This is a genomic window from Bradyrhizobium sp. SZCCHNR2028, from assembly GCF_032380995.1.
Classification (GTDB): domain Bacteria; phylum Pseudomonadota; class Alphaproteobacteria; order Rhizobiales; family Xanthobacteraceae; genus Bradyrhizobium.
This window is the reverse complement of the sequence record NZ_JAUHJF010000006.1, coordinates 113,841-169,501: the sequence shown is the minus strand read 5'-3', so window position 1 is coordinate 169,501 and position 55,661 is coordinate 113,841. Positions and strand designations below refer to the sequence as shown.

Here is a 55,661-nt window from a genome sequence, read left to right as displayed (position 1 = left end):
TCGTCCCGGCCAAGCCCTGGCGTCGCGCAGCGACGTCAGGGCGCAGAGCCGGGATCCATAACCACAGGCCGCCCTGTGGCGAAGACTCGGAGTTGCGATCCTGCCTCGAACGTCGCCCGGGACGACATCTGTGGTCGCTGCTTCAAAACGGCTTCGCCATTTTGCGCGCGAATGTCCCGGAATGACGTCCTCATGGGCACCGACATCGTCCGCAGGCGTCTCGAAGGACGGCCGCGGACTCGGTGCTGATCAAGCCGCCAGCCAGACGAGCACCAGGCCGACTGCCGCCGGCACGCTCTGGATGAACAGGATCTTGCGGCTCGCCGTGGCGGCGCCATAGAGGCCCGCGACGAGCACGCAGAGCAGAAAGAACACCTTGATCTGAAAAGCGAACGCCGGCGCCGGCTGCGCGAGGCCCCAGAGCAGGCCGGCGGCGAGGAAGCCGTTGTAGAGGCCCTGATTGGCGCCGAGCACCTTGGTCTGCTCCGCGCGCTCCGGCGTGTTGTTGAACGCCCTCAAGCCGGCCGGCTTGGTCCAGAGAAACATCTCGAGCACGAGAATGTAGACGTGAAGCAGGCCGATCAGTCCGACGACGATGTCTGCAATCAATGCCATGGTTCGGCTCCCCCAAGCCTGCCGGGACCGGCGCCGGTGCCGGTCCCCTCGTTCAAATCGGCTCCGAGCGGCTCAATGCCGCGCAATGGTCTCTCATGCCGCCGGTTGGGCGGCCGCGTCGTCGTTCGCCAACAAATGCAGCAGCGCGCTCTTGATCGCCGCCTGCCGGGTCGGCGCGTTGATCTGCGCCCCCAGCAAATCGGTCACGTAGAATACGTCGCGCGCGCGCTCGCCGAAGGTGGCGACATGGGCCGAGGCGATGTTGAGGTTCAGCTTCGAGATCGCCGTCGTCAGCTCGTAGAGCAGGCCGGGGCGGTCGAGGCCGGAGACCTCGATGACGGTGTAGAGCTCCGACCATTGATTGTTGATGGTCACTTCCGGCTCGACCGAGAACGCCTTGTGCTGCTTGCCGCGCGTCGTCCGCCGCGCCACGGCGTCCGGCAGCCGCAGCTTGCCCTCCAGCACCTGCTCGATGGTCTCGCCGATCCGGGTCGCACGCCGGCCCTCGTCCTCGTCGCGCTCATACTCGCGGGAGATCGCGATGGTATCGAGCGCGCGCCCGTCGGTCGTGGTGTAGATCTGGGCATCGACGATGTTGGCCCCGGCGGAGGCGCAGGCGCCGGCGATGATCGACAGCAGCCAGGGATGGTCCATCGCGAAGATCGTCAGTTCGGTCACGCCGCGCGCCGGATCGAAGCCGACATTGATCGCGAGCTTGTGGCCGGCATCCTCGCTCGATCGCACGAAGCGGGCATGGCGGATCTTGCGCGGCAGCTCGACCTTGAGCCAGTAGGCCGGATAATGCCGGCCGATATAGGTGTTGAGCTCGTCCTCGGGCCAGTCGGTGAAGGCGTTACGGAATTCGGCCTGCGCCGCGGTGATGCGCTTGGCGCGGTTGACCTCGGAGAAGCCGCCGGTCAGCACCGGCTCGGTCTCGTAGTAGAGCGTGCGCAGCAGTTGCGCCTTCCAGCCGTTCCAGACGCCGGGGCCGACGCCGCGGATGTCGGCGGTGGTCAGGATCGTCAGCAGCTTCATCTGCTCGACGGACTGCACCACGGCGGCGAAATTCTCGATCGTCTTGCGGTCCGACAGGTCGCGCGACTGCGCCACCGTCGACATCGTCAGATGCTCCTCGATCAGCCAGGCGACCAGCTCCGTGTCGGCATTGTTGAAGCCAAGCCGCGGGCACAGCCGGCGCGCGATCTTGGCGCCGGCGATGGAATGGTCCTCGGGCCGTCCCTTGGCGACGTCGTGCAGCAGCACGGTGATGTAGATGACGGCGCGGTGCTCGGGCCTGATCTTGCGCATCAGGTCCGTGGCAAGCACGAACTCGTCGGCACCGCCGCGCTCGATCTCCTGCAGGAAGCCGATGCAGCGGATCAGGTGCTCGTCGACCGTGTAGTGATGGTACATGTTGAACTGCATCATCGACACGATGCGGCCGAAGGCGCGGATGAAGTGGCCGAGCACCCCGGTCTCGTTCATCCGCCGCAGCACGACCTCGGCGTCGTTGGAGGTCAGGATCTCCATGAACAGCCGGTTGGCTTCGGGATCGTCGCGCAGCTCGGTGTTGATCAGGTTCAAGGAGCGCGTGACGGCGCGCATCGCGTCGGGATGGAAGGCGAGGTTGTTCTTCTGCGCCAGCCGGAAGATGCGGATCAGATTGACCGGATCGTGCTTGAAGACGTCGGGCGCGGCGAGGTTGATGCGGTTGTTGTCGACGATGAAGTCGTCACTCTCCGGCACGCGCCGCCAGGTCGAGCCGGTGGTCAGGCGCGAGATCATCCGGCTCAGCACCGGCGCTGGCTTGGCCTGTTGGTCCTCGAGCTTGGCGCACAGGATGGCGGTGAGATTGCCGACCTCCTTGGCGACCAGGAAGTAGTGCTTCATGAAGCGCTCGACATCCTGCATGCCGGGATGGCTGGTGTAGCCGAGCCGCACCGCGATCTCGCGCTGCAGGTCGAATGACAGCCGCTCCTCGGGCCGACCGCTGACGAAGTGCAGGTTGCAGCGCACCGACCACAGGAAATCGGCGCAGCGCCGGAAGGTGCGGTATTCATGCGCGTCGAACACGCCGCGCTCGACCAATTCAGCGGTCTCACGCACGCGATAGACATATTTGGCGATCCAGAACAGCGTATGCAGGTCGCGCAGGCCGCCCTTGCCGTCCTTGACGTTGGGCTCGACGAGATAGCGCGACTGGCCGCCGCGGCGGTGCCGCTCCTCGCGCTCGGCCAGCTTGGCGGCGACGAACTCGGCGGCGGTGCCCTGGACGACCTCGGTGTCGAAGCGCGCGACCAGCTCGTCATAGAGCGGGCGGTCGCCGGCGAGATAGCGCGTCTCCAGGATGGCGGTGCGGATGGTCATGTCGCCGCGCGCCTGGCGGATCGACTCGTCGACCGAGCGGGTCGCATGGCCGACCTTCAGCCCCATGTCCCACAGCGAATACAGGATGGCTTCGGCGACCTGCTCGCCCCAGGCGGTCTGCTTGTAGGGCAGGATGAACAGGAGATCGATGTCGGACTCCGGCGCCATCAGGCCGCGGCCATAGCCGCCGGTGGCGACCACCGCCATGCGCTCGGCGCCGCTCGGCACCTGCGAGCGGTAGAGGTGCTCGGTGGCGGCGGCGTAGAGGATGCGAATGATCTCGTCCTGCACGAAGCAGAGCTGCTCGGCGCAGCGCCGGCCATGGCGGTCCTTCAACAGTTGCGCCTGGGCGGCCGCGCGCGCCTTGACCAGCTCGGCCTTGAGGAATTGCACCACCGCGGCGCGGAACATGTCCTCGCGGCCCGAATGCTGCGCGGCCAACGCGTCGACCGCAACCGCGATGCTGGCGCTGTCGAAATCGGAAAGGCTATCGGGGTGGGAATTGGGGGCGACGCTGTCCATGGATGCAACCGGATATCGAACAAGGCCTGTGCTGTCACGAAACTTCCAATGCAACAATCGATCCATGCTGTCATCGGTGGTCACGGGATGATGATCGTTCTGAATGGTGCCGTCGAAAGGAAAAGCAATTCTCGCGCGCCCCTGGCATAACTCATTGAAACCACAGCAATGTTTCTTGAGGCTTGGAGGGGTGACGATGGGTGGATTGTCGAGGCGCGGATTTGCTGCGGTTGCGGCCGTGGTTCTCCTGGGATGCGGCGCTGCACGCGCGGCCGAGCCGGTGAAGGAGATCCGCTTGGACTGGGCGACCTACAATCCGGTGTCGCTGGTGCTGAAGCAGAAAGGACTTCTGGAGAAGGAGTTCGCCAAGGACGGCATCAGCATCGTCTGGGTGCAGTCGGCCGGCTCCAACAAGGCGCTCGAATTCCTCAACGCCGGCTCGCTCGATTTCGGCTCGACCGCCGGCTCCGCCGCGCTGGTCGCCAGGATCAACGGCAATCCGATCAAGTCGGTCTACGTCTATTCGCGGCCCGAATGGACCGCGCTGGTCACGGCCAAGGATTCCAAGATTGCCTCCGTGGCCGACCTCAAGGGCAAGCGGGTCGCGGTGACCCGTGGCACCGATCCGCACATCTTCTTGGTGCGCGCGCTGTTGTCAGCCGGCCTCACCGACAAGGACATCACGCCGGTATTGCTGCAGCACGCCGACGGCAAGGCGGCGCTGATCCGCGGCGACGTCGACGCCTGGGCCGGACTCGATCCGATGATGGCGCAGGCCGAGGTCGAGGAGGGCGCCAGGCTGTTCTACCGCAAGGCCGACGCCAACACCTGGGGCATCCTCAACGTCCGTGAGCAGTTCCTGAAGGACAATCCCGAGATCGTCCGCCGCGTGCTCGCCACCTACGAGGTCGCACGCAAGGACGCGCTGGCGAATTACGACGACCTGAAGAAGACCTTCATCGCCGTGACCAAGCTGCCGGAGACCGTCGTCGACAAGCAGCTCAAGGAGCGCACCGAGCTGACCCACAGCCGCATCGGCGCGCCCCAGCGCGAGTCGATCTTGGCCGCGGGCCTCGCTTTGCAGCAGGCCGGCGTCGTCGATGCGAAGGTGGATGTGAAGGCGACGCTGGATGCCCTGATCGACGACCAGGTCCCGCTGCCGACGAACTAGAACGCACGAAGCACTGTTGCAGATACAACCAATGCTGCAGACAAAATAACGGTGTCGTCCCGGACAAGCCCGCCAGCGCGGAAGCGCTGGCGGGCGCAGATCCGGGACCCATACTCCGTGAAGGTCGTTGGGAGGCAGGCTGGAGCGGCATCTCGTCTCACCACGGCGGCCGCGGAGTATGGGTCCCGGCTCAAGGCCGGGACGACAGCAAGTTAGGAGCGCCGTCCTCGGCCCCATTACCATCCACCATGACCACGCCTTGCATTCCCGCGCGGGACACTGTTCTCACTATGACCATGACCGTCGAATTGCAGGCGCCGGCTGCCGCCATACCCCAGACTGCTCGCCAGCCATGGCTCACGCGGCTGACGCGCCCGCTGCTCGGCTTGCTGCTGCCGCTGTCGCTCGCACTCGCCTGGGAGCTTGCCGTCCGGGCCGGCTGGTCCAACGGCCGGCTGGTGCCGCCGCCCTCGAAGGTCTTCACCACCATCGCCGAGCTCGCCCGCTCCGGCGAACTCTCCCGCCACATCACGATGACCTTGACCCGCGTCGGCGTCGGTTTTGGCCTCGGCGTCATTGCCGGAACTGTCCTCGGCGGCATCTGCGGCTACTGGGGCCTCGCCCGGCGGCTGGTCGATCCCACCATCCAGGCGTTGCGCGCGATTCCCTCGATCGCCTGGGTGCCGTTGTTCATCCTGTGGCTCGGCATCTTCGAGACCTCCAAGGTGGCGCTGATCGCGGTCGGCGTATTCTTCCCGGTCTATCTCGGCCTGACCGGCGCGATCCTCTCGGTCGACCGCAAGATCGTCGAGGTCGGCCGCATCTTCCGTCTCTCCGGGCCGGCGATGATCCGCCGCATCCTGCTGCCCGCGGTGCTGCCGGCGTACGTCGTGTCGCTGCGCGTCGGCCTCGGCTTGGGGTGGATGTTCGTCGTCGCCGCCGAGTTCATGGGGGCGTCGGAAGGGCTCGGCTACCTCCTGATCGACGGCCAGCAGCTCGGCAAGCCGGCGCAGATCGTGGCGGCCATCGTGATCTTCGCCATCATCGGCAAGGCGACCGACTGGCTCCTGGAGATCGCCACCGCGCCGCTGTTGCGCTGGCAGGACAGCTTCGCACGCCAGAGCGGGGCCGCCTGATGTTGTCGTTGCAAGCCGTCACCAAGGTCTATCCCAACGGCGTCCACGCGCTGGAGCGGTTCTCGGCTGAGATCCAGCTCGGCGAGATCATCGCCATCATCGGCGGCTCCGGCTGCGGCAAGTCGACCTTGCTGCGCGCCGTCGCCGGGCTCGACCGCGCCAGCGCCGGCGCCGTGACGCTCGACGGCGAGGCGATCACGGCGCCGCATCCCAAGGTCGGCATCATCTTCCAGGAGCCGCGGCTGCTGCCGTGGCTCACGGTCGCCGACAACATCGGCTTCGGCCTGTCCGAGCTGCCGGCGGCCGAGCGCCGCGATCGCGTCGCGCGCGCGCTCGAACGTGTCGGCCTCGCCGACAAAGCGAAGGTCTGGCCGCGCGAATTGTCCGGCGGCCAGGCGCAACGCGTCGCGATCGCCCGCGCATTGGTGGCGCAGCCGGAGGTGCTCCTGCTCGACGAGCCGTTCTCTGCGCTCGATGCCTTCACCCGCAAGGACCTGCAGGATCATCTGCTCGACCTCTGGGCCGATACGCGCCCGACGCTGGTGCTCGTGACCCACGACGTCGAGGAAGCCGTGGTGCTGGCCGACCGCGTGCTGGTGATGCGGCCGCATCCGGGCCGGCTGTTCGAGGAGATCACCATCAATCTGTCGCGGCCGCGCGACCGCAACGCGCCCTTGTTCGAGCAGTTCAAGCGGCATGTCTTGACCGCGCTGGACCGCTCGCTCGACCGGACGATGCCGGACACGCAGGGCAGGCGTGACGCCGGCGGCGGCCTGTGGTGGTGACTTTGGCGGCCGGTCCCGGTACATCTCGTCTGAAATAAATCCGGGAGAGAACGACAAATGGATGCTGCCGAGCTGCGCGCCATGCAGGCGCCGATCAAGGAACGCTATAAGGCCGACCCGTCCGCCGCCGTGATCACCTTGAAGGCCAAGGGCGAGGTCGGGCAGGAGGGGCTGACCTGCAAGCTCGAGACCGGGCGCGCGATGGCGGTGGCCGGCCTGCATCCGGGGACCGGCGGCTCCGGGCTCGAGCTGTGCTCCGGCGACATGCTGCTGGAGGCGCTGGTCGCCTGCGCCGGCGTGACCTTGAAATCGGTCGCGACCGCGGTCGAGATCCCGCTCAAGAGCGGCCACGTGTTCGCCGAAGGCGATCTCGATTTCCGCGGCACGCTCGGCGTCGACAAGGAGGCCCCGGTCGGCTTCCAGGAAATCCGCCTGCGCTTCGAGGTCGACACCGACGCCCCGCAGGACAAGCTCGACCTGCTGCTCAAGCTCACCGAGCGCTATTGCGTGGTGTATCAGACCATCAAGAACGGCCCGAAGGTGTCGGTCAGCTTGAAGCGGGTGTGAGGTCGCCCTCGCCTTGCCGCTGATGACGACAAGCTGGTGAGGCTTGCGCGGTCTGCGCCTCCCCCGCGTGCGGGGGAGGTCGCCCTGCATCGCAGATGCGCGGCGGGTGGGGGAATTCTCTCCACACAACGCACCCATCATCACCACCCGAGCCGCGCCCCCACCCCGGCCCTCCCCCGCAGGCGGTGGAGGGAGATCACTGTCCGCGCCGCGTGAGCTGATGTCCCTCGATCCCTCGTTCCTGCTGCTGCTGACCTTGCGCATGGCGATCGCGGCGTCGTTCGTGGTGTCGGCGTCGATGATCGCCGAGCGCACCGGGCCCGTCATCGGCGCGCTGGTCGCGACCCTGCCGATCTCGGCAGGGCCGACCTACGTGTTCCTGGCGCTGGACCACGATGCCGCGTTCATCGCGCAGGGCTCGCTGACCAGCCTGCCGATCAACGCCGCGACGATCTTCCTCAGCCTTGCCTATGCCGTGCTGGCGCAGCGCCGCAGCGTGCTGGTGGCAAGTGCCACGGCGGTGGCGATGTGGCTCGGCCTCGCGGTGCTGATCAAGAGCGTGCAGTGGACGTTGTTGATGGGCATCGCCGCCAACGTCGTGACGTTCGCCATCTGCCTGCCGCTGCTGCAGCGCTATCGCCATGCCAAGATGCCGCTGATCACGCGGCGCTGGTACGACGTGCCGCTGCGTGCCTCGCTGGTCGCAACGCTCGTCGCCACCGTCACCTCGGTCTCCGGCTGGGCCGGCCCCAGCGTCTCCGGCATCCTGGCGCTGTTTCCGATCGTCTTCACCTCCATGATGCTGATCCTGCAGCCGCGCATCGGCGGCCCCGCCACCGCTGCCGTGCTGGCCAATGGCGCCTGGGGCCTGATCGGCTTCTCGCTCGCCGTCGTCGTGCTGCATCTCGGCAGCCTGCACCTCGGCGCTACAGTCGGATTGAGCGGTGCGCTCGCGACCTGCGTCGGCTGGAATCTCGGCCTGTGGTGGCTGGGGCGACGGAAGGCAGCTCCTCAGCTTGCGTAGGGTGGGCAAAGCGAAGCGTGCCCACCGAGTTGCATGTCACGCTGCAAATGGTGGGCACGACGCCTCGCGTCTTTGCCCACCCTACGGCACCGTGAACTCATCTCTCTGTCATTCCGGGGCGACGCCGCAGGCGGCGAGCCCAGAATCCATCTGGCTGCATGCGCTGACGAAGGATGGATTGCAGGTTCGCGCTGCGCGCGCCCCGGAATGACGGCAACTACTTGTTCGGCAGTTTCGACTTCAGTTGATACAGCGCGTCCATCGCCTCGCGCGGGGTCATCTCGTCCGGATGCAGCGCCTTCACGGCGGCGATCAGCTCCTCTGCCTCCTTCGACATCGCGGGCTCCGCAGCCGCGCGCGAGGGCACCGCGAACAGCGGCAGGTCGTCGACCAAAACGCGCGCGCTCTGGCCGCGGTCCTGGGCTTCCAGCTTCGCGAGCACCGCTTTGGCGCGGCTGATCACGGCCGGCGGCAGGCCGGCGAGCTTCGCGACCTGGATGCCGTAGGAGCGGTCGGCGGAGCCGGGCAGCACCTCGTGCAGGAACACGACGTCGCCCTGCCATTCCTTGACGCGGACCGTGGCGTTGAACAGCCGTGGCAGCTTCGCGGCGAGCGCGGTCAGCTCGTGATAGTGCGTCGCGAACAGTGTGCGGCAGCGGTTGCTCTCGTGCAGGTGCTCGATCGCCGCCCAGGCGATCGACAGGCCGTCGAAGGTCGCGGTTCCGCGCCCGATCTCGTCGAGGATCACCAGCGCGCGCTCGCCGGCCTGGTTGAGGATCGCCGCGGTCTCGACCATCTCGACCATGAAGGTCGAGCGCCCGCGTGCCAGATCGTCGGCGGCGCCGACGCGCGAGAACAGCCGGTCGACGATGCCGATGCGGGCACGGCTCGCCGGCACGAACGAGCCGATCTGGGCCAACAAAGCAATGAGCGCGTTCTGGCGCAGGAAGGTTGACTTACCCGCCATGTTGGGGCCGGTGAGCAGCCAGAGCTGACCGCTCTTGTGCCCCGGCGTCGGCGACAGGTCGCAGGAATTGGCGATGAACGGCTGGCCTTCGCGCTTGAGTGCCTGCTCCACCACGGGATGGCGACCGCCCTCGATGGCGAAGCCGAGCGAGCCATCGACTTCGGGTCTCACATAGTTGTCGTCGACCGCGAGCTTGGCCAGCGCGGTGGCGACATCGAGCATCGCAAAGCCGTGCGCGGCAGCGCGCAGATCATCGCCGATCGCAAGCGCCGACGCGCAGAGCCGGTCGAAGATCTCGAGCTCGAGATTGAGCGCGCGCTCGCCGGCATTGGCAATCTTGGCCTCGATCTCGCCGAGCTCTGATGTCGTGAAGCGCACCTGGCCCGCCAGCGTCTGGCGGTGGATGAAGGTCGCGTTCAACGGCGCCGACATCAGCTTGTCGCCGTGCTGCGCGGTGACCTCGACGAAATAGCCGAGCACGTTGTTGTGCCGGATCTTTAAGCCTTTGACGCCGGTCTGGTCGGCGTAGCGCGCCTGCATCGACGCCACGACGAGCCGCGACGCGTCGCGCAGATTGCGCGTCTCGTCGAGCGTCGCGTCGTACCCGGCGCGGACGAAGCCGCCGTCGCGCTTGATCAGCGGCAGCTGCTCGTCGAGCGCGCGGGCGAATTCCTCGGCGAGCGCCCGCGTGGGCCGCGCCAGCGCCGCCATCACGGACGTGACGTCTTGCGGCGGCTGTTCCAGCGCGGACAACCGCGCGAGCGCCTGGTCGGCGGCAAGGATGCCGTCGCGCAAGGCGGCGAGATCGCGCGGGCCGCCGCGGCCGACCGAGAGCCGCGCCATCGCCCGGGTCATGTCGGGCGCACCGCGCAAGATGGAGCGGATGTCCTCGCGTGCGGCGCCATCGGCAACGAACGTGGCGACTGCATCGAGGCGGCGGCCGATCTGCGCCGGCTCCGTCAAGGGCGCCGCGAGCCGCTGCGCCAGCAGCCGCGAGCCGGCGGATGTGACCGTGCAGTCGATGGCGTCCAGCAGCGAGCCGCGCCGCTCGCCGGCGAGCGTGCGCGTCAGTTCGAGATTGGCGCGGGTCGCCGGATCGATTGCCATGGTGCTGCCGGTCGCCTCGCGCGCGGGAGGAGCCAGGGGCGGGCGCTGGCCGACCTGCGTGCGCTCGACATAGGTGACGCAGGCAGCGGCGGCCGTCGCCTCCAGCCGCGACAGCACTGCGAGGCCGTCCATGGTGGCCACCGCGAAATAGTCGCACAGCCGCCGCTCGGCGGTGGCGCCGTCGAACACGTCGCGCGTCAGCGGCGTCACCGCGGCGAGCTCGCGCAGCGCAGGCTCGAATGCCGTGTCCGAGTACAGCGCGTCGGAGACGATGACCTCGTTCGGATTGATGCGCGCCAGGGTCGCGGTCAGTTCCGCGAACGCGCATTCGGTGACGATGAAGTCCGAGGTCGAGATGTCGATCCAGGCGAGCCCGAGCCGATCGCCGCCGGACGAGCCGCGGCTGCGCGCGATCGACAACAGATAGTTGTTGGCGCGCGCATCGAGCAGATTGTCTTCCGTCAGCGTGCCCGGCGTCACCACGCGCACCACGCCGCGCTTGACCACGCTCTTGTTGCCGCGCGCCCGCGCCGCCGCCGGATCCTCCATCTGCTCGCAGACCGCGACGCGGATGCCCTGCGCGATCAGCCGGTGCAGATAGTCCTCGGAGCGCTCGACCGGCACGCCGCACATCGGGATGTCCTGGCCCTGGTGCTTGCCGCGCTTGGTCAGCACGATGCCGAGCGCCTTCGACGCGACTTCCGCGTCCTCGAAGAACAGCTCGTAGAAATCGCCCATCCGGTAGAACAGCATCAGGCCCGGATGCGCGGCCTTGATCTCGAGATACTGCTCCATCATCGGCGTGAGCTTGGCCGGCGCCTCGGCGGGCGCGGCGTCGGGCGGAACGGAGACGGAGATGGGCTGCTGGATCGTCATGGCGCGGAAACTAGCCAATTTGCCCGGACGGTCCTACCGCTTTGGCGGCGATGTCCCGGTTTTCCACGATGGGCGGTGCCTGCTGTTGCACCTCCCCCGCTTGCGGGGGAGGTCGTATCGCATCGAAGATGCGATACGGGTGGGGGAAATCTCTCCACACGAAGATTCTCGCTTGGGGCTGCCCCCACCCCAGCCCTCCCCCGCAAGCGGGAGAGGACGCCCACCGTTCGTGAGGCGAGAGCGTCGCATCCAGCAGCTTGAGCGCATGCCACCCCGCGCTCCCGTCATTTGACCTGCTCCCACCGCACTCCTAAAACCGCCGTCAATTCTGACCAGAAACAGTGAGATCCGGGAGAGAGCGATGCGAGACGTGTTTATTTGTGATGCGGTGCGGACCCCGATCGGCCGCTTCGGCGGCTCGCTGGCGAAAGTGCGCACCGACGATCTCGCGGCGACACCGCTGAAGGCGCTCAAGGCCAAGCATCCAAATCTCGACTGGGCGGCGGTCGACGAGGTGTTCTTCGGCTGCGCCAACCAGGCCGGCGAGGACAACCGCAACGTCGCGCGTATGGCGCTGCTGCTGGCGGGCCTGCCCGACTCGATTCCTGGCCAGACGCTCAACCGCCTCTGCGCCTCCGGTCTCGACGCGGTCGGCGCCGCGGGCCGCGCGATCCGCGCCGGCGAGGTCGATCTCGCGATCGCCGGCGGCGTCGAATCGATGACGCGGGCGCCGTTCGTGCAGGGCAAGGCGACGGAGGCGTTCTCGCGCTCGGCCGAGATCTTCGACACCACGATCGGCTGGCGCTTCATCAATCCCCTGATGAAGCAGCAGTATGGCGTCGATTCGATGCCGGAGACCGGCGAGAACGTCGCCGAGGAATTCCAGGTGTCGCGCGCCGACCAGGACGCGTTCGCGATCCGCTCCCAGCAGCGCGCCGGCCAGGCGATCGCCTCGGGCTATTTCGCCGCCGAGATCACGCCGGTGTCGGTGCCCGGCGGCAAGGCAGGGCCCGTGACCGTCGACAAGGACGAGCATCCGCGCCCCGAGACCACGCTCGAAGGCCTCGCCAAGCTGAAGCCGATCGTGCGCAATCCGGGCACCGTCACCGCCGGCAATGCCTCCGGTGTCAATGACGGCGCGGCCGCGATGATTCTCGCGTCGGAGGCCGCCGTGAAGAAGCACGGCCTCACGCCGCGCGCGCGCGTTCTCGGCCTCGCCTCGGCCGGCGTGCCGCCCCGCATCATGGGCATCGGCCCGGTGCCGGCAGTGCGCAAGCTGATGGAGCGGCTCGGCCTGAAGATCACCGATTTCGACCTGATCGAGTTGAACGAGGCGTTCGCGTCTCAAGGCATCGCCTGCCTGCGCCAGCTTGGCGTCGCCGACGATGCCGATTTCGTCAACCCGCATGGCGGCGCCATCGCGTTGGGACATCCGCTCGGCATGAGCGGCGCGCGCATCGCGATGACCGCGGTGCACGGCCTCGAGGTCCGCGGCGGCAAGCGTGCGCTCGCCACGATGTGCGTCGGCGTCGGCCAGGGCGTCGCGCTGGCGGTCGAGACGATCAACTGACGAAGCGCTAAGCGCTTCGTCATTCCGGGTTCGATGCTTTCGCATCGCCCCGGAATGACGGAGAATTGACCATGACCATCTCCCGCGAACAGGACGTCACGCCGGCGGTGCTGGCGGTGATGGAGCAGACCACCAATCCGCGGCTGCGCGAGATCATGGTCTCGCTGATCAAGCACCTGCATGGCTTCGTCCGCGATGTCAGGCTGACCGAGGCCGAATTCCGCGAGGCCGCCGCCCTCGTCGCCGAGCTCGGTCAGCGCACGAACGACACCCACAACGAGGTGGTGCTGATGGCCGGCTCGCTCGGCGTCTCGCCGCTGGTCTGCCTGCTCAACAATGGCGATGGCGGCAACACCGAGACCGCGCAGTCGCTGCTCGGTCCGTTCTGGCGGCTGAATTCGCCTGTTACCGCGAACGGCGGCTCGATCGTGCGCTCGGCGACACCAGGGCCGGCGTTGTTCGTCAACGGGCGCGTCGTCGATCCCCATGGCGCGCCGGTCGCCGGCGCCGAGGTCGACGTCTGGCACGCCTCCCCGGTCGGCACCTACGAGAACCAGGACCCGGAGCAGGCCGACATGAACCTGCGCGGCAAGCTCACGACCGATGCCGACGGCCGCTTCTGGTTTCGCTCGGTGATGATGGTCGGCTATCCCATCCCGACCGACGGGGTCGTCGGCCGCCTTCTGAAGGCGCAGGGCCGCCATCCTTATCGGCCGGCGCATCTGCACGCGCTGATCGTCAAGCCGGGATTCAAGGTCCTGATCTCGCAGGTCTACGACCCCAACGACCCGCACATCGACAGCGACGTCCAGTTCGGCGTCACCAAGGCGCTGCTCGGCAACTTCATTCGCCACGACACGCCGCACCCGACCGAGCCCGACGTCGCCACGCCCTGGTATTCGCTCGATCACGTCTACCGGATGGAGATCGGCGACACCGTGCTGCCGCGCGCGCCGATCAAGTAGCGCTTCGGAATATCCATGCTAGTGTGGGCAAGCTGCAACCCTGAAGGGACGGCGCCTACATGTCCTCCACCGACTTGCCGTCCGTTGCCAAGCCTGCCGCGTTGACGGCGACGATGCGTGAGGCGGGTGTGCTCGAGTCCGGCGCGGTCTCGGACGTCGCCGTGATCAGCGACCGGCCGATGCTGTTGTCGCGCATCATCCGCCTTGGTTTGTCCTATAGCGGCGCGGCCCCGGACGCGCCGAAGGCGCTGATCCTGAAAATCCCGATGCCGGCCTTCGCCAAGACGCTGTGGCGGGGCGGGCGCCACGAGGTCAACTTTTATCGCGGACTGGCGCGGCTCATGCCGACGGGCCTGGTGCCCGGCTCTTACGGCGGCGCGTGGGACGAAGCCGCGCTCACCTGGCACTTGTTGCTCGAGGATCTCACTGACACGCACCAGACGGCGACGCCATGGCCGCTGCCGCCCGCGCTGCCCCAGGCCGAGGGGATCGTGCGGGCGCTGGCGCGGCTGCATGCGGCGTGGTGGGACGATCCGCGGCTTGGCGTGTCCATCGGCAGCTTCGCGACCGCGGACGAGCGCGCCGAGCGCGGCAGGACCTTTGCCGGCCACTATCAGCGCTTCGCCGATCAGTTGGGAGACCGCCTGAGCGCGGACCGGCGCGCGGTCTACGAACGCCTGATGGCGGCGACGCCGCGGCTCTCGGAACGCTATCTGTCGCGGCGAAACCTCAGCATTGCGCATGGCGACGCGCATGTCTGGAATTTTCTGGTGCCGAAGGCCGCCGACAGCGACGACGTGCGCGCGTTTGATTTCGACCAGTGGCGAATCGGCGTGCCCGCGAACGATCTCGCCTACATGATCGCGCTGCAGATCTATCCCGACCGTCGGGCGCGGATCGAGCGGCCGTTGCTCGACAGCTATCATCAGACATTGGTCGCAGGCGGTGTGACCGGCTACGACAGGGCGTCGCTGGATCAGGACTATCGTCTCGCCGTGCTCTGGCACATCGCCCAGCCGGTCTGGCAATGGGCGATCCAGCTCCCGCCGGTGATCTGGTGGAATAATCTCGAGCGCATCTTCCTTGCGTTCGACGATCTCGGCTGCCGCGAATTGCTGGACTGACGGCGCTTCCCTCGAGACCGGGCCGCACGCGCGCGGCGAGGTCTTTGTCGGTACACGTCACTGCGGTGCATTTGCCGTCGTCGCTACCAGCCCCCTTAACGATTACCAGAGATTGTTCGCCGGCCTTGAACCGCCGGCCAGCATCGGCGCGACATATCGGCATGGGCATGGCGTCGAGGCCAAGTTCGTCGACGGCCTGCGCTCGGTCGCGGCGACGTTGGAGCTGTTGGACCTGCAGGAGAAGCGCTCGGACTTCGTCAAGCACGTCCAGGCCGCGGTCGAGGCCGACGTGCAGTCCAACGGCCTGGAGCTGGAATCGGTGTCGCTGACCAAGCTCGACCAGACCGACATCTCGTTCTTCAACGCCGAGAACTTCTTCGACGAGCGCGACATCGCCAACAAGACCGCGAGCACCCGTGCCGAGGTGGCGAGCGCGACGCAGACGGCGTGGCAGACGGGTCGGCGCCCGCTGACGCTTTGCGTCATCGGGCTTGCCCGGGACGACAGCGGAGGTTCTCGGTTTGGGATTCTTGATACCGTCAGCCCGCGACGCGAGCGACCAATTCCCCCGGGGCTGGGGGCGGCGCTGGAGGAGCCACCGCCCCCGCCCGGCACATCACGAGTGGGGCGCTCATGAAGTGCAGTCCCTGCGCGCAACTCATACGCAGAGAACCGAGTGGGGTGAGCAGAAGATAGCCGGAAACGCGCCGGATTGAAGTTACAAATCCATCACGTCGCGGTCACCTTTTTGCTATCCCGGTCCCGCTGCGTCTCAACAGCGCACGCTTTTTCCGTCGCGGGGAACGGTCACTCCATCACCGCGTGATCGGCCGGTGCCGCCTGCGCGCGCAGTGCCGTCCGAGTCGAGCCGATCATGACCGCGAGCGGGATCGAGACCAGGATGAACATCATGACCAGCTGGTAGTCGTGCGAGAAGGCGAGGATCTGCGCCTGCACCATCACCATCGCATCGGCCATCGCGCGGCCGGCATCCGTGGACAGGTTCAGGAGGCCGGCAACATTGGGCATCTGCAGCGCGTGATTGAACGGGTTGATGTGCTCGACCAGGATCGCGTGGTTTCGCCGCGTTCCCTCGGTGAGCTGCGCGATCGCAATGGAGATGCCGATCGAGCTTGCGACATTTCGCACCAGGGTCAGCATCGAGGTTCCATCAGTCCGTAGCTCGCCCGGCAGCGTCAGGAACGCAACCGTCGACAGCGGCACGAAGACGAGGCCGAAGCCAAACCCCTGCATGATGCTGATGGTGATGATCTCCGGCACGCCGGTCTGGTCGGTCCACGCCGTCATCTGGAACAGCGACAGCGCCGTGAGCGCAAGCCCGACGACGATCAAGGTGCGGGCCTCGATATAGCGCAGCATCCGCCCGACCAGCATCATCGCGACGAACGTACCGCAGCCGCGCGTCGCCAACAGCACGCCGGCGGTGATGATGGGATAGCCGATGACGTTCTGCAGATAGGGCGAGGACAGCGCCATGGTCGAGAACAGCACGAGGCCCATCACCGTCATGAACACGCAGCCGCCGACGAAATTGCGGTCCTTGAACAGCGCGAACTGGATGAACGGGCGCTGCGTCGTCAGCGAATGCGCCAGGAAATAGTAGAAGCCGACGCCGGCGACGATGAACTCGATGATGATCTCGTTGCTCTCCAGCCAGCCCAGATCCTCGCCGCGGTCGAGTGCGATCTGCAGCGAGCCGATGCCGATGGCGAGCGCAGCGAAGCCGAACCAGTCGAAGGTCAGTTCCGCGTTCGGCTTGGTCTCCTCCATGAACGCCATCAGGCCGAGCACGGTCACGGCGCCGAACGGCAGGTTGACGAAGAACACCCAGTGCCAGGAATAGGTCTCGGTCAGCCAGGCGCCCAGCGACGGCCCCATGATCGGGCCGAGCATCACGCCCATGCCCCAGATCGCCATCGCCTTGGCGCGCTCATGCAGCGCGTAGGAATCGAGCATCACGGCCTGCGACAGCGGTACCAGGGAGGCGCCGAACACGCCCTGCAAGAGGCGGAACAGCACCATCTGGGTGATGTCCTGGGCAAGCCCGCACATCACGGACGCGATGGTGAAGCCGGCCGAGCAGACGATGAAGGTGCGCTTGCGGCCGAAGCGGTTGGCGATCCATCCCACCGGGGCGGTCATGATCGCGGCCGCGACGATGTAGGACGTCAGCACCCAGTTGATCTGGTCCTGCGAGGCCGACAGCGTGCCCTGCATGTAGGGCAGGGCGACGTTGGCGATGGTGGTGTCGAGCGCCTGCATGATCGTCGCCGTCATGGCGCAGATCGTCACCATGTTGCGGCGGAATCCCGGAACCGCCGATGATGAGGCCGCCGGCGCAGTCATGGCGCGCTACTCCTCGTTCTCCGCCGCATGCGCCGCTCCGAACAGCCCGGCCAGCGTGCGCTCGTGGCCGGTGTCGATCGATACGTTGACGCTCATGCCGGCCTTCAGCCTGGCGACGAACCTGTCGGTCTTGTCGAAATGGATCCGCACAGGCACGCGCTGCACGACCTTGACGAAGTTTCCGCTCGCGTTCTGCGGCGGCAGGATCGCGAACTGCGCGCCGGTGCCCGGCGACAGCGAGCCGACCGTGCCCTTGAAGCGATGGTTCGGGAAGGCGTCGACGTCGAGTTCGACCGGCTGGCCGACCGCGACATAGGTGAAGTCGCTCTCCTTCGGATTGGCGTCGACCCAGGGATTGCCGACATCGATCACCGAGAACACCGGCGTGCCCGCGGTGACGAAGCGGCCGAGCTGGATCTGGTCGACCTGCGTGGCGATGCCAGGCATCGGCGCGCGCAAGGTGGTGTGGTCGAGATCGCGCTGGGCGTCCTCGAGCTTGGCCCTGGCCTGGATGTAGGGCGGGAACTGCTCCAGCGGCAGCTCGGGATTGCCGAGCAGCTGCGTTTTCGCGTTCGATAGCTGCTGCTTGATGTACTGCGCCTGCGCGCTCGCCGTCACCAGCGCATTCGCGGCATTGTCGAGGTCGAGCTGCGAGCCGAAATTGTTCTTGGCGAGCGTCTGCTTGCGTTCGACGTCCTTCTGCTTCAGCTCGATGCCCTGCTGGGCCAGGTCGAGCATCTGGCCGTAGATCTTGATGTTGGCGGTGAGGTTGTCGTAGGTGGTCCGCGCCTGCTCCAGCGCCGCCTTGGTCTGGTCGACCGCGAGGCGGTAGGGCACGGGATCGATCTCGAACAGCTCGTCGCCCTTCTGCACCTGCTGGCCTTCCTTGACGACGACCTTGATGATCTTGCCGGAGATGTCGGGGGTGATGAGCACCTTCTGGGCGCCGACATAGGCGTCGTCGGTCGTCACGTAGCGGCCGCCGTTGAGATAGAGCACGAGGCCGCCGACGGCGGCGACGAGCGGCAGCACGACCAGCAGCAGCGTGCGACGGTAGCGGCGCACGAATCCGGGGCGCGCCGGCTTTTCGGCGGCGGCCGCCGCATCCGGGCCGGCTTTCTGTTCGGGGGCGAGTTTCAGGGCGGGCTCAGCCATAGCGCTGCTCCTTTCGCTGCTCGTCGCACAACGACTGCAGGGCGTTTCTCACGTTTTCTTTGATGGCCTCGAGGTGGGTCATCAGCCGCTCGGCGTCACCGGCGCTGATGCCCTGAAGGGCGGTGTCGGTCAGATCGCCGCGCAGCACCGCGAGCTTCGCGAGCAGCGGACGCGCGGCCTTCTTCAGATAGAGCCGGTTGACGCGGCGGTCGGTGTCGTCGCCGCGCCGCTCGATCAGCCCGGCCTCGGCGAGCTTGTCGATCAGCCGCGTCAGCGTGATCGGCTGCATCTCCATCTGCTCGGCGAGCTCGGACTGCTTCATCCCCTCGTTGCGCTCCACTTTGGCCAGCACGGCCCATTGCGCGCGGGTCATGCCGAAGCGCGCCGCCTCCTTGTCGGCATAGGCGCGCACCAGGCGCTGCAGCTCGCCGAGCGTAAACAGGAAATTCACGTCCGCGGACGTGCGGGTCATGGCGGATCTCGATTCAGTGGCGGAAGAAATTGAGCTTTGGCTGTAATGAGCTTCCGATATAATAAGCAAGCTTATGAATATTTGATGGCCCCGCCGAGCGCACCGGCCCCGCCGAAGTTGCATGGCTCGGCCGCGGCCTTTGGCGAGACCGGCCCGAGATGCTAGATTGTCGGCAATGACCCCTGCAAAGCCCACCTTCCCGGCGCCGGACCACGACCATGGCCGTTGCGCGGCCGATGCCCTGGACCATGCCGAGCGCATCTGCGCTCAGCGCGGCCAGAAATTCACATCGCAGCGCCGCCAGGTGTTGGAGGCGCTGCTGTCGAGCCACCGGCCGCTCGGGGCCTACGAGATCATCGAGGAACTTGCCAAGGTCACCGCGCGGCCCGCGCCGATCACCGTGTACCGCGCGCTCGAGTTCCTGATGGCGAACGGCCTGGTGCACCGCATCGAGAGCCGAAATGCCTTCCTCGCCTGCGCCCACGACCACGAGCAGACCGCGCTGGTGGCGTTCCTGATCTGCGAGAGCTGCGGCGCCGTTGGCGAGGTTCCGGCTGCGCCGATCGCGGAAAGCCTGAAGCTGGCCGCCGCGGCAACGGGCTTCACACCGAAGCTTTCCGTCGTCGAGATCACCGGGTTGTGCGCGCATTGCCAGAGGGCCGCGTGAGGTCCGTCACTGCGGCCGAAGCTATACACGTGTGAATGACTGTCGTATTCGAGGTTCAGCGCGAGAACGGTGCGCGCAGGGAGAGGCGAGCACCGCCGCCGCTCTACCTCCGCATCATCTCCGACCGACAAAGACAAAGCTGACCACACCTTGATGGCGGTCCGAATACAAAGAAACGCGCCAGGGAGCCAACGTCCTCGTGTCCGCAACGTCAACCTCCTCCGCCGCGACCCGGCCGCTCGGCCTGGGCGCGATCGCCGTCATCCTCGTGCTGTGCCTGTCCTGGGCGTTCAATCAGATCGCGGTGAAGCTCGCGCTGCCTGAAATTCCGCCGCTGCTGCAGGCCACCTTCCGTTCGCTCGGTGCGCTGCCGGTGCTGCTGGTGTTCGCGCGGGTGCGCGGCGTGAAGATGTTCGAGCGCGACGGCACGCTGGGGCTCGGCCTGGTGGCAGGCCTGCTGTTCGGCTTGGAATTCGTGCTGATCTATCAGGGCCTGCTGCTGACCTCGGCGTCGCGCGCCATCGTGTTCCTGTATACCGCGCCGTTCTTCGTCGCGCTCGGCTCGTTCCGCTTCCTCGGCGAGCGGATGGGGCCGGCGCAATGGGGCGGGCTGGCGCTCAGCTTCACCGGTGTGGCGCTGGCGATCGGCATTCCCCAGGCCGATGTCGACGGCCGCGTGCTGCTCGGCGATCTCCTGGTGGTCGGCGGCGGCCTGCTCTGGGGCGTGACCACCGTGTTCGTCAAAGGCACCCGGCTGCGCTTCATCGCGCCGGAGCGGGCGTTGGGGTACCAGGTCGCGGTCTCCGTCCCGATCATGGCGGCGGCGGCCCTGATCGCCGGCGAGCGGCTGACCCAGGTTCCCAGCCCGTTCGTGGTCGGACTGATGGCCTACCAGTCGATCTGGGTGGTCGGGACCACGTTCACGATCTGGTTCGCGCTGATCAAGGCCTACTCGGCCAGCAAATTGTCGGCATTTACCTTCATCACCCCTTTATTCGGGGTGGTGGCGAGCTATTTCATCCTGCATGACGCCCTGACGCTGGCCTTTGGGCTCGCAGCCGTGCTTGTGATCATTGGGCTTTTTCTCGTCAACCGCCCGAACCGCGTGGTCCTGGCCGCGACTGATCCATTGCTGAATGTCACCAAAACCTGATATCCGAGCGCCCATGAACAAGCCCGAGATCCTGACCGAGAACACCTCAGCGTCCGATGTCGCCGGACCCGCTCCCCGGCATCAGACCACCCGCGTCATGGTCGGCAACGTCGCCGTCGGCGGCGGCGCCCCGATCGTGGTGCAGTCGATGACCAACACCGACACCGCCGACGTCGACCAGACGGTGGCCCAGGTTGCAGCGCTGGCGCGCGCCGGGTCCGAGATGGTCCGCATCACGGTCGACCGCGAGGAGGCCGCCGCGGCCGTCCCGCAGATCCGCGAGCAGCTCGACAAGCGCGGCATCACCACGCCCTTGATCGGCGACTTCCACTATATCGGCCACAAGCTGCTGACCGACTATCCGGCCTGCGCCGAGGCGCTGGCGAAGTACCGCATCAATCCCGGCAATGTCGGCTTCAAGGACAAGCGGGACACGCAGTTCTCGACCATCATCGAGCTCGCCAACAAATATGGCAAGCCGGTGCGCATCGGCGCCAATTGGGGCTCGCTCGATCAGGAGCTGCTCAGCAAGCTGATGGACGAGAACGCCGCCTCGGCGAATCCGCGCGATGCGCGCGCGGTGATGCGCGAAGCCATGGTGCAGTCGGCATTGCTGTCGGCCGCCCGGGCCCAGGAGCTCGGCATGCCGAAGGACCGCATCATCCTGTCGGCCAAGGTCTCGGCCGTGCAGGACCTGATCGCGGTCTATCAGGACCTCGCCGCACGCTCCGACTACGCCATTCATCTCGGCCTCACCGAGGCCGGCATGGGCTCGAAGGGCATCGTCGCCTCCTCGGCGGCGCTCGGCATCCTGCTGCAGCAGGGCATCGGCGACACCATCCGCATCTCGCTGACCCCGGAGCCCGGCGGCGACCGCACGCTCGAGGTGCAGGTCGCGCAGGAGCTGCTGCAGACCATGGGCTTCCGCACCTTCGTGCCGCTGGTCGCGGCGTGCCCGGGCTGCGGCCGCACCACCTCGACCACGTTCCAGGAGCTGGCGCGCTCGATCCAGGATTTCATCCGCGAGGAGATGCCGTCCTGGAAGACGCAGTATCCCGGCGTGGAAGCGCTCAACGTCGCCGTCATGGGCTGCATCGTCAACGGCCCCGGCGAATCCAAGCACGCCAATATCGGCATCTCCCTGCCCGGCACCGGCGAAGCCCCGGCCGCGCCGGTCTTCGTCGACGGCAAGAAGTTCCGCACCCTGCGCGGCCCCACTATCGCGGCCGACTTCAAGGCGCTGGTCATCGACTACATCGACCAGCGCTACGGCAGCGGCGCCAAGGCGCTTGAAAAGGCGCCGGAGAGTGTGACCGCGGCGGAGTAATAGGCTCCGCTCCGGCCCCGCCCCGGCCATCCCGCGTAGGCGCAGAGGGCCCGTTAGGCAGAACCCTCTTGGCCGTTCCTTCGAGACGACCGCCTGCGGCGGTCTCCCCAGGACGAGGACCGACGTCTCGGCGAACGAACCCTCATGGTGAGGAGCGCCGCTCTCGGCGCGTTCAGGCGATGCTCTCGCATCGCTTTGAGAACCATGAGGCCCGACTTCGCCGCGCCGACCGTGCTGCAATTGCAACCGGCGGCTGCTGGTCTCCAGCTACTCATTCTGAAATTTTCCGCAGCGCGTGGCTGCTGCGATATGCGCCGTTGCCGTGACCGACGCGATCCGCATCGCGCCGCCCCACTGCTGCCCGCATGATCGGCACCTTGAGGCTTGCTGAAGAGGACGCCTCGATGAATCTCGACATCCGCGAAATGGAACTCGCCGAGACCTCGATGGTCATCGACTACTTCTATTCGTCGAGCATCGAGCAGCTCGACGTGATGGGCATCGATCCGACGCGGATGCCGACCAGGCAGGTGTGGACCGGACTGTTCCAGACGCTCTACGACACGCCCTTGGCCGAGCGCGCGGCGCTGCTGGTGATCTGGCGGCTCGACGGCCGCCCGATCGGCTTCTCCAGTTGCGACCGCATCGTGTTCGGCAATCGCGCCCACATGCATCTGCACGTCACCGAGCCGGAGCTGCGCGGCCGCGGCCTCGGCACCGCATGCGTCCGCCGCAGCATCGATCTCTATTTTGAGCGGCTGCAGCTCAAGCAGTTGTTCTGCGAGCCGCACGCCTACAACACCGCCCCCAACCGCGCCCTGCAGAAGGCCGGATTCCGCTACTTGAAGACCTACAAGACCGTGCCCGGGCCGATGAACTACCACCAGGCGGTGACGCGCTGGATGATCGAGCGGTGAGGGTGAGGCTCCCCTCGATAGCGGGGAGAGATGTGCGCGGCTCTATCCACGTCATTGCGAGTGCAGCTCGCAATGACGGCGTTTGCCGCAACATCGCGTCCTACAACCCCGCCACCAGCCCTCAGCTCCTACAGCGGCACGTGCCCATATTCGCGATTGGCGAGGCTCGCCTCTTCCAGATCGAGGTCGCGTTCGATGCGGCGGCGGGTCTCGTCGGTGATCTTGCCGTCGCGCAGCATCACATGGATGAATTTGCGTTCCGCCGTGATCAGCTCGCGGGTCAGCTCGATGCCGAGCGCCGATGCGTCGTTGTCCTCGGGCTTCAGACCTTCCGGGAGCTGGTTGGTCCGTACCTCGTGGCGCGCCCGCAGCAGCCGCACCACCTCGTCCGACAGCTCGCGATCGCTGGTCATCGTTTCCAGCGACCGCAAGGCGCTGTCGAGCGCCTCGCGCCGGGCCGCGATCTCCTGCTCATGCTCGCGCTGATGCTCGGCGCGACCCTGGTTGCCGACCCCGAGCCAGCGCACGACGGCCGGCAGGGTCAGGCCGAGACCGATCAGGGTGAAGAAGATCACGCCGAAGGCGATGAACAGGATCTGGTCGCGATAGGGAAACGCATCGCCGGTCGAGAGCGTCAGCGGCAGCGCCAGCGCGGTGGCGAGCGAGACCGTGCCGCGCACGCCGGTGAAGCCGATGATGAAGGTCTGCCGCCACGGCGGCAGCGGATCGCGGGCCCGGAGCGAAGAGCTCAGCAGGCGCGGCAGGATGGTCGCCGGAAAGGTCCAGGCGAAGCGCGCGATCACGACGATGGCGAGCACCAGCGCGGTCGCGATCATGATCTCGTCGAGCGGGAAGATCTTCGACTTCTCGTAGATCAGCCGCATCTGGAAGCCGGTCAGCAGGAACAGCATGCCCTCGATCAGGTAGACCATGAGGTCCCAGAAGAAGACGCCCTGCAGGCGGGTTGCCGAGGAGATCCACAATGGGCCGTTCCAGCTCATGTAAAGGCCGCAGGCCACGGTCGCGATCACGCCGGAGCCGCCGACATGCTCGGGGATCCAGAACGCCAGATACGGCGTCAGCACCGACAACGTGATCTCGACTTGCGGGTCGCGCGCGTGGTGACGGGCGCGCAGCATCAGCCAGCCGACGCCGATGCCGAAGGCGATCTCGCCAACCACGATCAGGCCGAACTCGCCGGCCGCGACCGGAAAGGAGAAGGCGCCGGTGGTGATGGCGGCCACCGCGAAGCGATAGAGGATCAGCGCTGTCGCGTCATTGGCGAGGCCCTCGCCTTCGAGGATCACCATGACCCGGCGCGGCAGATGCAGCCGGCGGGCGATGGCGAGCGGCGCCACGACGTCGGGCGGCGCCACGATGGCGCCGAGCAGGAAGCCGATGCTCCAGGGCAGGCCGAGAAGATAGTGGGTCGCCGTCGCCACAGCGGACGCCGTGAAGATCACGCAGCCGACCGCGAGCAGCACGATCGGCCGTAGATTGCGCTTGAACTCGCGCCAGCTCATCGCGACGCTCGACGAATAGATCAGCGGCGGCAGCACCACCAGCAGCACGAGCTCGGGCGGCAGCGCGAACGCCGGCATCGTCGGCACGAAGGCGAGCGCGATGCCGGCGAGCATCAAGAGGATCGCCGGCGCGAGATTGGCGCGTCGCGCGATCAGGGCGGTTCCCGCCAACACGGCCAGCAGGATCAGGAATATCTGAAAATGGGCTTCCATTGGTCTCAGCCGGGCGTCGCAGCGCCGGCCTCAGTCCCTGAGATCGTAGCGGTAGGACTTCGACACGATCTGCCAGCCGTCCTTCAGTTTCATCGCCACGAGATAATCAGTGAAATAGCGCGGCGGCAGCTGGCAGCGCGCCTTGATGAAGGCCGTCTTCTCGTCCGAACGGTCGATGGTGACGATGAAGTCCTCGCGCGGCTTGCCCTCGCCCTTCGCCGACGGGCGCTTGCGCACCCAGGCCAGCCAGTCCGGCACGGTCAGGATCTTGAGCTCGCCGTTCTCGACCCAGCGCAGGTCAGCGGTGGGGTGGAACACGGCACCGAGCTTGTCGGCGTCGCCCTCGTAGAGCGCATCGAAATAGCCCTGAACGACGGCCTCGACGGTGGAACGGTCTGTGCTCACGGCCAACTCCCTGGGAACCTGGACAAACAAGGATCGCATTTTCGATGCAAAGCGGCGCTTGGCAAGGCATGAACTGGCGTCATTGCGCCAGCGACAGACTATAATGGCCGAGGCCAGGTCGATCGGGAATAAATCTGCGTGATCCCGGTCACAAGCCGAATGGGCTGCACTCTGATAGGCAGGCCCCAGCAGATCTCCCAGCGGTATGGGGTGGGTACGATGTCTTGGTCACTTCGATTGGGCGGTTATATCCTGACGGCAGCGCTGCTGCTGATCGGCCACCCCGCGCTCGCCGAGAAGCGGGTGGCGCTCGTCATCGGCAACTCCGCCTATCAGAACGTGCCGCAGCTCACGAACCCCGCCAATGACGGCGCGGTGATGACCGCGACCTTCAAGAGCGCCGGCTTCGACGTCGTCGATTACAGGCGCGATCTCACCGCCCGTGAGACCCGGCGGGCGCTGCGCGATTTTGCCGACGCCGCGCGCGATGCCGACATCGCCGTGGTCTACTATGCGGGCCACGGCATGGAAGTCGAAGGGGCCAACTACCTGATCCCGATCGATGCCCGGCTCGAGCGTGATACCGACGTCTATGACGAGACGCTGTCGCTCGACCGCATCCTGGTTGCGGTCGAGCCGGCCAAGAAGCTGCGGCTGGTGATCCTCGACGCTTGCCGCGACAATCCGTTCACCCGCAACATGCAGCGGACGGTGGCGACCCGCAGCCTCGGCCGCGGCCTCGCCAAGGTCGAGCCGACCAGCCCCAACACGCTGATCGCCTACTCCGCCAAGGCCGGCTCCACGGCGCAGGACGGCGACGGCAAGAACAGCCCCTTTACACTGGCGCTGTCGCGGCACATCGCGACCCCCGGCCTCGACGTCCGCAAGGCGTTCGGCTTCGTGCGCGACGAGGTGCTGAAATCGACCGGCAACCGCCAGGAACCGTTCGTCTATGGCTCGCTGGGCGGTGAGGACGTGCCGCTGGTCCCCGGCGTGCCGCGCGTCGTCACGCAGATGCCGGTCGCACCGCCCGCAAATCCGCAAGCCGACATCCGGCGCGACTACGAGCTCGCGATGCAGGTCGGCAACAAGGGCGCGCTGAACGCGTTCCTGGCGCAATATCCGGACGGCTTCTATGCGAGCCTGGCCAAGTTGCAGCTCGAAAAGCTCACCGCCGAGGAGAATCGCGCCGCCGCTTCCGAGAAGGCCCGCGCCACCGAGGCCGAGCGCGCGCGACTCGTCGCGGAGGGCGCCCGCAAGGATACCCTCGCCAAGGCGGAGGCCGAGGCCAAGGCGGCCGAGCAGGCGCGCATTGCTGCCGAGAAGGCCAATCAGCTGGCACAGCAGCAGGCGGCCGACGCCGAGAAGAAGCGGCAGGAGCAGCAGCTCGCGGCGGCCGACAATCCGCGCGCGGCGACATCGCCGGGCGCGCCGGCGGCCGCAGCCCTGCAGCAGGGGCCGGAGGTCGCCTCGCTGACTCCCCCATCGCAGCCGGCTGATCTCGCCAAATCTGTTCAACTCGAGCTGCGCCGCGTCGGCTGCCTCACCGAGGACGCCGATGGCGACTGGGGCTCGGCCTCGCGCCGCTCGCTGTCGCAGTTCAACCGCTATGCGGGCACCAAGCTCGACACCCAGGCGGCCTCGGCCGATGCGCTCCAGGCGATCAAGCTCAAGCAGGCCCGCGTCTGCCCGCTGGTCTGCCAGCATGGCACCAAGCCGGACGGCGACCGCTGCACGCGCGTCGTTTGCGCCGAGGGCTCGTTCGTCAACGACGACAATGAATGCGAGAAGCGGCGCGGGAAGAAGCCGGTCGCCAAGCGCGGGCAGGACGACGAGGACATGCCGTCGCGCCGTCGCGCCCGTGCTGCTCCCGAGCCCGGCCTGCCGCTTCCCAATGCCAGCGTCGGCATCGGGTCGGCCCCGGGCTACGCCAGGCCGCAGACCCAGGCCGCTCGGCCGCCGAAGTCCACCGGCCAGATCTATTGCGATGCCTATCTGTGCCGCGCCGTCAGGCCCGGCTGCCGTCTCGAATATCGTGGCGGCGGTGGTCCGGCCAACAACGCCAGCGTCGAGGTGTGCAACTGATCAGGACGAGATTACGCTGGCGGCGATGTTGACCATCAGGGCGACCAGCGCGGTGTTGTAGATGAACGAGATGATGCCGTGCACGGTCGCGGTGCGGCGGATGATCTTGTCGGTGATGCCGACGTCGGAGACCTGGGCGGTCATGCCGATGACGAAGGAGAAGTAGACGAAGTCCCAGTAGTCGGCGTGCTCGTCGGTGTCGCCGCTGGGGAATTGCAGGCCGCCGGGCTTGGCGCCGCGGTAGTAGTCATGAGCGTAGTGCAGGGCGAAGGTCGCATGCACCGCGGCCCAGGACAGCGAGACGGTGAGCAGCGCCAGCGTCAGCGCCGGGGCGTCGCGCTTGGAGGCGCCGAGCTCGAGCACGATCGCTGCGATGCTGGCAAAGGCGCCGAGCGCCGTGACCAGCAGGATCACGAAACGGCCGTCGTCCTGCATGATCGCCTTGCGGCGGATGTGATGATGCTCGCTGCGAAGCATCATCGCCGCGACCAGCACGAGGTAGAGCGCGGTGAAGATGTCCCAGGCGAGCAGCAGCCGCGTGATCAGGCGGAGCGCCTGCGGCAGCAGGAAGAACGCGATGATCGCGATGCCCAGCGAAACGAAGGTGCGCGGCCGCGCATAGATGACGCGCAACGCAGCCGGCATGCTTGCGAAGCGAGCGAGGTCCGGATCGTCGGGATGGACTTCGGCCAACGCCTCGCCTCAGCTCTTGCGCTCGGCGACGAAGTGGGCGGCGGCGCGCAGCACGTCGCCCTTGGCGCCGAAGATCGACAGCGCGGCATCGCCGCGGGCGAGGAGGTCGCGGACGCGCTGCCTGGCGCCCTCGACGCCGAGCTGGGTGACGAAGGTGGTCTTGCCGAGCTCGGCGTCGGCGCCGGCCGGCTTGCCGAGCGTCGCGGCATCGCCCTCGACGTCGAGCAGGTCGTCGGCAATCTGGAAGGCTTCGCCCAGCGCCCGGCCGTAGTCGTCGAGCGCCTGGTACTCGGCTGCCGACGCCTGGCCGAGCAGGGCGCCGGCGATGCAGCCGAAGCGGAGCAGGGCGCCGGTCTTCATCTGCTGCACGCGGGCGACGTCGACCGGGTCGCGGTCGCCGAACCGGCCCTCGCCGGCGAGGTCGAGGATCTGGCCGCCGGCCATGCCGCCGACACCGGCGCAGCGGGCCAGCGCCCGGGTCAGCGCCAGCCGGACGCCGGCGTCGGCATGGATCTCGTCGCGGGTGATGATGTCGAAGGCGATGGTCAGCAGCGCGTCGCCGGCCAGGATCGCGGTGGCGTCGTCATAGGCCTTGTGCAGGGTCGGACGTCCCCGGCGCAGGTCGGAATTGTCCATCGCCGGCAGGTCGTCATGGATCAGGGAATAGCAGTGGATGCATTCGAGCGCCGCGCCCGCCATCAACGCGCCGCGCCGGGGCACGCCGAACACGGCGGCGCTCTCGACCACCAGGAACGGGCGCAGCCGCTTGCCGCCGTTGAGGCTCGAATAGCGCATCGACTCGATCAGCCGCTTCGGCCTGATGATCTCGTCCGCCAGCGGCGCATCGCCGAGGAGCTCGCCGAGCAGGGCTTCGGTCTCTTCCGCGGTCTTGTCCAGGCGTTGGGTGAAGTCGGTGAGGGCCGTCGCAGTCATTTAACAAGAGCTCCAGGGGCAAAATTCGCCGGACAATCGTTGATGGCGGCGACTTCGTCAATTGCCGGGGCGGTGGCGGCTTTCGGCCGCAACTGCGGAAAAAAGCAGGAAACCACATCGAGATGTCGGATAATCCCGGCCAATTGTCCGCCGCCGCGGCGGTCGAACCCGAGCGACGCCTGCCCTTGCGTACCGTCAGAACCATCCTCCTGATCGTCGTGCTGGTGCTGCTCGTGCCCTACGCGCTGACGCCGTTCTATGCCGTGGGTCACCCCGTCTCGACCCTGATGCTGTGGCGGTCGGTGACGGGGCAGCCGGTAACGCGGCACTGGATCGACCTCTCGGCGATGTCGCCGTATTTGCCCCGCTCTGTGGTGGCCGCGGAGGATGCCAAATTCTGCGGCCATCACGGCATCGACTGGGGGGCGCTGCGGGAGGTCATGGACGACGCCGAGGACGGCGAGGTCAGCCGCGGCGGCTCGACCATCACCCAGCAGGTTGCCAAGAACCTGTTCCTCTGGCAGGGCCGCAGCTATGTCCGCAAGGCGCTGGAACTGCCGCTGGCGCTATGGATCGATCTCGTGCTCAACAAGCGGCGCATTCTCGAGATCTATCTCAACATCGCCGAGCTTGGCCCATCCGGCCAGTTCGGCGTCGAGGCGGGCGCAAATTACGCCTTCAACCGCTCCGCCGCGGGGCTCGGCCCGCGCGAGGCGGGGTTGATGGCCTCGATCCTGCCGAACCCCGTCCGGCGCAGTGCCCGGGTTCCGGGGCCGGGTGTGCGGCGGCTGTCCGCGACCTACATGGTGCGGGCCCAGGCCTCCAGCCTGCAGACCTGCTGGGGGGAGCGGCGTTGAGACCCGAGCGGGCGCAATTTTGGCCAAAAATGCCTCGGAGAGCCCTAGCCATGCCGCACCCCTTCCTCTATAAGCGCGGCCTTGATCGGCATCCGGCTCGCCAGCTTCATGGCTGCAGCCGTCCCTTTGCGGACGATGCCTTCCGAAATACCCCTAGAGGATACCGATATGGCCGTCCCCAGAAGAAAAACTTCGCCGTCTCGCCGCGGCATGCGCCGCTCGGCTGACGCCATCAAGAAGCCGACCTATGTCGAGGACAAGGATTCCGGCGAGCTGCGTCGTCCGCACCACCTGGACCTGAAGACCGGCATGTACAAGGGCCGCCAGGTTCTGAAGAAGAAAGACGCCTGATTGTCCGCGCGGGCCGCTTTCCAAGCTGCCCGAATTCGGCCATCGATGGGGTTGAAAGCGGTCCCGTGCGACGTGATTCGCCGGGACCGTTGCGTATCTGTGTCGCGTGATCCCGTCTCGCTGTCATCATCTTCGCACCGATTGATTTTGCGCCGGGCCGCCGCCCGCGCCATCCAAGGCTTCAACCGATGTCCATGGTCGGTTTCCCGCTGCTGCTGATCCCGCTGGCGATCTACAACATGATCGTCTTCCTGATGCCGGGGGTCGCCTTCAGCGAGACGCTGCTGCGCCTTCAGCTTCCGTCCGGCGAGGTCTGGACGATCTCGCTCGGCGACATGCTGCTGGCCCTGGGCGTGCTGCTGCTGCTGCTCGAAATCATCAAGGCGGCGAAGCCGAACGGGAAATATCTGACCGATCATCTGCTGTCGCTGCTGGTCTTCGGCGGCGCCGCGGCGGAATTCGTGATGTGGCAGAAGTTCGGGAATTCGACCTTTCTGCTGCTGACCCTGCTGGCGATGGTCGATTTCTTCGGCGGCATCTCGCTGCGCACCAAGCGCGCCGCCCGCGCCGTCGTAGCAGCGCCTGCTCCCGCGCCGGTTCCTGCCGACGTGCCCGTCTCTGATCCCGAGCCCGAGCTGATCGAAGAATCGGCCAAAGAACCGGCCAGGGCGGAGCTTCAGCCGGCGGATGCCGCTGCCCCTCCTGCACCCGACGAGGAGTCCACCGATGCCGTGCCGGCAGCGGCCTCCGTCGCCGAATCGGTGCTGCTCGATCGCTCGGTGCCGCGGCCGGCTGCTGCGGAGCCGAAAGGCGCTGCCCCGGAGTTGCAGGCCGAGGTGACCGGCCCGGGGGCCCAAGAGCCGCCAAAAACCGACACGCCAAAGGCCTGACGCGCAGGCGAGCCGCGCTCAGATCACCTGCCGGGTCCGGCCGACGGCCCGCGTCACCGGTTGAAGCCTCGCCGCATAGGCGTTGTGCACGTCTGCCGGCGCGGCACGCCTCAGCGTGCGGGTCTGTGGCAGGTGCTCGGCGGTCGCGATCAGATGGGTGACGAAGCTGGCGTCGGGGCGGGAGGCGCGGACCATGCGCGCGCGATGCTCGTCGCTGGTGCCGGCCGGCAGCAGCACGACCGAGCGCGACGTCTCCTCCGTTCGGTCCAGGCAGCCCTCGTCCTGATCAATCGTTAACATTGCCCAACCATTACCGGCGCGCGTGTCACGTTATGGGACGCCGGAGCCTTTCGCCATTCCAACTCGCAAAGCCAATGCCGTTCCAAGCGCGTCGAGCGCTGTACGTTCCAAAGATGGTTGACGCGTCTCGGACACGCGCCCGTCGCCTCGGCATGCTCTCCGTTAACCAGAGATGCGTAGTCTGATTCGCGAAGTCGGCCGCCGCCGCTCGCGCTGATACGCGTCGGCCGTTCCCAAATCAGCGCCGGTCTTGCCGGCCTGTGCCGAAACGAGGCGATCTTGACATCCGAATTGCCACAGACCGCGATGATCCTGGCATCCCTGGGCCAAGCTGCCTTCGTCTGGGATCTGGCGAGCGATGTGATCGTCTGGAGCGATCACGTCGGGGCGGTGTTTGCCGACGTTCCGCTGCCGCAACTCTGCAACGGCGCCGAATTCAGCAAGCTCATCGAGCCGGACCGCAGCATCCGCTCCGAGATCATGCACCAGGCGGCGCCGCTGCATGGCGCCGCCGGCACGCCGTACCGGATCGAATATGGCGTGCGCACCCACGCGGGTGCGCCGCTGATCTGGGTCGAGGAGACCGGCTGCTGGTTCGCCGGCCCCGATGGGCGGCCATCGCGTGCCCAGGGCATCGTGCGGATCAACAACGAGCGCCACGCCCGCGAGGAGCAACTGCTCAAGCTGTCACGCCACGATCCGCTGACCGGCGAGCTGAACCGGACGCACCTGTTGGCGACGCTTGCCGAGGTGATCGAGGAGTCGCAGCGCTTCCGCTTCTCCTGCGCCTTCATGCTGGTCGGCATCGATCATCTCGCGCGCATCAACGACGCCTTCGGCTTCGACGTCGCCGACGGCGTCGTGCTGGAGATCGCCCAGCGCATCCGGGGCCGGCTCCGCGGCGGCGACACGCTCGGGCGGTTCTCGGGCAACAAGTTCGGGTTGATCCTGAAGAACTGTACGATGGACGACATGAACACCGCCGCCGAACGCTTCCTCGCGACGGTGCGCGACGAGGTGGTGCCGACCAAGTCTGGTCCGGTCGCCGTCACCGCGACGATCGGCGCAGTCAGCGTTCCCCGTCACGCCCGCTCGGTCGAGGAGGCGGTCAACCGCGCCCATGAGACGCTCGACGCCGCCAAGCGCCGCCGCATCGGATCGTTCTCGACCTGGCGGCCGAACGTGGAGCGCGACGCGCAGCGCAAGGTCAACATCCGCGTCACCGACGAGATCGTGACCGCGCTCAATGAGCGGCGCATCGTCACGGCGTTCGAGCCGGTGGTGAATGCCAACACGCTTGCGCCCGCCTTCTATGAATGCCTGGTGCGGATGCGCCAGGATGACGGTCGGGCCCTCCTGGCGCCGGACGTGGTGCCGGTCGCCGAACGTCTCGGCCTGATCCGCCTGGTCGATCACCGCATTCTGGAGCTGGTGGTGGCGGAGCTTGCGAGCACGCCCGACGTCACCCTGAGCCTCAACATCTCGCCTGAGACCACCATGGATCCGGACTGGTGGGCCTCGATCGAGTCCATGATGCGCGCCCATCCGGGGGTCGCCGAACGGCTGATCGTCGAGATCACCGAGACGGTCGAGATCCAGGACGTCGACGATCTCCGCGGCTTCGTGACGCGGCTGAAAGATCTCGGCAGCCGAATTGCCATCGATGATTTCGGCGCCGGACACACCTCGTTCCGCAATCTGCGCAAGCTCGGCGTCGACATCGTCAAGATCGACGGCGCCTTCGTGCAGAATCTCGTGCGCTCGGCTGATGACCGCGCCTTCGTGCAGACGCTGGTCGAGCTGGCGCGACGGCTGCAGATCAAGACGGTCGCGGAATGGGTGCAGGACGAGGCGTCGGTCGCGCTGCTGCGCGACTGGGGCTGCGATTACATCCAGGGCCGGGTGATCGGCCTCGCCTCGGTCGATCGGCCGTGGATCGGTAACGGCACGGTCGAGTTGCCGGCGGCGAGCTGATCGGCCGCCGGCCTTCGGCGTCAGCCTTGCTGCTCGTCCTTCTTCGGCTCGGACATGCGGTCGAGCCGGTCCTGCATTTCCTTCATCTGACGACGCAGCTCGTCGATGTTGTCGTCGGCGGCCGGGGTCGGCTCGGCCGCCTTTTCCTCCCCGCGGGCCGGCGGCGCGAACGGCTTGAACATCGAGAAGGTCTGCTGGAACAGCTCCATGTTGCGGCGCACCTGCTCCTCGAGCGGCGCGAATGGCGTCCCGCTGAAGGTGTCAGCGATCTGCTTGCGGAACTTTTCCTGCTCTCTGGTCAGGGTATCGATCGACTGCTCAAGGTATTTCGGCACCACCATCTGCATGCTGTCGCCGTAGAAGCGGATGAGCTGGCGCAGGAACGTGGTCGGCAGCAGGTTCTGGCCGGCCTTGTTCTCCTGTTCGAAGATGATCTGGGCGAGTACGGAGCGCGTGATGTCGTCGCCGGTCTTGGCGTCGTAGACCAGGAAATCCTCCCCGTTCTTAACCATCGAGGCAAGATCTTCGAGGGTCACGTAGGTACTCGTCCCGGTATTGTAGAGCCGCCGGTTCGCGTATTTCTTGATTGTGGTGGGTTGGTCAGATTTCGCCATGAGCTCACACATGCAAACCGAGAACAGGGAACCCGGCGGCGTCGCCGCAGGGCGAAGAGCTACGCAATGCAATAACGTAATCACTTTCGGGCGAGTTCGGCTACGGTTTTGTGCGGAACGGTTAATCCCGCAGCAGAAATCTTGCTCACGAAACGGCCAAGCATCCCAATTTGAATGCGCTGCAACAGGAATTGCTGATGCCGCCAATTGACATGTCGCAACGACGTTAACAGGATGAAGTGCGAAGGTTTCGCACTCGCCAATCCGGGGCTTGCGGACGGCCGGCACGACCGTGAACTGAAAAGATCATTTTCATTTCAAATACCCTCAAGTTCTCAAGCCCTCGCTTTCACGTCCAAGATCAAGAACCCCAGGAGATGCCCATGTCAGACGATGTCGTCATCGTCAGCGCCGCCCGTACCCCGGTTGGAAGCTTCAACGGTGCCTTTGCCAGTGTTCCGGCCCATGAGCTGGGCGCTGTCGCAATCAAGGCCGCACTGGAACGCGCCGGCATCGAGCCGGGCCGTGTGTCCGAAGTCATTCTGGGGCAGATCCTGACCGCAGCTCAAGGCCAGAACCCCGCCCGCCAGGCCTCGATCGCCGCCGGCATTCCGGTGGAAAGCCCGGCCTGGGGCATCAACCAGCTGTGCGGCTCGGGCCTGCGCTCCGTCGCGCTGGGCTACCAGGCGCTCGTCAATGGCGACTCCGACATCGTGGTTGCCGGCGGCCAGGAGTCGATGAGCATGGCGGCGCATGCGCAATACCTGCGCGCCGGCGTGAAGATGGGCTCGCTCGATCTGGTCGACACGATGATCAAGGACGGTCTGTGGGATGCCTTCAACGGCTATCACATGGGCAACACCGCCGAGAACGTTGCGAAGCAATATCAGATCACCCGCGCGCAGCAGGACGAGTTCGCCGTTGCATCGCAGAACAAGGCCGAGGCCGCTCAGAAATCCGGCAGGTTCAAGAACGAGATCGCGCCCGTGACGGTCAAGAGCCGCAAGGGCGACACCGTGGTCGACACCGACGAATACCCGCGTCATGGCGCGACGGTCGAGGCCATGGCCAAGCTGCGTGCGGCCTTCGAGAAGGACGGCACGGTCACCGCCGGCAACGCGTCGGGCATCAATGACGGCGCGGCGGCCGTGGTGCTGATGACCGCCAAGCAGGCCGCCAAGGAGGGCAAGACCCCGCTCGCCCGGATCGTGTCCTGGGGACAGGCCGGCGTCGACCCGAAGATCATGGGCACCGGTCCGATCCCGGCGTCGCGCACGGCGCTGAAGAAGGCCGGCTGGAATATCGCCGACCTCGACCTGATCGAAGCCAACGAGGCGTTCGCCGCGCAGGCCTGTGCCGTGAACAAGGACCTCGGCTGGGATCCGGCCAAGGTCAACGTCAACGGCGGTGCGATCGCGATCGGCCATCCAATCGGTGCATCCGGCGCGCGCGTGCTCGTGACCCTGCTGCATGAGATGCAGAAGCGCGACGCCAAGAAGGGCCTCGCGACGCTGTGCATCGGCGGCGGCATGGGCATCGCGCTGTGCGTCGCACGCGACTAAAAAGCCGGCACTGACTGCGAACCGTTCAGTCTTCGCAATCGCGTCCAGCTCAACTAAAGATCAACGCCCGGCGATCTCGCCGGGCGTTTTGTTCTTGATGTCCGTCAAACACGTCGCATAATCGACCACTAAAAAAATGGAGTTGAGCGAGCATCGATGGTCATGCGGCAAGTTGATCGTCGCACGACGTTTCATGATCCAATAACAACGGTATGCACGGTGGCAGCCAGAGGTTGTCCTGTGCGATCAGTCATCGAGGGAAGGATTCGACATGGCACGTGTGGCGTTGGTGACCGGGGGGACGCGCGGTATCGGAGCGGCGATCAGCAAGGCGCTGAAGGCGGCGGGATACAAGGTCGCGGCGAATTACGGCGGCAACGATGCCGCTGCGGAGAAGTTCAAGAGCGAGACGGAGATCCCCGTCTACAAATGGGACGTCAGCTCGTTCGAGGCCTGCGGCGAAGGTATCAAGAAGGTCGAAGCCGATCTCGGTCCCATCGACGTGCTGATCAATAATGCCGGCATCACCCGTGACACGGCCTTCCACAAGATGACGCTTGAGCAGTGGAGCGCCGTCATCAACACCAATCTCGGCTCGCTGTTCAACATGACCCGCCCGGTCATTGAGGGCATGCGCGCGCGCAAGTTCGGCCGCATCATCAACATCTCCTCGATCAACGGCCAGAAGGGCCAGTTTGGCCAAGTCAACTACTCCGCGGCGAAGGCCGGCGACATCGGCTTCACCAAGGCGCTCGCGCTGGAGACGGCCAAGGCCGGCATTACCGTCAACGTGATCTGCCCGGGCTACATCAACACCGAGATGGTGCAGGCGGTGCCGAAGGACGTGCTCGAGAAAGCCATTCTGCCGCTGATTCCGGTGGGGCGCCTCGGCGAGCCCGAGGAGATCGCGCGCGCCGTGGTGTTCCTCGCGGCGGATGAGGCGGGAGCCATCACCGGCTCGACGCTGTCGGTCAATGGCGGCCAGTACATGGTGTGATCCGCGCCGGCGGCGTTGCCTCCGGCCGCCTTCTGCGGTTAAGGAAATCGAACGCCCGCGCTCGCCGCGGGCATTCACGTCTTGGACGCTTCCCGCACGGACGAAGGCGTGGTGGCCGGCATGAGCCGGCCGTGACGGAGCCTGCCGCCTGATGTCCCAGCGAACTGCGACCCTGATCGGTCTGACCGCGATCCTGATGTGGTCGCTGCTCGCCTTGTTGACGGTGGCGACGGGTACGATCCCCGCCTTCCAGCTTGCGGCAATGACCTTTGCTGTCGGCGGCGCGGTCGGCCTGCTCAGTGTGTTGCGTCGACCGGATGGGCTGCAGGTGTTGCGGCAGCCGGCGAGGGCGTGGGCCGTGGGCGTCGGCGGCCTGTTCGGCTATCACGCGCTGTATTTCCTGGCGCTGCGCTTCGCGCCGCCGGCGGAAGCCGGGCTGCTGAACTATCTCTGGCCGCTGCTGATCGTGATGTTCTCGGCCTTCCTGCCTGGCGAGCGCCTGGCGGTCCATCACGTCATCGGCGCCGCGATCGGTCTCGTCGGAACCGCGCTGCTGTTGCTCGGCAACGGTGCGAGCTTCGCTGCGAGCCAGTTGCCGGGGCTTGCGGCCGCCTTCGTCGCGGCGTTCGTGTGGGCGATCTATTCGGTGCTCTCGCGTCGTCTGAAGGCGGTGCCGACCGATGCGGTCGCCGGCTTCTGCCTGGCGACGTCCGCGCTGGCGGCCCTGGTCCATGTTGCGGTCGAGCGAACGGTCTGGCCCGACAGCCCGACGCAGTGGCTCGCTGTTGCCGGTCTCGGCATCGGCCCGGTGGGTGCTGCGTTCTACGCCTGGGACATCGGCATGAAGCGGGGCGACATTCGGGTGCTCGGTGCGGCGTCCTATGCGACGCCGCTGCTGTCGACGGCGTTCCTGATCGTTGCCGGCTACGCGCGGCCGAGCGCGACCATCGCCGTGGCGGCGCTGCTGATCGCCGGCGGCGGTCTGGTCGCGGCCAAGGACATGTTCCTTCTTCGCAAGCGCTGACCGCGTCAGGTTGAGCGAAAGTCAGGCAGTGCCCGCTCGCATGCGGACTTCGGTACGGCGGCCCGAATCCGCCGGTTATCCTTGATGCGCACTTAACCGTGCGCAAAACCAGCGCGCCGGCCGGTAGCTCACAACCGCCGATTACGGTTTGGCGCGGTCTGCACCTAACCCGCCCTTTACCCGTCCCGCGCGATAGTTCGCGGCAAATGGTGCTGACAACGGGGCGGCGATGCCGGACGTGAGACGTTACATGGCCCGCGCGGGGGAGTTGTTTCGTGTCCCCGCCGACAATCCCGAGTTGACGCGCGCGCAGTTCCAGGCGTTCTCGAAGCAGGTGCCGCTGCTCTATTTCATTCTCATCACCAACAGCCTGGCGCTCGCCTACACCTTCCTGCCGCTGGCGCCGACGTGGCTCACGATTTCGGTGCCGGCCCTGCTATCGACGATTACCGGCGCGCGGATGCTGTGGTGGCTGCGGCAGGGCGAGGCCGCCAGCAACGACGCCGAGGTGCTGCGCAACCTGCGCGTCACCAACCGGATCGCCGGCCCGATCGGGGCGCTGTTCGTCGTCTGGTCATTCGCGTTGTTTCCCTATGGCGATCCGTTCGCCAAGGGGCAGGTCGCGTTCTACATGGCGGTCACGGTCATCGGCATCATCTTCTGCCTGATGCATTTGCGCTCCGCGGCGCTGATCGTGACCCTCGTGGTCATCGTCCCCTACGTCATCTTCTTCATGTCCACGGGCGTTCACGCGCTGCGTGCGATCGCGGTCAATCAGTTGCTCGTGTCCGGCGCCATGGTCACGGTGCTGTTCATCTACTATCGGGATTTCGCCGCGCTCGTCGCCAGCCGCAAATCGCTGCTCGCAGAGCAGGCCGCGACGCAAGCGCTGTCGGATGAAAACTTCCGCCTCGCCAATCTGGACGCGCTGACCGATCTGCCCAATCGCCGCCGCTTCTTCTCGGAGCTCACGCAGGCATTCGCCGAGGCCGAGCGGGACGGCACGCGGCTCGCCGTCGGCATCATCGATCTCGACGGCTTCAAGCCGATCAACGACACCTATGGACATACGGTCGGTGACCGCGTGCTGATGGAGGCCGCGCGCCGCGTCCGCGACGCCTGTGCCGGCCATGGCGGCCAGGTCCATCTCGCCCGGCTCGGCGGCGACGAGTTCGGACTGGTGGTCGCCGGCAACCCCACGGACGACGATCTGCTCAACCTCGGACGGCAGATCACCGAGCTGATCAAGCTGCCCTATCAGTTCGACACGACGCATACTGGCCTGTCGTGCTCGACCGGCTTTGCGCTATATCCGCGCTCGGCCATGGCCGCGGATGCGCTGTACGAATGCGCCGACTATGCCCTCTACCACGCCAAGCGCCGCGCCCGCGGCCAGGCCATCATCTTCTCGACCGAGCTCGAGGCGGAGATCCGCAGCCGCAGCGTGATCGAGCACCTGTTGCGCACGGCCGATTTCGAAGCCGAGATGGATCTGGCGTTTCAGCCGATCATGGACGCGACGAATTCGCGCACCACCGGATTCGAGGTGCTGGCGCGCTGGCACAGCCCCAAGCTGGGCACGGTGTCGCCCGCAAGCTTCATCCCGGCGGCCGAGCGGATCGGCGTCATCCGCAGCCTGACGCGCTGTCTGCTGGTCAAGGCGCTCGCGGCGGCGCGGACCTGGCCGGACGACATTCGCGTGTCGTTCAATCTCTCCGCGCACGACATCTGTTCGCCGGACGGTGTTCTTCCGCTGCTGGCGGTCATTCATGCCAGCGGCGTTCCGCCGCGCCGAATCGAGTTCGAGATCACGGAGACCGCCGTCACCTTTGATTTCGCCCGCGCCGAGCAGTCGATCGCGGCGCTGAAGGCGATCGGTTGCGGCATCTCGCTGGACGATTTCGGCACCGGCTACTCGTCGCTCAGCCACGTTCACCGGCTGCCGCTCGACAAGCTCAAGGTCGACCGCAGTTTCGTGAGCGACGTCAATGCCAACCCGATCAGCCACAAGATCATCAAGTCGCTGACCGGCCTCTGCGCCGACATGGAAATCTCGTGTGTGGTCGAAGGTGTCGAGACCAAGGAGCAGCTCGACAGCCTCCGGCTTTTGGGCGCGGACTACATCCAAGGCTACTACTTCGCGAAGCCGATGCCGGCCGACGCGATTTCCGGCTTCCTCGCCCAGGAGCGCCAGCGCTTTGCCGAGCCCGCCGCGAAGGTCGCGGGCGCGAGCGCCTGATTCAGACCTCCGGCTCCCAGCCGGGCGGCGCGAGTTCGAATCCTTCGAACATGAAGCCCGGCGCCACCGTGCAGCCCACCAGCGTCCAGCCGCCGGTGCTCTCGGCGGCTTGCCAGGCATGGGCAGGGACGATCGCCTGCGGTTGCTGGCCGGCTGCGAGGTCGATCCCCAGCGTCGTCGTTTGCGACGCCTGGCCTTCGGCGGCGATCCGCAAGGTCAGCGGTGCCCCGGCATAGAAGTGCCAGGTCTCGACCGCGTCGACCCGGTGCCAATGCGAACGCTCGCCGCGGGCGAGCAGGAAATAGATCAAGGTCGATGCGGCGCGGCCGGAGGCGTCCACGGCCGGATCGCGGAAGGTCTCGCGAAAATGTCCGCCCTCCGGATGCGACTGCAGACCAAGGCGCGCGATGATGTCGGCAGCCGAGAGCGTGGTCATCGTCGTCCTCAGCCTTACGACTTGTTCTTGCGCTCACGCAGTTCGCCGAACACCTGCTCGGCGCTGGCGCCCTTCATGCGCAGCCGCAAAGCGACGGCCGGATCGTCGGCGCGCAGGAACACGTTGGCGGTCTTCTCGTCGCCGAGCAGCGACGGAATGGTCGGCCGGTTGGCGGCACGGAGCCGCGTGACCTCCTCGGCGCGAGCCTTCAGCGCCTCGTTGTCTCCGTCGACGGTGAGCGCGAATTTGGCGTTCGAGGCTGTGTATTCGTGGCCGCAATAGAGCCGGAAGTCGTCCGGCAGCGCGCGCAGCTTGAGAAGCGAGTCCCACATCATCGGATAGGTGCCTTCGAACACGCGGCCGCAGCCGACCGAGAACAGCGTGTCGGCCGCAAACAACGCCTTGTCGGCGTCGAACACGTAGGAGACGTGGTCGAGCGTATGGCCAGGCGTTTCCAGCACGCGCGCGAGCAGCTCGCCGATCTTCACGACATCGCCATGGGCGACGCGCAGGTCGACGTTGGCGATCGCCGTCGTCTTGTCGTGCGGCGCGACCACCCGGCAGCCATATTTCTGCTTGAGCTCGGCGACGCCGCCGACATGGTCGTGATGATGATGCGTGATCAGGATGTCGGTGAGCGTCCAGCCTTCGGCGTCCAATTGCCGGACGATCGGTCCGGCCTCGGGGGCGTCGATCGAGGCAGTCGCGCCGGTCGCGGGGTCATGGATCAGATAGCCGAAATTGTCGGACAGGCAGGTGAAGACGCGGATGTCGGCGGCCATGATGTCTCCGTCGGCGGGACCGGGCGAGGCACGATGGTAGCGCTCGCGATGCCAGAAGGTCGTGGAAGCGGAGCCCGGGCGCAGCGCTGCGGGGCGGCCTCCGATGTCCCGGGCAGAGATATGGCGTTAACGCTGGAGGCGCAACGCAATATTCGGCGCGCGGCAGCGCGCGCCCGCATGATACATTGACGTCATGGACGTGATCGATCTGCGGAATTTCTATTCGGGTCGCCTCGGGATCGTCGCGCGGCTCTTGATCAACCGCGGCATCCGCGCGCGCTGGCCGAACGCGGCCGGGCAGCGGGTGCTCGGCATCGGCTATCCCACGCCCTATCTCGGCTTGTTCCGCGAGGATTCCGAACGCTGCATCGCCTTTATGCCGGCGGCGCAGGGGGTGCTGAAATGGCCGACGGCGCGGCCGACGCTGGCCTCGCTGGTGGACGAGTTCTCGCTGCCGCTGCCTGATGCCGCGGTCGACCGCATCCTGATCGTGCATGCGCTGGAGATGTCGGACGACCCGGCCGGGCTGCTGCGGGAGATGTGGCGGGTGCTGGCGCCGGCGGGACGCATGATCATCGTGATCCCGAACCGGCGCGGCGTCTGGACGCGGACCGACAACACGCCATTCGGCCATGGCCGGCCCTATTCGCGCTCGCAGATCACGCAGTTGCTGCGGCAGACCTGGTTCACGCCGACCGGCTGGGGCGAGGCGCTGTTCATGCCCCCGGTCGGCGGCTGGTTCCTGAAATCGGCGATGGCCTGGGAGCGCGTCGGCGCGGCGCTGTCGCTGCCGTTCGCCGGTGTCCACATCGTCGAGGCGACCAAGCAGGTCTACCGGGTGATCCCGGCGCGCCGCGAGCGCATCCGGCTGATCCCACGACTCGAACCCGTGCTGGCGCCGTCACCGTCGGCCCCAGGATCCGGTGGCTCCGGCCGCCGCGAGTTCGGTCTGCCGTCGCGCGACGGATGACACTGGGTCGCTCCCTGCGTGCCTCTCAGCGCAAAGAAAAACGGGTGGGCTCAGGGCCCACCCGTTTCGTCATGACGGAGCGAAATCGCTATTCGCCCGGATTGAGGTCCTCGCTCGGCGCCGGCGCAGCAGCGGCTGCTTCACCGCGCGGACCATGCGGACGCCGGCGGCGGCGCGGATAGCGCTCGGCAGCGCCCTCGAAGGCGGCCGGGGCATTGGCGATCTGCGGCTGCGGGCCGGTGATGAAGGACGGCAACCGATCGACCCCGCTATCGGCGATGACGGGCTGGGGTTGCGGCTGGGGCTGGTACTGGACGGGCTGCGGACGCTCGCGGTGCTCGCGCGGCTCCCGCTCGCGATGCTCACGCGGTTCACGGTGCTCCCGCGGCTCGCGGTGTTCGCGCGGCTCACGCGCTTCGCGATGCTCGCGCGGCTGCTGCTCGCGCTGATAGGGCTGGTTGTCGCCGCGCTCGCGCTGGCCGCCTTCGCGATCGCGCATGAAGGGTTGGGGTTGAGGCTGCGGCTGGGCCGGAACGAAGCCGGGCTCCTGGCCGAAATGCGAGAAGCTCTCGCCTTCATCATCGAGGTCGTCGACGGTCAGGTCATCGGCGTTGCGCGGTTGCTGCTGCGGCTGGTTCTGGCGGAACTGCTCCTGGGCGGCGGCAATCAGGCGGAAATAGTGCTCGGCGTGCTGGTAGTAGTTCTCGGCGGCAACGGGGTCGCCCGAGGAGCGTGCGTCGCGGGCAAGCTGGACATATTTCTCGGCGACATGAGAGGCGGTACCGCGGATCTTGATGTCCGGTCCATTGGACTCGAACACCCGGGTCAGCGGATTCTGGCCGCGCCGGTTATTGTTGTTGTTACCGCCGCTGTTCCGGTTGCGCATCCGCTTGTTGTTCTGACCGTTTCTCATGTCCTGCCTTTATTCCAACCCTGCGTTAGGAGCACCGATTGCTGAGCACTGATAGTGAGCACTGATTGTTATCGGAATACCGAAAGCGTATTGAATTACCTTCGCCGGGCTCGGACGCCTCGTGCGCGGTCCAAATGGCCCATCCGACCCATGCCGGTTCCGACATGCCGGTTCGACCCATGCCGATGTGATCGACAGCCGATTCTCTCGACAAAAGCGCGTTCAAAACGCGTTCCCCACTCGCCAGCCCCCTGGGACCAGCGAACCACGTCATTCAGCCAGCCACGGCGAGATGCGCCACGACCGACCCAGTTTGCTTAGCGTAAGACCTCAAGTGCAAAGTCAGGCTTTCGTTCGCTTTGCAGTCGCGGGCTGCGCAGCCATCCGGCTCTCGCGCTCAGCAGATCTGCGTTCTGGAACCTATCGCCCGGCGCGGCTCTCTGGCATCTGACTGCTGCGGTGTTCCGTGAATACCGCTCGTCGTGGCCTGCGCCGGTGCTATGGGTGGAACGTAGTCGCTCCCGGGGGATATTCCAAGAGCTTTTTCTCTATCCCCCGACCTTTACCGGAGCTTTTTTAAGCCCATGACGGTTCGGGGAATACCGGCCAGATCGGCCCGGATCGTCGAGGAATCGGCCGTCAGGCCGGCCCTCACCATCAATGCAGCGACGTCGTCACTCTGGCCAAGCCCGACCTCCACGATGACGGCGCCGCCGGGCTGAAGCAGGGCCGCTGCCTGCGGGATCAGCGCGCGGTAGGCGTCGAGCCCGTCCTTGCCCCCGTCCAGTGCGCGTAGCGGATCATGAGTGCGCACCTCGGCGTCGAGCGCGCCGATCTCGGACGACGGGATGTAGGGCGGGTTCGACACGATCAGGTCGAAACCCACAGCCAGCGCTGCGGCGTAGGAGCAGGCGACGAAGCCGGCGCGGTCGGCCAATCCGAGCGCGCGCGCATTGTCCCGCGCGGTCGTCAGCGCGGCCAAGCTGATGTCGGTGCCCAGTCCAAAGGCCCGCGGCAGCTCGGACAGCAGCGCCAGCAGGATCGCGCCGGAGCCCGTGCCGAGATCGGCGATGCGCAAGCGACGCTTCAGGCCGCCGCCGGCCGCGAGATGTTCCAGTGCCAGCTCGACCACGGTCTCGGTGTCCGGTCGCGGCACCAGCGTATCGGCCGACAATCGCAGGTCCAGGCCCCAGAACTCTTTGGTGCCGAGGAGGCGGGCGACCGGTTCCCCGGCCAGCCGGCGCTGCATCAGCGTTTCCAGGCGCTGCGCGTCGTCATGGGAGAGCTGTCGTCTCCCGTGCATCACGAGCCCGGTGAGGTCGAGCTGCAGCGCATGGCCGATCAGCAGCCGCGCATCGAGCTCGGGCGAGTCGAGGCCCGCATCTGCAAAGCGTGCGGCCAGGGCACGGCGGGCGGCATCGATGGTCACGCCGGCGATGAGGCCGGTCATCGCGCAAGCTCCCTCCACGCGTCATCCCCGCGAACGCGGGGATCCATACGCCGTGCCGTTGCGGGACGGGCGGTCGGAGTTGCCTTCTGTGACAGCCACGAAGGCCGGTGGCTATGGGTCCCGGCGTTCGCCGGGACGACACCGTTTGTGTCGGGGCAGCGTCGCATCGCCTCCTGCAATGCGCCGGTGCGCATCACGCCGCCGCACCTTGCGCGGCGAGCTGGGCTGCCTGGTGCTCGGTCGTCAGCGCGTCGATCAGTTCGCTCAGCGCTTCGCCCGCGATCACCTGCGGCAGCTTGTAGAGCGTCAGGTTGATGCGGTGGTCGGTGACGCGCCCTTGCGGGAAATTATAGGTACGGATGCGCTCGGAGCGGTCGCCGGAGCCGACCTTCTCCTTGCGCTCGGCCGAGCGCGCCGCGTCGACCTTCTGCCGCTCGGCGTCGTAGATGCGCGAGCGCAGGATGTTCATCGCGGAGGCGCGGTTCTTGTGCTGTGAGCGGCTGTCCTGCATCATCACGACGATCCCGGTCGGGATGTGGGTGATGCGGATCGCCGATTCCGTCTTGTTGACGTGCTGGCCGCCGGCGCCTTGGGCGCGCATGGTCTCGATGCGCAGGTCGTCCTGCTTGATGTCGACATCGACCTCCTCGACCTCCGGCAGCACGGCAACCGTGGCGGCCGAGGTGTGGATGCGCCCCTGGGTCTCGGTATCGGGCACGCGCTGCACGCGGTGCACCCCGGATTCGAATTTCAGCTTGGCGAAGGCGCCGCGGCCCTGCACCTCGGCGATGATTTCCTTGTAGCCGCCGACGGTGCCTTCGGAGGCCGAGATCACCTCGACCTTCCAGCCCTGCAGGGCGGCGAAGCGCTCATACATCCGGAACAGGTCGCCGGCGAACAAAGAGGCCTCGTCGCCGCCGGTGCCGGCGCGGATTTCAAGCACGACGTTGCGGTCGTCCATCGCATCCTTCGGCAGCAGCGCGACGCGGATCTGCTGCTCCAGCTCGCCGCGGCGCGCGATCAGCTCGTCGCGCTCGGCCTCGGCCATCGCGCGCATCTCGGCGTCGGTGGTGGGATCGGCGATGAGCGCCTCCGTCTCGGCGAGCTCCTTGACGCCGGCGCGATACGCCTTCACCGCGTCGATCAGCGGATTGAGCTCGGCGAGCTCACGGGTGATCTGCACGTAGCGGTCGGAATTGACCTGGCCTAGCAGCTCCGCCTCGAGCGAGGCGTGATGCGCGAGCAGGACATCCAGTTTGGCTTGGGGAAGCGACGACATGATGCAATCTGATCTAGGAGCAAACGATACGAACGGAAGACGCCTGGCGCGACGGGCCCGCTACAGCGCGAGGCCTTCGCTCTCGGCGAACTCGGTCAGCTTCTGCCGCATCGAGAAGCTGCCAGCCGGTGCGGCCAGCCATTCGGCCATCTTCGTCGCCGCCTTGCCGGCGTCGAGTTCGAGGATCATCGCCTTCACGGGGCCGTGCGCGGTGGCCGACAGCGACAGCGAGCGGTAGCCGAGCGAGATCAGCGCCAGCGCGCCGATCGGCTTGGAGGCCATCTCGCCGCACAGCGACACCGACCGCTTGGCCGCCTTGGCCTTGTGCACGATCTGCTGCAACGCCCGCAGGATCGGCGTCGACAGCGTGTCGAAGCGCTCGGAGACCTTGGCATTGCCGCGATCGACCGCGAACAGGAACTGGAACAGGTCGTTCGAGCCGACCGAGATGAAATCGACCTTCGAAAGCAGCTCGTCGAGCTGATACAGCAGCGCCGGGACCTCGAGCATGGTGCCGACGTCGACGCGCTCCGGCAGTGTGTGACCGTGCTGGCGCAAGTAAGTCAGCTCGCGCTCGACGATCGCCTTGGCCGTGTCGAACTCGGCGACTTCCGAGATCATCGGGAACATGATGCGCAGCGAGCGGCCGCCGCCGGCGCGCAGCAGCGCCCGGATCTGGCCGCGCAGCAGGCCCGGACGGTCGAGGCCGAGGCGGATCGCGCGCCAGCCGAGCGCCGGATTCTCCTCGATCACGGTCTCCATGTAGGGCAGCGCCTTGTCGCCGCCGATGTCCAAAGTGCGGAACGTGACCGGCTTGTGGCCGGCGGCGTCGAGAACCGTGCGATACAGCGCCAGCTGGTCGCTCGAGCGCGGCAGGCTGGCGGACACCATGAATTGCAGCTCGGTGCGGAACAGGCCGATGCCGGCGCTGCCGGTGTCCTCGATATGCGGCAGGTCGATGACCAGGCCCGCATTGATCATCAGCTCGATCGGCTGGCCGTCCTTGGTCACGCAGGGCTTGTTGCGCAGCTCGCCATATTGCGCCTGGCGGCGGGCGCGGAAGCGCACCCGCTCGGCATAGGCGGACTCGATCTCGGACGACGGCCGAACGTAGATCGAGCCCGACGTGCCATCGACGATGATGGCGTCGCCGGGATCGGCGATGCCCGGCGCGTTCGGCACCTCGCCGACGGCGGGAATGCCGAGCGCACGCGCCACGATCGCGACATGCGAGTTGGCAGTGCCTTCCTCGAGCACGAGGCCGCGCAGCCGCTTGCGGTCGTAGTCGAGCAGCGCCGCCGGGCCCATTGCGCGCGCGATCAGGATGGCATTGTCGGGCAGGTGCTCGCGCCGGGGCGCGTGGTCCTGGCCCACCAGTTGGCGCAGCAGCCGGTAGCCGAGGTCCTCGAGATCGTGCAGCCGCTCGCGCAAATACGGATCGGTGGAGCGCAGCATGCGGGCGCGGGTGTCGGACTGCACGCGCTCGACGGCGGCTTCCGCCGTGAGGCCGGTCGCGACCGCCTCGTGCAGCTTGTGCGACCAGCCCTGGTCGTTGGCGAACATGCGATAGGCTTCGAGCACCTCGCGGTGCTCGCCGCCATCGGCGACGTCACCGCGCTCCAGCATGCGGTCGAGGTCGGACCGCAGCTTGAGCAGCGCGGCGTCGAGCCGCTTGATCTCCTTGGGCAGGTCCTCGGCGATGTAGTTGTTGATGACGACGCGCGGCTCGTGCAGCACGACGTGGCCGAGCGCGATGCCATCGGACAGCACGGTGCCGGTCTTGTGGATCGAGTGCCGCGCCGCCGGCTCGGCGCCGGGCTGGGCGAGCGCTGCGAGCTCGCCGGAGGCGATCATCTCGGCGAGCACCATCGCGGTGGTCTGCAGCGCCTCGACCTCTTCCTCGACATAGGTGCGCTTGGCGCGGTTCTGCACCACCAGCACGCCGAGCGTGTTGCCGGCGCGCAGGATCGGCACGCCAAGGAAGGAGTGGTAGATCTCTTCGCCGGTTTCCGGCCGGTACGAGAAGGCGGGGTGGCTCTGCGCGTCGTTCAGATTGAGCGGCGTCGCCTCGCTCGCGACGAGGCCGACGAGGCCCTCATGCGCGCTCAGCACGGTCATGTGAACGGCGTCGCGGTTCAGACCTTCGGTGGCGTAGAGCTCGAGCGTGTTGTCGACGCGAAGCACATAGACCGAGCAGACCTCCGCGACCATGTTGGCCGCGATCAGCACCACGATCTTGTCGAGTCGCTCCTGTGCCGAGACCTGCTCCGCCATGGTCTCGCGAAGCCGTCTGAGCAGGACGCGGGGGCCTCCCGACGCGCTTCGCATGTGGCACAATCCCCCTTCCTGGGGCCAGCCCGGCACGCGGCCGGATCTGGCGCTAAACTCGCGGCATCGAACAGCTTTCTCGATTCGGCACTATCGCACGCTCAGAGTGCCGGCCCGAACCAGAACAACCATCACTGGAGCACAGTTTGCGGCTGCCATCCTGCGATGGCGTATAGCGAATTAGGGCTTGTTTTGCCAAGCAAAACGCCTGCCACCGCGGGCGGCGTCAACGGCTTTCGAACGACCTCCGGCCCGTCCTGCTGTCACATAACGGGACAGGTGTGGTCGCGGAGGAGGATTTTCTAGGCCTGGTCCAGTCCGTAGAGCGTGTGCAGCGTGCGGACGGCGAGCTCGGTATAGGCGGCGTCGATCAGCACCGAGAACTTGATCTCGGAGGTCGTGATCGCGCGAATGTTGATGTTGCGGGCGGCGAGCGCGGCAAATCCCTTGGCGGCGACGCCGGCATGGCTGCGCATGCCCGAGCCGATCACCGAGACCTTGGCGACGTCGGTTGCGGTATCCAAGCGCTGGTAGCCGATCTTGTCCTTGGCCGCGGTGATGGTCTCGCGCGCCCGGTTGTAGTCGGTCGCCGGCACCGTGAAGGTCAGATCGGTGGTCTTGCCATCTTCCGAGACGTTCTGGACGATCATGTCGACATTGATATTGGCATCAGCCAGCGGTCCGAAGATCGACGCGGCAACGCCCGGCTTGTCCTCGATCTGGCGCACCGAGATCTGGGCCTCGTCCTTGGAGAAGGCGATGCCGGTCACGACGTGATTTTCCATGATTTGTTCCTCGCTGCAGATCAGCGTCCCCGGCGGCTGGTTGGCGTGCGGGTCGATATCCTCGGGCTTGTCGAATGAGGAGCGGACGAAGATCGGCATGTTGTGCACCATGCCCAGTTCCACCGAGCGGACCTGCAGCACCTTGGCGCCCTGGGACGCCAGCTCCAGCATGTCCTCGAAGGCGATCTTGTCGAGCCGCTTGGCCTTCGGCACCACCCGCGGGTCGGTGGTGTAGACGCCGTCGACGTCGGTATAGATGTCGCAGCGGTCGGCCTTGATGGCGGCCGCGATCGCCACCGCCGAAGTGTCCGAGCCGCCGCGGCCGAGCGTGGTGATTCGCCCGGTTTCGGCGTTGATGCCCTGGAAGCCGGCGATGACCGCAACTTCCTTGCGGTCGCGGAAGCGCTGGATCAGCTCGGAGCCGTCGATATCGACGATCCGCGCCGAGGCATGGGCGTCGCTGGTCTTGATCGGGATCTGCCAGCCCTGCCACGAGCGGGCCTGGATGCCCATGCTCTGCAGCACGATCGCCAGCAGGCCGGACGTGACCTGCTCGCCCGAGGCCACCACGGCGTCGTATTCGCGCGCATCATGCATCGGCGACGCCTCGGTGCACCAGGCGACCAGCTCGTTGGTCTTGCCCGACATCGCCGAGACGACGACGGCAACCTCATGACCGGCATCGACCTCGCGCTTGACGTGGCGCGCGACGTTGCGGATGCGGTCGATGTTGGCGACGGATGTGCCGCCGAATTTCAGCACGAGGCGACCCATGACGACGCGCTCATTCCCATCAGGAGGATAAGTTGACCGGCTGAGCGCGAAACCGGAGGCGCGCCAGCCGAAACGCGCGTATACATAGCGCCGCGGCTGGGGGCAAGACGGTTCCTTGTGGTGACAGGGGCAGGTTGGTGACAGGGTCAGGTGAGAGGCTTGGAATGGCGCGTTACATCGACGAAATCCTGCAACCCGGCGAGAAGGTGCTGTATTCGACCAACGCGCACTGGATGTTCTACCTGCCGGCGATCGGGGCCTGGATCGTCGTGTTTGGATTGCTCGTCCTCTCCCGCATGACCGTGAACGACAGTTTGGTCATGCTGTGCCTGGCCACCGCCGCCGTCATCGCCATTGTCGCCCTGTATTGGACGGTCCGGGCCTGGTTCCATCGCCTCACCACGGAGACGGACGTTACCAATCGTCGCGTCGTCCATAAAACCGGTTTCATCAAGCGCCGTACCTTCGAGATGGCCCTCGACAAGGTCGAGAGCGTCGACGTCAACCAGACCATCATGGGACGGGTTCTCAATTACGGCGACGTCACCATCTTGGGGGTGGGCGAGGGCAAGGAAACCATTTCGACCATCGCGGAGCCGCTGGCGTTCCGGAACGCCATCACGGCGCGTTAGCCCGGTACGGCGCCGCAGCTTCGATCATTGAGTATTCAGCGATGACAATGCCTCAGGATTCCCGCAGCACTTCTGTTCCCTCCGGCTCGACCGTCGATCCGGCCGAGATCGCGAAGTTCTCGAAACTGTCCGAGACCTGGTGGGACCCCAAGGGCAAGATGGCGCCCCTGCACAAGATCAACCCGCTGCGCCTGACCTACATCCGCGATGCCGCCTGCCGGAAATTCGAGCGCAACGCCAAGAGCCTGAACTGCCTCTCGGGACTGCGCATGCTCGACATCGGCTGCGGCGCGGGATTGCTGTGCGAGCCGTTCACGCGGCTGGGCGCGCAGGTCGTCGGCGTCGATCCCTCGGCCAGCAACATTGCCGCTGCCAGGCTGCATGCGGAAAAGGGCCATCTGTCGATCGACTACCGCTGCACCACGATCGAGGAGATGGATCCGCGTGAGCGCTTCGACATCGTGCTGGCGATGGAGGTCGTCGAGCACGTCACCGATGTCGGTGCCTTCCTCGGCCGCTGTGCTGCCGTGCTGAAGCCGGGCGGCATGATGGTGGTCTCGACGCTGAACCGCAACTGGAAGAGCTTTGCGCTCGCCATCGTCGGTGCCGAATATGTGCTGCGCTGGCTGCCGCGCGGCACGCATGAGTGGAGCAAGTTCGTCACGCCGGACGAGCTGACGAAATACCTGCTCGACAATCGTCTGGTCATCACCGAGCAGAGCGGCGTCGTCTACAGCCCCTTCGCCGACCGCTGGAGTCTGTCGACCGACATGGACGTGAACTACATGATGGTTGCCGAGCAGATGGTGTGATGGAAACACTGGTGTGAGGCACGCAAGTTGCCGCATAGATGGTGTCGTCCCTGCGAACGCAGGGACCCATAACCACAGGGATTGGTTTGTGGCACCCTAGGAGATCAGGTCGCTGAGATCGCGCCATTCGAGATTGTCGCGCTCGATCAGCTCGATCTTCCAGTCGCGCTTCCAGCGCTTGAGCTGCTTTTCGCGGGTGATTGCTTCCTCGGCGACAGCGTATGTTTCCACGTAGACCAGCCGAAACACGCCGTACTTCTTGACGAAATCCGAGCCTTCGCCATCGCGATGCTGCCCAATCCGTTTTTGTATCGAGTTGGTAACACCGATATACAGGGTGCCGTGACGGCGCGCTGGCGAGAATGTAGACGTAATACATCGCCGCACCATCGTGTGGAGACATCGTCTGAACCAATTGAAGCCAGTGGTTATGGGTCCCTGCGTTCGCAGGGACGACACTGGTCGTGCGGCACGAGCGTACCATAAACCTCGGACAAGTGCGCGTCGTCCCGCCGCTGACTTGCAATCCTGACATGCGACCGAATCGTCGCCTGTCCTGTTGACCCGACGCCTCGCGCTGGTCACGGTGGCCGGCCTTCACAGTCGCTCCGTGCCCGCATGCTCTCCATCGCCTCGCTCTGGATTCCCTTCACGCTGGTGGCTGCGGCCGGTCAGGTCGCACGCAATGCGATGCAGCGGTCGCTGACGGCGAAGCTCGGCACCTGGGGCGCGACCAACATCCGCTTCCTGTTCGGCTTCCCGTTCTCGCTGGTGTTCCTGACCGCGGTGCTGCTGGCCACCGGCGACCACCTGCCGTGGCCGCCTTCTGTGTTCTGGCCCTGGCTGCTGCTCGGCGCGCTCAGCCAGATCATCGCCACCGGACTGATGCTGCTGGCGATGACCGACCGCTCCTTCGTCGTCACCACGGCCTATCTGAAGACCGAAGCGATCCAGACCGCGATCTTCGGCTTCATCTTCCTCGGCGATCCGCTCTCGGTGCCGAAGGTAATCGCGATCCTGATCGCCACCATCGGCGTCGTCGTCACGGCGCTTCGGCCCGGTGGCGACAAGAGCTTTGCGGAGTTGAAGCCGACCGTGACCGGCCTCGTTGCGGCGGCGGCGTTCGCCCTGTCGGCGGTCGGCTTCCGCGGCGCCATCATCACCGTCGACGGCGTCTCCTTCGTGACCGCCGCATCGTACACGCTGGTCTGGGGCCTGTTCGTGCAAACCGCGATCCTGACCGTCTACCTGCTGGCGCGCGCGCCGGACATCCTGCGCGGAATCCTGTCGCTGTGGCGGCCGTCGATGATGGCCGGCTTCGTCGGCGCCTTCGCGTCACAATTCTGGTTCCTGGCTTTCGCGCTGACGGCGGCCGCCAACGTCCGCACGCTCGCGCTGATCGAGGTGCTGTTCGCGCAGGGCGTGTCGTACTACTCGTTCAAGCAGCCGGTTTCGCTGCGCGAGATCTGTGGCATCGTGCTGATCGTTGCCGGGGTAGCGCTGCTGATCGCAGTGTAGTCAGCCCTTGATCGCGATCAGCACGGCGCCGGCCGCGATCAGGGCGATGCCGATCCAGCCCTGCAGGCTCGGTCGTTCGCCGAGAAACACGACGCCGAACAAGGCGACCAGCACGACGCTGAGCTTGTCGATCGGAGCGACCAGCGTCGCGGGGCCGAGCTTCAGGGCACGGAAATAGCACAACCACGAGGCGCCGGTGCCGAGCGCCGACAGCGTCAGGAAGATCCAGCTCTTCATCGAGATCGGGCCGGGGCTCGTCAGTTGGCCCGTCGCGAACAGGATCAGCGCCAGCGTCACCAGCACGATCGCGGTGCGGATCAGCGTGGCGAGATCGGAGTTGAGACCTTCGACGCCGACCTTGGCGAAGATGGCGGTGAGGGCCGCAAATAGCGCCGACAGCAGAGCCCAGAGCTGCCAGGAGGAGGAGAGGGGGGACATGTCGTCACACCGGCGAAAGAGAGAGTGCAGGCCGAGATCTCTCCCCCGTCATTGCGAGCGAAGCGAAGCAATCCAGAATCTGTCCTCGACTCCTGGATTGCTTCGCTTCGCTCGCAATGACGAAGAGGCCTTCTCGATTGCTCAATTCCGGTCGTCCGGCAGCACCGGGATCGGGGCGACCTCGATGCCTTCCTCGATCAGTTCGCGGGCCTCGTCGAGCGAGGCCTCGCCATAGATCGGCCGGTGCTCGGTCTCGCCGTAATGCATCTTGCGGGCTTCGGTCGGGAATCGTTCGCCGACATCGTCGGCGTTCTTGACGATGTGGTCGCGCAGCTCCTTGAGCTTGGCGCGCAGCTCGCGCTCCTGCGCCATCATCAGCGCGGTCGATCCCGGCGGAATCACTTCCTGCGCTGGCGTCGGTGAGGCCGGTACCGGCACGGCCTCGCGGCCCTTCTTGTTGACGATGCGCGGCGCCATGATCGCCTTCTCGACCTTGGTCGAGCCGCAGGTCGGGCATTCCACCAGCTTGCGCTTCACCTGCGAATCGTAGGCCGAGGAGCTCTGGAACCAGCTTTCGAACGTATGGTCACGCTCGCAGCGCAGCGCATAGCGGATCATGCCGAGCCCCGCACCAGGTGCAGATAGTCCGGACCCGCGTTGGGGTCGGCGATGCCGAACCGGCGGCCGTGCTGCAGCGAAGGAATGGTCTGGCGCACGCTCTCGACCCGCGACGGATCGATGCGCGCCATGATCACGCCGGGCTCGACGCCGCCCTCGGCGAGAATCTCGCCCCATGGATCGATGATCAGCGAGTGGCCGAAGGTCTCGCGCTTGTTCTCGTGCAGGCCGCACTGGGCGGCGGCGAACACGAAGCAACCCGTCTCGATGGCGCGGGCGCGCAGCAGCGTGTGCCAGTGCGCCTCGCCGGTCTTGCGCGTGAAGGCGGAGGGCACGCTGATGAACGAGGCGCCGCTCTCGGCCAGCGCACGATACAGCGCCGGGAAGCGCACGTCGTAGCAGATCGTCAGCCCCAGACGACCCCAGGGCAGATCCGAGATCACCGCCGTCTCGCCCGGCTGATAGTTGGCCGACTCGCGATAGCTCTCACCGCCCGGCAGGTCGATATCGAACATGTGGATCTTGTCGTAGCTCGCCAGCACGTTGCCCTCGGGTCCGATCAGGAACGAGCGGTTCACGGCCTTGTCTGCCGAGAAGCGCAGCGCCAGCGATCCGATGTGCAGATGGATGCTCAGCTCCTTGGCGAGCGCCTGATAGGCTTTGAGAGAGGGATCGTCCGCCTCGCTCTTGAGCTGCTCGAACAGCGCCGTCCGGTTGAGCTGCATCATGTTGCTCACTTCCGGCGTCTGGACGTACTCCGCGCCCTGCGCGACCGCTTCCCGGATCAGCCTGGTGCCCTGCTCGAGGCTCGGCTCGGGCAGGAGCGAGGTGCGCATCTGCACCATGGCGGCGGTAAAGCTGCGGTCGTTGCTCATGATGTCGCCTTGTCTCCCGCCAGCATGGCGTCGAGTCTGCCCTCGCGATCGAGCGCATAGAGATCGTCGCAGCCGCCGACATGGGTGTGGCCGATGAAGATCTGCGGAAAGGTCGAGCCCGGGCCGACACGATCATACATCTTCTGCCGGATCGTCGGATCCTTGCCCGCGTCATGCTCGGTGAAGGGAACGTTCTTGCGGGTCAGAAGCGATTTGGCGGCCGTGCAGTAGCCGCACCCCGGACGGGTATAGATTTCGATCGCAGCGGTCATGTCGCGCTCAGCTGTTACGGAACGACAGATTATATGGGAGCGCGGGGGGCATCGACAACCCGGGCGAAAACCAGCACGCTGACCTCGGCCGCCTTGGCGCGCAGCAGAGCGCGGGCGCAGGCATCCACCGTCGCGCCGGTGGTCAGCACGTCGTCGACGATGACGATGCGGCGCCCCTGCACGTCATGCAGGCGGTCTGAAGATACCTGGAATGCGCCCTGCACATTGCTGGCGCGCTGGGCGCGCGACAGGCCGACCTGCTGCTCGGTCGCCCGCACGCGGCGCAGCGCATCGCCCTGCATTCGGACGCCGCTGGACCGGGCGATCACCCGCGCCAGCGCGCCGGACTGGTTGTAACGCCGGCTGAAGCCGCGCCGCCAGTGCAGCGGCACGGGCACCACGAGGTCGGCCTCGGCCAGCAGCTCGCGGCCGGCGCGAGCCATCCAGCGGCCCATGATCGGCGCCAAATCGGTGCGGTCCTGATATTTCAGCTGATGCACCAGGGTGCGCGCGACCTCGTCATAGCGCACGGCGGCGCGGGCCCGGGCATAGACCGGCGGCGCCGCGATCGCCTCCATCGACAGCAGCTCGGGACCGGGATCGTAGACGAAGGGGATGCCGAGCTTCGGGCAATACGGCCGCTCGATGAACGACAATTTGCCCCAGCAGGCGGGACAGACGCCCTCGCCGTCGACCGGCTCGCGGCAGGCGATGCACAGCGTCGGCAGCGCGACGTCGAGCGCGAACTTCGCGACATGCGCGAGACCGCCGTGCAGCGCGCCCACGGCTGCACGAAGTCGTCCGACGCTGATTGGAGCAAACGTCACACCCATGTATTGAGGCTAGCGCCGCAACCCACGTTGCTCAAGCGGTGCATTGCCCGGCCGCGAGGATCGGCGTAACCAGACCCAATGATCCAGTCCGTCACCACTCCCGTTCTGTTCGATCGCAGCTTGCTCGCGCTCAGGCAGCGGCGGGCTGCGGCAGCGCCGGAGACCTTCCTGTTGGAGCGCGTTGCGGAGGACATCGAGGATCGGCTTGCGGCAGTGAACCGGTCCTTCACCGCGGCTGCCGACGTCTGGACGCCGGCCGCGGGCTTGAAGCCGTATCTTTCGGGACGCCTCTCGCAGCTCGCACATATCGCTGCGCCCGAAACGGCGGATGAGCGGCTGCCGCTGGCCGCGCAATCGCTCGATCTCGCGCTGTCGGCGCTGGCCTTTCAATTCGTCAACGATCTGCCCGGACTGCTGGTGCAGATTCGCCGG

The 55,661-nt window shown here is 66.5% G+C and carries 51 protein-coding genes and 2 pseudogenes (1 of these 53 only partly in view); 27 read left to right on the top strand and 26 right to left on the bottom strand.

The genetic code is table 11. The features are described from left to right. Positions 1-249: 249 nt before the first annotated feature. Complete coding sequence (locus QX121_RS12790) at positions 250-615, bottom strand: DUF1304 domain-containing protein (RefSeq protein ID WP_315812103.1); 366 nt, start codon at positions 613-615, stop codon at positions 250-252. Between the two features lie 93 nt (positions 616-708). Beyond that, positions 709-3,504 (bottom strand): [protein-PII] uridylyltransferase, encoded by a 2,796-nt coding sequence (locus tag QX121_RS12785; RefSeq protein ID WP_315812102.1) that lies wholly within the window; start codon positions 3,502-3,504, stop codon positions 709-711. 196 nt (positions 3,505-3,700) lie between these two features. On the opposite strand from QX121_RS12785, the gene QX121_RS12780 reads away from it, so the two are divergent. The 5 genes from QX121_RS12780 (at position 3,701) to QX121_RS12760 (ending at position 8,187) form a co-directional block, all read left to right on the top strand. Beyond that, the gene (locus QX121_RS12780; RefSeq protein WP_315751904.1) at positions 3,701-4,675 is read left to right on the top strand and encodes an aliphatic sulfonate ABC transporter substrate-binding protein; all 975 of its coding nucleotides are present in this window, start codon (positions 3,701-3,703) and stop codon (positions 4,673-4,675) included. Positions 4,676-4,965: 290 nt separating this feature from the next. Beyond that, entirely contained in the window at positions 4,966-5,811 is an 846-nt protein-coding gene (locus tag QX121_RS12775; RefSeq protein ID WP_315775730.1) for an ABC transporter permease, read from the top strand. Continuing rightward, positions 5,811-6,596, top strand: a complete 786-nt coding sequence (locus QX121_RS12770) for an ABC transporter ATP-binding protein (protein WP_315812101.1) — start codon at positions 5,811-5,813, stop codon at positions 6,594-6,596. Before QX121_RS12775 ends, QX121_RS12770 begins: the two co-directional genes overlap by 1 nt. A 57-nt stretch (positions 6,597-6,653) precedes the next feature. Further along, the gene (locus tag QX121_RS12765) at positions 6,654-7,163 is read left to right on the top strand and encodes an OsmC family protein (RefSeq protein ID WP_315812100.1); all 510 of its coding nucleotides are present in this window, start codon (positions 6,654-6,656) and stop codon (positions 7,161-7,163) included. Positions 7,164-7,383: 220 nt separating this feature from the next. Continuing rightward, on the top strand, positions 7,384-8,187 hold the full coding sequence (locus QX121_RS12760; protein WP_315812099.1) for a hypothetical protein: 804 nt from the start codon (positions 7,384-7,386) through the stop codon (positions 8,185-8,187). Positions 8,188-8,404: 217 nt separating this feature from the next. Here QX121_RS12760 and mutS read toward each other — a convergent pair whose 3' ends face one another. Then, positions 8,405-11,137 (bottom strand): DNA mismatch repair protein MutS, encoded by a 2,733-nt coding sequence (gene mutS, locus QX121_RS12755; RefSeq protein ID WP_315812098.1) that lies wholly within the window; start codon positions 11,135-11,137, stop codon positions 8,405-8,407. A gap of 361 nt (positions 11,138-11,498) precedes the next feature. Here mutS and pcaF point away from each other — a divergent pair, with 361 nt between their 5' ends. From pcaF to QX121_RS12735, 4 genes and pseudogenes are all read left to right on the top strand, one after another. After that, positions 11,499-12,707 carry a 3-oxoadipyl-CoA thiolase gene (gene pcaF / locus QX121_RS12750; protein WP_315775726.1) on the top strand — a complete coding sequence of 403 codons (1,209 nt, stop codon included), beginning with the start codon at positions 11,499-11,501 and terminating at the stop codon, positions 12,705-12,707. Between the two features lie 71 nt (positions 12,708-12,778). Further along, positions 12,779-13,672: a dioxygenase gene (locus tag QX121_RS12745; protein WP_315775725.1), complete on the top strand. Its 894-nt coding sequence runs from the start codon at positions 12,779-12,781 to the stop codon at positions 13,670-13,672. A 59-nt stretch (positions 13,673-13,731) separates the two neighbouring features. Next, complete coding sequence (locus QX121_RS12740; protein WP_315812097.1) at positions 13,732-14,796, top strand: phosphotransferase; 1,065 nt, start codon at positions 13,732-13,734, stop codon at positions 14,794-14,796. 172 nt (positions 14,797-14,968) lie between these two features. Then, positions 14,969-15,244, top strand: a pseudogene (locus tag QX121_RS12735) (SPFH domain-containing protein); the annotation flags it as partial. A 359-nt stretch (positions 15,245-15,603) separates the two neighbouring features. Here QX121_RS12735 and QX121_RS12730 read toward each other — a convergent pair. The 3 genes from QX121_RS12730 to QX121_RS12720 are packed head-to-tail and all read right to left on the bottom strand — an operon-like array spanning position 15,604 to position 18,790. After that, on the bottom strand, positions 15,604-17,163 hold the full coding sequence (locus QX121_RS12730) for a DHA2 family efflux MFS transporter permease subunit (protein ID WP_315812096.1): 1,560 nt from the start codon (positions 17,161-17,163) through the stop codon (positions 15,604-15,606). A gap of 6 nt (positions 17,164-17,169) precedes the next feature. Further along, a complete protein-coding gene (locus tag QX121_RS12725) occupies positions 17,170-18,318 on the bottom strand; it encodes an HlyD family secretion protein (RefSeq protein WP_315812095.1) in 1,149 nt (382 codons plus the stop codon). Next, positions 18,311-18,790, bottom strand: coding sequence for a MarR family transcriptional regulator (locus tag QX121_RS12720; RefSeq protein ID WP_315812094.1), 480 nt, complete (start codon positions 18,788-18,790; stop codon positions 18,311-18,313). Before QX121_RS12720 ends, QX121_RS12725 begins: the two co-directional genes overlap by 8 nt. 175 nt (positions 18,791-18,965) lie before the next feature. Here QX121_RS12720 and QX121_RS12715 point away from each other — a divergent pair, with 175 nt between their 5' ends. The 3 genes from QX121_RS12715 (at position 18,966) to ispG (ending at position 21,937) form a co-directional block, all read left to right on the top strand. Next, positions 18,966-19,457 carry a Fur family transcriptional regulator gene (locus tag QX121_RS12715; protein WP_315812093.1) on the top strand — a complete coding sequence of 164 codons (492 nt, stop codon included), beginning with the start codon at positions 18,966-18,968 and terminating at the stop codon, positions 19,455-19,457. Positions 19,458-19,656: 199 nt separating this feature from the next. Beyond that, positions 19,657-20,610 carry a DMT family transporter gene (locus QX121_RS12710; protein WP_315812092.1) on the top strand — a complete coding sequence of 318 codons (954 nt, stop codon included), beginning with the start codon at positions 19,657-19,659 and terminating at the stop codon, positions 20,608-20,610. Between the two features lie 13 nt (positions 20,611-20,623). Further along, a complete protein-coding gene (ispG, locus tag QX121_RS12705; protein WP_315735292.1) occupies positions 20,624-21,937 on the top strand; it encodes a flavodoxin-dependent (E)-4-hydroxy-3-methylbut-2-enyl-diphosphate synthase in 1,314 nt (437 codons plus the stop codon). Positions 21,938-22,208: 271 nt separating this feature from the next. On the opposite strand, the gene QX121_RS12700 is transcribed toward ispG, so the two are convergent. After that, positions 22,209-22,391, bottom strand: coding sequence for a hypothetical protein (locus tag QX121_RS12700; RefSeq protein ID WP_315812195.1), 183 nt, complete (start codon positions 22,389-22,391; stop codon positions 22,209-22,211). On the opposite strand from QX121_RS12700, the gene QX121_RS12695 reads away from it, so the two are divergent. Continuing rightward, a complete protein-coding gene (locus QX121_RS12695; protein ID WP_315812091.1) occupies positions 22,342-22,854 on the top strand; it encodes a GNAT family protein in 513 nt (170 codons plus the stop codon). The two genes, QX121_RS12700 and QX121_RS12695, sit on opposite strands and share 50 nt — an antisense overlap. Positions 22,855-22,982: 128 nt before the next feature. Here the strand turns inward: QX121_RS12695 and QX121_RS12690 are convergent, their stop codons facing one another. Together QX121_RS12690 and QX121_RS12685 are read right to left on the bottom strand one after the other, a co-directional pair. Beyond that, positions 22,983-24,590: a Na+/H+ antiporter gene (locus QX121_RS12690; protein WP_315812090.1), complete on the bottom strand. Its 1,608-nt coding sequence runs from the start codon at positions 24,588-24,590 to the stop codon at positions 22,983-22,985. 30 nt (positions 24,591-24,620) lie between these two features. Next, positions 24,621-24,995, bottom strand: a complete 375-nt coding sequence (locus tag QX121_RS12685; RefSeq protein WP_315812089.1) for a nuclear transport factor 2 family protein — start codon at positions 24,993-24,995, stop codon at positions 24,621-24,623. A gap of 219 nt (positions 24,996-25,214) precedes the next feature. Between QX121_RS12685 and QX121_RS12680 the strand changes: the two genes are divergently transcribed. Next, a complete protein-coding gene (locus QX121_RS12680) occupies positions 25,215-27,080 on the top strand; it encodes a caspase domain-containing protein (protein ID WP_315812088.1) in 1,866 nt (621 codons plus the stop codon). Here QX121_RS12680 and QX121_RS12675 read toward each other — a convergent pair whose 3' ends face one another. Then, complete coding sequence (locus QX121_RS12675; RefSeq protein WP_315812087.1) at positions 27,081-27,773, bottom strand: DUF1345 domain-containing protein; 693 nt, start codon at positions 27,771-27,773, stop codon at positions 27,081-27,083. A gap of 9 nt (positions 27,774-27,782) precedes the next feature. Next, the gene (locus tag QX121_RS12670) at positions 27,783-28,706 is read right to left on the bottom strand and encodes a farnesyl diphosphate synthase (RefSeq protein WP_315756873.1); all 924 of its coding nucleotides are present in this window, start codon (positions 28,704-28,706) and stop codon (positions 27,783-27,785) included. A 185-nt stretch (positions 28,707-28,891) separates the two neighbouring features. On the opposite strand from QX121_RS12670, the gene QX121_RS12665 reads away from it, so the two are divergent. The 3 genes from QX121_RS12665 to QX121_RS12655 all read left to right on the top strand — a co-directional run bounded on the left by QX121_RS12665 (position 28,892) and on the right by QX121_RS12655 (position 30,804). Further along, positions 28,892-29,563 carry a transglycosylase domain-containing protein gene (locus tag QX121_RS12665; protein WP_315783491.1) on the top strand — a complete coding sequence of 224 codons (672 nt, stop codon included), beginning with the start codon at positions 28,892-28,894 and terminating at the stop codon, positions 29,561-29,563. Positions 29,564-29,731: 168 nt separating this feature from the next. Then, entirely contained in the window at positions 29,732-29,914 is a 183-nt protein-coding gene (gene rpmF / locus QX121_RS12660) for a 50S ribosomal protein L32 (protein WP_006610266.1), read from the top strand. A gap of 188 nt (positions 29,915-30,102) precedes the next feature. Next, positions 30,103-30,804 carry a hypothetical protein gene (locus QX121_RS12655; RefSeq protein ID WP_315812086.1) on the top strand — a complete coding sequence of 234 codons (702 nt, stop codon included), beginning with the start codon at positions 30,103-30,105 and terminating at the stop codon, positions 30,802-30,804. An 18-nt stretch (positions 30,805-30,822) separates the two neighbouring features. On the opposite strand, the gene QX121_RS12650 is transcribed toward QX121_RS12655, so the two are convergent. Continuing rightward, a complete protein-coding gene (locus QX121_RS12650; RefSeq protein ID WP_315735276.1) occupies positions 30,823-31,104 on the bottom strand; it encodes a hypothetical protein in 282 nt (93 codons plus the stop codon). Positions 31,105-31,410: 306 nt separating this feature from the next. On the opposite strand from QX121_RS12650, the gene QX121_RS12645 reads away from it, so the two are divergent. Beyond that, the gene (locus QX121_RS12645) at positions 31,411-33,078 is read left to right on the top strand and encodes a bifunctional diguanylate cyclase/phosphodiesterase (protein WP_315735742.1); all 1,668 of its coding nucleotides are present in this window, start codon (positions 31,411-31,413) and stop codon (positions 33,076-33,078) included. Positions 33,079-33,098: 20 nt separating this feature from the next. Here the strand turns inward: QX121_RS12645 and phaR are convergent, their stop codons facing one another. Then, entirely contained in the window at positions 33,099-33,692 is a 594-nt protein-coding gene (gene phaR, locus QX121_RS12640) for a polyhydroxyalkanoate synthesis repressor PhaR (protein WP_315735740.1), read from the bottom strand. A 383-nt stretch (positions 33,693-34,075) separates the two neighbouring features. On the opposite strand from phaR, the gene QX121_RS12635 reads away from it, so the two are divergent. The 4 genes from QX121_RS12635 (at position 34,076) to QX121_RS12620 (ending at position 39,514) form a co-directional block, all read left to right on the top strand. Next, positions 34,076-35,254 carry an acetyl-CoA C-acetyltransferase gene (locus tag QX121_RS12635; RefSeq protein WP_315812085.1) on the top strand — a complete coding sequence of 393 codons (1,179 nt, stop codon included), beginning with the start codon at positions 34,076-34,078 and terminating at the stop codon, positions 35,252-35,254. A gap of 271 nt (positions 35,255-35,525) precedes the next feature. Beyond that, positions 35,526-36,251 (top strand): beta-ketoacyl-ACP reductase, encoded by a 726-nt coding sequence (locus tag QX121_RS12630; protein ID WP_315715178.1) that lies wholly within the window; start codon positions 35,526-35,528, stop codon positions 36,249-36,251. A 151-nt stretch (positions 36,252-36,402) separates the two neighbouring features. Then, positions 36,403-37,275 (top strand): DMT family transporter, encoded by an 873-nt coding sequence (locus QX121_RS12625; RefSeq protein WP_315783357.1) that lies wholly within the window; start codon positions 36,403-36,405, stop codon positions 37,273-37,275. Positions 37,276-37,504: 229 nt separating this feature from the next. After that, complete coding sequence (locus tag QX121_RS12620; protein ID WP_315812084.1) at positions 37,505-39,514, top strand: putative bifunctional diguanylate cyclase/phosphodiesterase; 2,010 nt, start codon at positions 37,505-37,507, stop codon at positions 39,512-39,514. Between the two features lies 1 nt (position 39,515). On the opposite strand, the gene QX121_RS12615 is transcribed toward QX121_RS12620, so the two are convergent. Both QX121_RS12615 and gloB read right to left on the bottom strand, forming a co-directional pair. Next, the gene (locus QX121_RS12615) at positions 39,516-39,950 is read right to left on the bottom strand and encodes a cupin domain-containing protein (RefSeq protein ID WP_315812083.1); all 435 of its coding nucleotides are present in this window, start codon (positions 39,948-39,950) and stop codon (positions 39,516-39,518) included. A gap of 14 nt (positions 39,951-39,964) precedes the next feature. Continuing rightward, on the bottom strand, positions 39,965-40,732 hold the full coding sequence (gene gloB / locus QX121_RS12610; RefSeq protein ID WP_315812082.1) for a hydroxyacylglutathione hydrolase: 768 nt from the start codon (positions 40,730-40,732) through the stop codon (positions 39,965-39,967). Between the two features lie 193 nt (positions 40,733-40,925). Between gloB and QX121_RS12605 the strand changes: the two genes are divergently transcribed. Next, positions 40,926-41,702 (top strand): class I SAM-dependent methyltransferase, encoded by a 777-nt coding sequence (locus tag QX121_RS12605; protein WP_315812081.1) that lies wholly within the window; start codon positions 40,926-40,928, stop codon positions 41,700-41,702. An 88-nt stretch (positions 41,703-41,790) separates the two neighbouring features. Here QX121_RS12605 and QX121_RS12600 read toward each other — a convergent pair whose 3' ends face one another. The 5 genes from QX121_RS12600 to QX121_RS12580 form a co-directional block, all read right to left on the bottom strand. Next, positions 41,791-42,615, bottom strand: a complete 825-nt coding sequence (locus QX121_RS12600) for a DUF4167 domain-containing protein (protein ID WP_315812080.1) — start codon at positions 42,613-42,615, stop codon at positions 41,791-41,793. Between the two features lie 562 nt (positions 42,616-43,177). After that, complete coding sequence (gene prmC / locus QX121_RS12595; RefSeq protein ID WP_315812079.1) at positions 43,178-44,065, bottom strand: peptide chain release factor N(5)-glutamine methyltransferase; 888 nt, start codon at positions 44,063-44,065, stop codon at positions 43,178-43,180. A gap of 193 nt (positions 44,066-44,258) precedes the next feature. Next, positions 44,259-45,344, bottom strand: a complete 1,086-nt coding sequence (gene prfA, locus QX121_RS12590) for a peptide chain release factor 1 (RefSeq protein WP_315775707.1) — start codon at positions 45,342-45,344, stop codon at positions 44,259-44,261. Positions 45,345-45,404: 60 nt separating this feature from the next. Continuing rightward, positions 45,405-47,672: a phosphoenolpyruvate--protein phosphotransferase gene (ptsP, locus tag QX121_RS12585; RefSeq protein WP_315812078.1), complete on the bottom strand. Its 2,268-nt coding sequence runs from the start codon at positions 47,670-47,672 to the stop codon at positions 45,405-45,407. A 302-nt stretch (positions 47,673-47,974) separates the two neighbouring features. Beyond that, a complete protein-coding gene (locus QX121_RS12580) occupies positions 47,975-49,231 on the bottom strand; it encodes an aspartate kinase (RefSeq protein WP_315735254.1) in 1,257 nt (418 codons plus the stop codon). A 164-nt stretch (positions 49,232-49,395) separates the two neighbouring features. Here QX121_RS12580 and QX121_RS12575 point away from each other — a divergent pair, with 164 nt between their 5' ends. Both QX121_RS12575 and ubiG read left to right on the top strand, forming a co-directional pair. Beyond that, positions 49,396-49,863 (top strand): PH domain-containing protein, encoded by a 468-nt coding sequence (locus QX121_RS12575; protein WP_315735252.1) that lies wholly within the window; start codon positions 49,396-49,398, stop codon positions 49,861-49,863. A gap of 47 nt (positions 49,864-49,910) precedes the next feature. Beyond that, positions 49,911-50,675 (top strand): bifunctional 2-polyprenyl-6-hydroxyphenol methylase/3-demethylubiquinol 3-O-methyltransferase UbiG, encoded by a 765-nt coding sequence (gene ubiG, locus QX121_RS12570; RefSeq protein WP_409997692.1) that lies wholly within the window; start codon positions 49,911-49,913, stop codon positions 50,673-50,675. Between the two features lie 96 nt (positions 50,676-50,771). Here ubiG and QX121_RS12565 read toward each other — a convergent pair. Continuing rightward, positions 50,772-51,054 (bottom strand): annotated as a pseudogene (locus tag QX121_RS12565) (GIY-YIG nuclease family protein). Between the two features lie 239 nt (positions 51,055-51,293). On the opposite strand from QX121_RS12565, the gene QX121_RS12560 reads away from it, so the two are divergent. Beyond that, a complete protein-coding gene (locus QX121_RS12560; RefSeq protein WP_315735246.1) occupies positions 51,294-52,193 on the top strand; it encodes an EamA family transporter in 900 nt (299 codons plus the stop codon). Here the strand turns inward: QX121_RS12560 and QX121_RS12555 are convergent, their stop codons facing one another. From QX121_RS12555 to QX121_RS12535, 5 genes are all read right to left on the bottom strand, one after another. After that, positions 52,194-52,631 (bottom strand): EamA family transporter, encoded by a 438-nt coding sequence (locus QX121_RS12555; protein ID WP_315756890.1) that lies wholly within the window; start codon positions 52,629-52,631, stop codon positions 52,194-52,196. 141 nt (positions 52,632-52,772) lie between these two features. Next, complete coding sequence (locus QX121_RS12550) at positions 52,773-53,249, bottom strand: DUF1178 family protein (protein WP_315715194.1); 477 nt, start codon at positions 53,247-53,249, stop codon at positions 52,773-52,775. After that, complete coding sequence (locus QX121_RS12545) at positions 53,246-54,124, bottom strand: carbon-nitrogen hydrolase family protein (RefSeq protein ID WP_315812077.1); 879 nt, start codon at positions 54,122-54,124, stop codon at positions 53,246-53,248. The genes QX121_RS12550 and QX121_RS12545 overlap by 4 nt, the downstream gene beginning before the upstream one ends. After that, entirely contained in the window at positions 54,121-54,396 is a 276-nt protein-coding gene (gene grxC, locus QX121_RS12540) for a glutaredoxin 3 (protein ID WP_315735238.1), read from the bottom strand. Before grxC ends, QX121_RS12545 begins: the two co-directional genes overlap by 4 nt. Before the next feature lie 29 nt (positions 54,397-54,425). Next, complete coding sequence (locus QX121_RS12535; RefSeq protein WP_315812076.1) at positions 54,426-55,229, bottom strand: ComF family protein; 804 nt, start codon at positions 55,227-55,229, stop codon at positions 54,426-54,428. 78 nt (positions 55,230-55,307) lie between these two features. On the opposite strand from QX121_RS12535, the gene QX121_RS12530 reads away from it, so the two are divergent. Next, positions 55,308-55,661 carry the 5' portion of a methyltransferase domain-containing protein gene (locus tag QX121_RS12530; RefSeq protein WP_315812075.1) on the top strand. 507 nt of this gene lie beyond the right edge of the window, so only the first 354 of its 861 coding nucleotides appear in the window; the start codon lies at positions 55,308-55,310; its stop codon lies beyond the right edge, outside the window.

What these genes read in the sequence shown, in the direction of transcription:
- rpmF (WP_006610266.1), top strand. Translation starts at nt 29,732, where the DNA reads ATGGCCGTCCCCAGAAGAAAAACTTCGCCGTCTCGCCGCGGCATGCGC.
- QX121_RS12625 (WP_315783357.1), top strand. Translation starts at nt 36,403, where the DNA reads ATGTCCCAGCGAACTGCGACCCTGATCGGTCTGACCGCGATCCTGATG.
- QX121_RS12785 (WP_315812102.1), bottom strand. Translation starts at nt 3,504, where the DNA reads ATGGACAGCGTCGCCCCCAATTCCCACCCCGATAGCCTTTCCGATTTC.
- QX121_RS12775 (WP_315775730.1), top strand. Translation starts at nt 4,966, where the DNA reads ATGACCATGACCGTCGAATTGCAGGCGCCGGCTGCCGCCATACCCCAG.
- QX121_RS12575 (WP_315735252.1), top strand. Translation starts at nt 49,396, where the DNA reads ATGGCGCGTTACATCGACGAAATCCTGCAACCCGGCGAGAAGGTGCTG.
- QX121_RS12580 (WP_315735254.1), bottom strand. Translation starts at nt 49,231, where the DNA reads ATGGGTCGCCTCGTGCTGAAATTCGGCGGCACATCCGTCGCCAACATC.
- QX121_RS12740 (WP_315812097.1), top strand. Translation starts at nt 13,732, where the DNA reads ATGTCCTCCACCGACTTGCCGTCCGTTGCCAAGCCTGCCGCGTTGACG.
- QX121_RS12645 (WP_315735742.1), top strand. Translation starts at nt 31,411, where the DNA reads ATGATCCTGGCATCCCTGGGCCAAGCTGCCTTCGTCTGGGATCTGGCG.
- grxC (WP_315735238.1), bottom strand. Translation starts at nt 54,396, where the DNA reads ATGACCGCTGCGATCGAAATCTATACCCGTCCGGGGTGCGGCTACTGC.
- QX121_RS12695 (WP_315812091.1), top strand. Translation starts at nt 22,342, where the DNA reads ATGAATCTCGACATCCGCGAAATGGAACTCGCCGAGACCTCGATGGTC.
- gloB (WP_315812082.1), bottom strand. Translation starts at nt 40,732, where the DNA reads ATGGCCGCCGACATCCGCGTCTTCACCTGCCTGTCCGACAATTTCGGC.
- QX121_RS12725 (WP_315812095.1), bottom strand. Translation starts at nt 18,318, where the DNA reads ATGGCTGAGCCCGCCCTGAAACTCGCCCCCGAACAGAAAGCCGGCCCG.
- ptsP (WP_315812078.1), bottom strand. Translation starts at nt 47,672, where the DNA reads ATGCGAAGCGCGTCGGGAGGCCCCCGCGTCCTGCTCAGACGGCTTCGC.
- QX121_RS12555 (WP_315756890.1), bottom strand. Translation starts at nt 52,631, where the DNA reads ATGTCCCCCCTCTCCTCCTCCTGGCAGCTCTGGGCTCTGCTGTCGGCG.
- QX121_RS12545 (WP_315812077.1), bottom strand. Translation starts at nt 54,124, where the DNA reads ATGAGCAACGACCGCAGCTTTACCGCCGCCATGGTGCAGATGCGCACC.
- QX121_RS12790 (WP_315812103.1), bottom strand. Translation starts at nt 615, where the DNA reads ATGGCATTGATTGCAGACATCGTCGTCGGACTGATCGGCCTGCTTCAC.
- QX121_RS12650 (WP_315735276.1), bottom strand. Translation starts at nt 31,104, where the DNA reads ATGTTAACGATTGATCAGGACGAGGGCTGCCTGGACCGAACGGAGGAG.
- QX121_RS12560 (WP_315735246.1), top strand. Translation starts at nt 51,294, where the DNA reads ATGCTCTCCATCGCCTCGCTCTGGATTCCCTTCACGCTGGTGGCTGCG.
- phaR (WP_315735740.1), bottom strand. Translation starts at nt 33,692, where the DNA reads ATGGCGAAATCTGACCAACCCACCACAATCAAGAAATACGCGAACCGG.
- QX121_RS12670 (WP_315756873.1), bottom strand. Translation starts at nt 28,706, where the DNA reads ATGACTGCGACGGCCCTCACCGACTTCACCCAACGCCTGGACAAGACC.
- ispG (WP_315735292.1), top strand. Translation starts at nt 20,624, where the DNA reads ATGAACAAGCCCGAGATCCTGACCGAGAACACCTCAGCGTCCGATGTC.
- prfA (WP_315775707.1), bottom strand. Translation starts at nt 45,344, where the DNA reads ATGTCGTCGCTTCCCCAAGCCAAACTGGATGTCCTGCTCGCGCATCAC.
- QX121_RS12655 (WP_315812086.1), top strand. Translation starts at nt 30,103, where the DNA reads ATGTCCATGGTCGGTTTCCCGCTGCTGCTGATCCCGCTGGCGATCTAC.
- QX121_RS12715 (WP_315812093.1), top strand. Translation starts at nt 18,966, where the DNA reads ATGACCCCTGCAAAGCCCACCTTCCCGGCGCCGGACCACGACCATGGC.
- QX121_RS12765 (WP_315812100.1), top strand. Translation starts at nt 6,654, where the DNA reads ATGGATGCTGCCGAGCTGCGCGCCATGCAGGCGCCGATCAAGGAACGC.
- QX121_RS12535 (WP_315812076.1), bottom strand. Translation starts at nt 55,229, where the DNA reads ATGGGTGTGACGTTTGCTCCAATCAGCGTCGGACGACTTCGTGCAGCC.
- QX121_RS12690 (WP_315812090.1), bottom strand. Translation starts at nt 24,590, where the DNA reads ATGGAAGCCCATTTTCAGATATTCCTGATCCTGCTGGCCGTGTTGGCG.
- pcaF (WP_315775726.1), top strand. Translation starts at nt 11,499, where the DNA reads ATGCGAGACGTGTTTATTTGTGATGCGGTGCGGACCCCGATCGGCCGC.
- mutS (WP_315812098.1), bottom strand. Translation starts at nt 11,137, where the DNA reads ATGACGATCCAGCAGCCCATCTCCGTCTCCGTTCCGCCCGACGCCGCG.
- QX121_RS12780 (WP_315751904.1), top strand. Translation starts at nt 3,701, where the DNA reads ATGGGTGGATTGTCGAGGCGCGGATTTGCTGCGGTTGCGGCCGTGGTT.
- QX121_RS12600 (WP_315812080.1), bottom strand. Translation starts at nt 42,615, where the DNA reads ATGAGAAACGGTCAGAACAACAAGCGGATGCGCAACCGGAACAGCGGC.
- QX121_RS12630 (WP_315715178.1), top strand. Translation starts at nt 35,526, where the DNA reads ATGGCACGTGTGGCGTTGGTGACCGGGGGGACGCGCGGTATCGGAGCG.
- QX121_RS12620 (WP_315812084.1), top strand. Translation starts at nt 37,505, where the DNA reads ATGCCGGACGTGAGACGTTACATGGCCCGCGCGGGGGAGTTGTTTCGT.
- QX121_RS12730 (WP_315812096.1), bottom strand. Translation starts at nt 17,163, where the DNA reads ATGACTGCGCCGGCGGCCTCATCATCGGCGGTTCCGGGATTCCGCCGC.
- QX121_RS12745 (WP_315775725.1), top strand. Translation starts at nt 12,779, where the DNA reads ATGACCATCTCCCGCGAACAGGACGTCACGCCGGCGGTGCTGGCGGTG.
- QX121_RS12680 (WP_315812088.1), top strand. Translation starts at nt 25,215, where the DNA reads ATGTCTTGGTCACTTCGATTGGGCGGTTATATCCTGACGGCAGCGCTG.
- QX121_RS12770 (WP_315812101.1), top strand. Translation starts at nt 5,811, where the DNA reads ATGTTGTCGTTGCAAGCCGTCACCAAGGTCTATCCCAACGGCGTCCAC.
- QX121_RS12720 (WP_315812094.1), bottom strand. Translation starts at nt 18,790, where the DNA reads ATGACCCGCACGTCCGCGGACGTGAATTTCCTGTTTACGCTCGGCGAG.
- QX121_RS12550 (WP_315715194.1), bottom strand. Translation starts at nt 53,249, where the DNA reads ATGATCCGCTATGCGCTGCGCTGCGAGCGTGACCATACGTTCGAAAGC.
- QX121_RS12700 (WP_315812195.1), bottom strand. Translation starts at nt 22,391, where the DNA reads ATGACCATCGAGGTCTCGGCGAGTTCCATTTCGCGGATGTCGAGATTC.
- QX121_RS12615 (WP_315812083.1), bottom strand. Translation starts at nt 39,950, where the DNA reads ATGACCACGCTCTCGGCTGCCGACATCATCGCGCGCCTTGGTCTGCAG.
- ubiG (WP_409997692.1), top strand. Translation starts at nt 49,911, where the DNA reads ATGCCTCAGGATTCCCGCAGCACTTCTGTTCCCTCCGGCTCGACCGTC.
- prmC (WP_315812079.1), bottom strand. Translation starts at nt 44,065, where the DNA reads ATGACCGGCCTCATCGCCGGCGTGACCATCGATGCCGCCCGCCGTGCC.
- QX121_RS12605 (WP_315812081.1), top strand. Translation starts at nt 40,926, where the DNA reads ATGGACGTGATCGATCTGCGGAATTTCTATTCGGGTCGCCTCGGGATC.
- QX121_RS12635 (WP_315812085.1), top strand. Translation starts at nt 34,076, where the DNA reads ATGTCAGACGATGTCGTCATCGTCAGCGCCGCCCGTACCCCGGTTGGA.
- QX121_RS12760 (WP_315812099.1), top strand. Translation starts at nt 7,384, where the DNA reads ATGTCCCTCGATCCCTCGTTCCTGCTGCTGCTGACCTTGCGCATGGCG.